Below are 57,671 nucleotides of genomic sequence, written 5' to 3'. Positions count from 1 at the left end.
GATCTGCACAGGCCGGAGAACAAGGCCTCGAACAACAACAGGGAGACAATATTGTTGGTCATGGACCGAATCGATACCGATGGCAATTCCGGGGGGATGACTTCTATGAGGCAAGGTGTGCCATTTTGGTTTTCCGGCATCAATACACCTGCCGGAAACAGGGGAACTTTTGACATAGCGACGGCCGAAATTAACCAAGTAGTGGAATACGGGAGAGGAATTGGACGTCTCCGCGGTACATGGTACCATCAATCCATGATCTGGGATGATCCCAATGACCTTAGACATGCGCCGGGGAACTGGATGAACATGGAGGATTTGGTCTACAATAACCCCAATATCAAAGGAGAAGACCCTTATTATGGAAAAAATCTCCAGTTTAGAGACGAAAACGGTACTTTACTGGTGGTGGATACCATTCGAAGCTGGTTTTCTTGGCCGCATTACAAACTTTATATTCCTGATCCACAAAGGGTTCAGCCTCAGGGAGGTCATAGCGACTGGTATATCTTCAGGTTAGCAGAGACGTATTTGCTAAGGGCTGAGGCCTATGCCTGGAAGGATGAACTGGATAAAGCCGCCGCCGATATCAATGCGGTAAGAACCCGTGCCGGATGTGCGCCTTATACCGCTGCCGATATCAATATTGGCACTGTTTTGGACGAGCGGGCCAGAGAACTGTATTATGAGGAGCCCAGAAAAACCGAGTTGACCCGTATGGCCTATATCTTTGCCAAAACAGGAAAACCGGCTTATAACGGCAAAACCTATAACATGCAGAATTTCTCGGACGACAACTTCTTCTATGACAGGATCATGGAGAAAACCGATTACTATAATAAAGGCGTGTTTACCCGCCATGGCGATACCTATACCATGAGCCCCTACCACGTATTGTGGCCTATTCCGGCCGCTGCGATCAACGGCAATACCAGAGGTATCATTAACCAGAACAAAGGTTATTCAGGCTACGAAAACAATGTGCCGCCATTGACGGAGATATTTGAATAAGTTAGGTGATTTGTTAACCATCGAAAGGCCATCGTTTATGTATATAAGCGGTGGCTTTTTTAATGGCATTTTCGGACTGGTTCTGAGACAAACGGGGTGCAACACGGTAGTTCGTTGGTTTTCGACCACGGCTTCCGTGGTTTGACATAGAAAACGCCTTCAGCATATCTCCTCAAAGATCCCTGTGAATTCCGCACATCGCCCGATTGGTAATGAAAATCGGTCTCTGCCTTTTCTTGGACTCCTATCTTTATTCCGATATGAGCCGGGTCCTGTAGATAACTTCGTAATCCCTCTCAAAGGTTTCAGTGGGAGAGGACCAGAGAAAACCTTTGTTGTCAATAAATTCCAGGCTGCCCACAATAGGCGGGGCGCCAATTTCATGGATCTGTCCCAGACTATCGATAAGGGCAAACCGGGTCTTGTTATTCAGCCCGGCATTCCACAAAAAATCCTTGGAATCAGGGTATGTTCTGGACAGTTCACTGTATTTTTCCTGGTTTAGGCCATTACGGTATTGGAGGACAAGACTGCCGTTTTCGTAATTAAAAAGTTTGTCCAAAGAACCAAAGAAGAAATCCCTGTAATCGATGTTGATTGCTCCCAGATTGACACTGTTGGGATCCACACCGGGTCTTTGCTGGAAATCCATCAAATCCAAGGGGTAAGTCGCCACCGGGGTTTCCAGGTTGTCCCAATGGTATTCATACAAAACAGGATCATTTTTAAACGCCAGAAAGAGTTGCTGCCCGGAAGTGGCAAATACAGGTTGGGCAAAGATAATGATGTATACCTCTTCGCTGTTGAACTTGGATGCTTCAGGATAGGGGATGACACCTTCGAAGGTATTTTTCTTCAAATCGATCCATTCCATTTTGAGGCCTTCGGCACGGGTATAGAAGCTGAATTCCCCTTCCCGCCCAGGGTAATACGCCAATGCTTTTTCTTCGGAGGCGGTTTGGATGAAGTCTGCATCAACGTTTAACACATTGGAGAGCGGCGTGAATTCGGGGCGGGTCTGGCTTACCGGCTTGCCATCATGGATATCATAAGTAAATACGCCTCTTTGACCAGCCAGTATCCATTCATCCCCGTTTCTGAATTTTGGGCTGGCAAAAGGCGTGCTGCCGACTGCTTCAGGGTATTCCCCAGTCTTGTTGAAAGTACGAAGGGTTTTGCCGTTGCGGTCAATGATCAAAACGTCTTTTGTTTGGGTATCCATTCCCAAAAAAAGATTGTTTTCGCCGTTGATGTCGCACCAGGCAAGGCTGCCTATGTGATCCACCATGAGGGAGTCCAATATTTCCATCTTCAAGAGAGAAGCCGGTGGGCTTTCGCTCCGCTCTGGCTCGCCCCCGCAGCTTTCCAGTATAATGATAAGAAGCAAAAATATACCATAAGGGGAGATGAAAAGGATAACCTTTGAATATTTACTCATTTACTTAAAAGTTGTTGGGAATGTACAATATACGGATGATAATCCTACTTTGCCAACTTTTATCCCCAGCCCTTCGTCAGGTAGCGGAAGGTTAAATTTTTAGTTATCAACCGTATTTTCGTGCCAGTATTGGTTGACTTCATCGAGTATTATATCATTGGAGCCAGTAAAATGCGCAGGGCCAAAGCCGTCAAGAAGGTATTAAGTGGTGATTTTCCTGCCGTTCTTTGGTGATCATTTTTTGGAGGAGAGCCCTCGCTCTGCTCAATTGGGATTTTGAGGTATTTTCACTGATATGGAGTTTTTCCGCTATTTCATGATGGGGGAAGCCCTCTATGGCAAACAGGTTGAAGACCGTCCTGTATCCCAGGGGGAGGCTGTTGATAAGTTTCATCAAGTCTTCGACCGCCAAATCGTCTCCGGGAATACGGTCGACGGTAGGGGATAAAGCACCATCCAGCCCTATTTCATTATAGAGGCTTTTTTCTTTTTCCAGGTACATCAGGCATTCGTTGACCATGATTCTTCTGATCCATCCGGCGAAGCTTCCTGTTTCCCTGAATTGATGAATTTTTTCGAAGACTTTCATAAAGCCTATGATAAGTATGTCCTCTGCTGTTGCCGTTTCTTTGACATACCGGAAACAAAGGACATACATTTTTGGGGAATACCTTTCATATACCTCTTTTTGAGCGATGGGATCCCGCACCAGGCATCCCAGGTAAAGCCGCTTTTCCGTATACCACTCATTGGTTTTCATGATGGGTTTGTTTTGATTGTCAAGTGTTTGTGTTTTTAAAAGGGACAAAACAAATTTCGTCACAGCACCGGCCAGGTGAAATCACATGTTTGTGTGAATCTTTCTGATGCATTAGTAGGAATGGACCATATCAATAACCCGTTTTGCTTCAAAATGCTATTCGCTTTGCAACACCTCGGCCGGATTCTTTTGGGCCACTTTGTATCCGTGCAGGGCCACTATGAACAAGCTGGTCATCAATGTACCCAATCCGGCCAGGGCATACATTTCCATCGGCATGTTTATACGGAATTGAAAATCCTCCAGCCAACTGCCCAGAAGGTACCATGCGGGCACGGCCCCGAGGAAGAAGGAAAGGATGAGCAGCACAACATATTCTTTGGAAATACCCAGAAGGATTTGTGAGACAGTGGCTCCCAGTATTTTTCTGATACTGATCTCTTTGGTCTTTTGTGCGATGGTAAAAGAGGTAAGGGCAAACAAACCCAGAAGACTGATGACCAGAGCCATCAGCGTCGCCATGGTCAGGACTTTCCGAAACTGGTATTCGGATTTATAAAAATTGGCTATGGTCTCATCAAAGAACTGAAATTCCAGTTCATCTGATGGGAAAAAAGAATGGAGCAAGGTATCCAGAGTGGCTTTGGTCTCCAGGAGATCCGTTCCCTCCTGTAGCCTGATATTCAACGTTTTGGCATTGTCCGGTTTGTAAACCATGACCATGGGGAGGATTTTTTCTCTTAAATGCCTTGAATGAAAATTAGGGACCACACCTACTATTATATAATCAGCGTCGTTCCAGTTAACAAACTTTCCAACTGCTTCTTCCGGTATTTCAAATCCCAGATCAGTGACGAAGTTTTGATTGATCAAAATTTCATGCTCCACTTCCCGAAGATTGTTACCCGCAAGGGGCAACGCATGATATACATCAAGGTAGTCTTTATCTATGGTCTTGACCTGTACCTCGTATTCTGTTTTTTCATCCTCTTTTTCCACCGTGACAATTGAAGTCCATAAGGCCATAGAAGCGATCATATCGTTTCCAAGACTGGAGTATTTCACGGAATTTTGCTGATCAATGGTGTTTTTGAAGCTTTCTGCCTGATGCTGCGGCGCGGAAAAAGGGAGCCTGACATACACGATGTGCTCTTTGTCAAAACCCAAATCCTTTTCCGTCAAATATTTGATTTGGGAAGAAACGACCAAAACAGCGATGATGAAACCTATGGAAAGGGCAAACTGGAAAACGGTGAGGTTTTTTTGGATGAAATGTCCTATTGAAAAGCCTTTCGGGTTCTTGAATGCTTTTTTGAGAGCTTGTTGGGGCTGAAAAGCAGACAGGATCAGGGAAGGAAAAAATCCTGAAATCAAGGTCAGCGCAATGCCTGCCACTACCATGAAGCCTATGGTGCTGGAAGACAGGTAATTGATGTCAAAGGTTTTTGGCAAAAACTCCTGAAAATACCTTCCCAGCATTTCACATATAAAAATCCCCAACAGCAGGGAGAGGCCTACGATCAAGGCGGTTTCAGCGAGAAACTGAAAGATAAGCTGCGGTCTGCTGCTGCCCAAGGTTTTCCTGATCCCCACCTCTTTCGACCTGACAATGGACTGGGCGGTTTCCAGGTTGATAAAGTTGATGCTGGCCAATACCAAAATGAAAACACCAATGATGATCAAGCCTTTCAGTACGGTCTTGCTGGCACTGGGCCTGTCGAAGTTGGACTGAAAATGCAATTCTTTCAGAGGAAGCAAGGAAAATTCCATGTTCCTGTTTTCATCCTCACTGGGTACATGCTTTTCCACGATAGCCAAAAGTTTTTTCTCAGCCGCCTTTTTTTGGGCCTCATGATACAGTTTGACAAAGAGCTGAGAAGATGAATTGACCGAATTCCAGTTATCGGTTTGATAAAACTTCTTTTTGGAATCCGTGGACATGTGTTGAAGGGAAATGAAATCCGTAAACATGATATCCGTGTTTTCGGAGAAATCGGCAACTACTCCGGTTACCTGCGTGTAAACAGTGTCAAAAAAGTAATAGGTTAATTCTTTGCCGATTACTTCCGTAGGAGAGAGGCCACTGAAGTATTTTTCTGCTGAGGAAGCGGTCAACACGGTTTGATTTAGGCCTGATAGCGCTTGTTTGGGATCGCCGGCCAGCCAATTTCTCGGAAATATTTCAAAAAAACCGTTGTCTGCCAAAATCACATCGCCACCCTGATATATGCGGTCTTTTTCCGGATCCTGAACCTTTACTTCCCATAAGGTATAAAACTGCGTCTTTGTCGCGATTTCCGGCACTTCATCCTGAATGACCGAGGCCAAAGGTACCGGGACACCATTATTGGGCCAGGATTGGTCCATATAGGAAGTCAGGGTGTTGACCTGGTAAATTTTTTCCTTGTCTGGGTGAAATTTGTCAAAACTGTTCTCAAAATAGACCAGACTGAATACCAGCAAGCAGACGGCGATACCCAGGGAGAGTCCCAGGACATGTACAAAAGTCCTCAGTTTATATCTTTTGACGTTGCGATAGGCGATGAGTAAGTAATTTCTGATCATGGTAAGTGGACATGCACCAGTTTTGTGCCAACCTAAAACCCTTCAAATCGTCCTGAATCCCGGTTTTATCTATGATTTTGCTAGTTTCGGCGGACAAAATTGTCCGTTGACGGGCGAAAGACAAGAGAGAATTTCTATGAACTTTGAGAGTAGGGCTGCGGATCAAGGGAACAGAAAGATAGAGACTATTGCCACGGATAGGTTTGAAGACAGGATAGAAATGGGTAGCTTTTCGCATAAGCAGGGCAATCATATTCCATGGTTCCTACCAAAACCTTCCGTTACAGCACGCTATCCTCGGATTTCATTTATAGTTTTACTTCCCGGAGTTGGTTCAGATCATCGCCACGTCCTGCTTCTCTGAGTGCTTTCCGGTATGGCGGACAGGTCACCGCAATCATTTCAGCGTCTTCATGGGAAAAATACGCTCCTGTCACTCCCTTCTGTAGGTAGAGGATTTCCCCCACTTTGGCAGTTACTTCCCGGTTTGCGGTCCTGACGGTTTAGGATCCCTTTGTCACAATAAAGACTTCGTCATAAGGAAGCGGAAATTCAAATTCACCCCGCTCACCTTTGCTCCAGCGAATGAAAGTTACATCCAGCCTGGCGTCTTCGGATTCATCCAACACTCTCCGAAAAGAATCTTCTGGTCATCATCAGTCATCCAGGTCTTCTGACCTTCACTGCTGAACTTCCTTACTGACGGCCGCCGGGTTTGATTCATGATGTTTCTTTTTTCAATGGGTGAATGGCTTCATCTATAGCGGATTCCCATTCTTCATTGGTGACTTCTTTGAAGGGGAAGCGGTCGTTTGACGCGGCAAAGAAGACCACATCCGGTTTCAGCTCGCGCAGTATCCCCAGCGTTTCTTTCAGGTCGGTCTTGTCGCTTTCTCCTCCGGGTAAATAACCGTTGTTCCAGACACCATCGTCGTTAATTATCAGGGTATCACCGGTAAAAAGATAGGTTTTCCCATAAGGAGATTGGTAACGATAGCAGGTACTTCCCTTTGTATGGCCCGGACTCGGGATGACTTCAATGGCTCCCAAATGCATCGCATGGTCGTGAAATGTCAGGTCGGCATGTACACCGGATGCTTTATGTATGGCTTCGTCTTCCAAAGTATGGCAGCACAGGTCCGACTTAAAAATCTGTTTGATGCGTGCCAAAGCAGGAGTGGCCTCATGCCAGTGCCCGAGATACTGGCGCCTGATGCCACCCAAAGCCCGTATATATTCAAGGTCATCCTCGTCCGTAACCGGATCTATGGCCTCGCGTCCTGTACTGTAAAACATGATATTTCCCTCATCCCGAACGAGAAGGTAAGCATGGGAGATGATGTCAGGAAATTCGGAAAGAGGATGTTCGGGAGTTGTCTGCCAGAGATCGTCAAATAGCTTTTTCATAATACAATTACTCTATTTCAACCCTTTAACTGCGTCAATAATTGTTCCAATGCCTTGTCGGGCATAAGCAACTTTTCCCGGGTCCATATAGGGGAAAACCAGAAGTCACGTTTTGGCTTCTCAGCAACTTAAATAGACCGGAAATATGGAGCAGTGGTCTGACGTTGGTTGGCGCGGGGAGGAGGGAAATGCGTTTTTATGGTTCGTCAGGATTCTGAAGATGTCAGGGGAGCCTTTTGCTCCCAATGAAAGCGACTTGTTCCCGGTTGTAATCAATCACAAACCGGTGGGTTTTCATCGTTCCCGAACCCAGTACACCATCTATGGTAATGCCACATTTTTGTCTGATGGAGTCCGCGATAACTCCCAGGTCCAATGAAACAAAACTCCCTTCCAGTCTTATTCCGCCCAAAGTCATGTCCATATTGTAAACATGCATGTAGTCGGATAAAAGGCCATTGGCTGTAGAAACAAAATGTTGTCTGTTTTTTCGTGACATCGTCCCGAAATTGTATTTTTTTGCCCCTTTGATACTGACCACATTGATGTCCGACCCGGTATCCAGTAAGAAATAAGCCGGCTTGCCGTTTAACGCCACTTCTATAATGGGTTTAGGATGGAGGCTACAGAGTTTGGCTGTCATGTGTTCCTCCTGTGCTCCTGCCCCAACTGACAACGATATCAAAGACAGGGTTATCAGAGAGAAAAGGATGGTGTTTTTCCGGATGTTATTTTTCCACATGACCGTCGAACTTGTCTAGAATTCAAACTTAAAACAGGACCCGCCACCATCTTATCGTCCTTTGTTTCACTGGCTAACAGTATTCCAGGTGATCCTGTCCTGATGTGAATCCACATCCGTGCCAGTTCAAAAAACGGCCCTAATGCCGGTAAAATGGTATAAATCAGATATTTAACCTGATAATTCCGTACACTAAGCGGACATAAATGTCCAGTAAAGGTCAGTTTTTAAAGAGTGAATAAATTGTGGAATGTCCACTGATTGCACGGATTTACGCAGATCCCTTCTCATTCCGCCATCCGTCTTGCTGGATTTTTATGGCTTACTCCGTCCGCAATGACTCCACAGGATTCATCAGGGCAGCTTTTAGGGACCGGATACCTACAGTAAGGACGGTTACCGTGCCAACAGCCAAACCCGTCACCGCCAGCATCCACCATTGCAGTTCGATTCGATAAGCGAAGCCTGCCAACCAATTGTTCATCAATGCCGCGACCAAAGGAAGGGAAACCAATGTCGCCACCAGCCAGATGGCAAGGTATTCCTTCAAAAACAGGGAGGTAATCTGTATGGCTGATGCTCCCAGGACTTGCCGGATGCCCAGTTCCTTGACCCTCCTGGACAGCGCCAGGGAAACGACGCCCAGCATGCCCATGATGACGATCAGTAAAGCAATGACCGTCGCCGCCAATGCCGATTTTTTAAGGCGGATTTCCGTATGATACAGTTTCCTGAAAGTGTCGTCCATCATTTCATATTCAAAGATCGCACCTCGAAACATCTCACGGAATGCTGCTTCAACACTACCCATCGATGACTGAAGTTGGGGAGAATCGGTACGGATATTCAGGTACCGATAAGTGTTGGTATTCTTTACATGGGTAAATGCCAGGGGACGTATCGCCTCGTGCAGGGACTCAAAATGAAAATCACGTACAATTCCTGCTATTTCGACAGGAGATTCGGATCCCTGAAAGATTACCTTTTCTCCAATCGCTTCTTCAGGTTCTGTATATCCCAAGGCGCGGGCTGCCGATTCGTTGAGCACTATCCTGTCTGCTTTAAAAGCAGCCGCTTCCCCGTGGAAATATTGTCCCGCCAATACATCAATCTGGTAAGTTTGGGCATAGTGCTCGTCTGTCTGGAGCACTTTAAGGGATACAGCGTCCTCTGACTTTCCCCCTTCCCTGTACAGGCTGTTGCTGAAACCCGCTCTTCCATTGGGAAGCTCATAGGACAGGCTGGCGTTTCTTATTCCCGGGAGCGAAGTGATACTTTCCCTAAAGGTTTCCATCTTCCGCAGTCCCTTTTCATTCCACTCCCGAGGCAACACCAGGGAGACCATGGCATCTCTGGAATAACCCAATTCCGTGTTAAAAAAATAATCCACCTGCTTTAAAATGACGATGGCCGTTCCCAGGACCGTCAGGGAGACGATCATCTGGAAGACGATGAGTGACCTTCTCAACAACACATTTTCCTGTACGGATTTTAACCTGCCTTTCAGCGAATCTACCAAAGGCAGGCCGGAAAGGACAAGCGATGGATAGATACCCCCAAAAAAACCTACAACCGCTGTCAACGCAACTGCACCCCCGATGAAATAGTCTGGCCAATACCAGACCGGATGGGGGTTTACGCCAAATATTTCCCCAAAATAAGTTCTGGCCAATTCATAAAAAAGCAGTGCCAACAACATGCTGCTGGAGGAAAGCAGGATGGACTCGGCCATAAATTGTCCGAATAACTGGGCTTTTCTGACCCCCATGGCTTTCCGGATCCCTATTTCCTTTATCCTGGCCGATGCATTGCCTACAGCAAGGTTGACAAAATTGACAACGGCCATCAAAAGCACAAAAACCGAGATCAGGGTCAACACCCAAATGACTTTCCTTACCATGCCGTTGTTAGCGTTGAAATAAGACGTTCGCATGGGTTCCAGGTACAGGGAAACCTGACTCCTGACTTCTTCTGGCAGATGGGTTTGAAGGACATGGCGGATGGCATCATCCAGTTCTTCAGGTTGCACCCCAGGCATCAATTCCACATAATTGACGACATAAGGGTTGTTCCAGTTGTCAAAATTTCCTCTCCCCACACTTTTTGGGGGGAGTAGGATGGGGGAGGATTCATCCACAAACATGTTGAGGACGGTGTTTTTTGGCATCTCATCCAATACCCCTGTTATGATAAATGCTTCCCGTTCATAATTGAAGTTTTCTATCAAGACAGTTTCCCCGATCACATCTTCTTTTCCGAAAAACTTCCTTGCGGTCTCTACAGGGACGACCATGGAATTGGGTTCCGCCAGGGCATGGTCAGGATCACCATGAAGAAGGGGCAACCCAAACATGGAAATGACCGAAGCATCTCCGAGCTGTACTTCCTCCCGGAATTCCTTGTCATCTACGACCATTATACTTGTAATGGCATCAAAGCGGTAATAATTGGCGACTTTATCCGGATTGTTTTCTTTCAATGCTTCCCCGAACGGACCAAAGGCGGTGAAGTCCCTCCCGAGATCAGGGTTCTTCCACCGGCTTTTTACCAGGTATTGGTTTTCCAGGTTTTTTATGGAAGCATTCACCGAAGCCTCCTGGGCCAGATAATTGCCGGTCAAAAAAGCAAAAGCAAGTCCGACAGCAAGTCCCAAAATGCTGATCAGGTGGTAAAATTTTGCCTTGAAAAAATTCCTGAAGAAAATTTTAACATGATGCTTCCACATAGGCTGTCGTATTTAATCGGTTCGTTAGCATGCCTGAATGTTATCAATTGCTTTTTATTATTGATTCCATTGTTTCCAAGCTGGAACCTTATTTCAATCTCCTGATTTTTGTGCCTATTCGCTCCTTAAACTCTCCACCGGGTTGGCCACGGCGACGCGTAGCGTGTGAAGGCTCACCACAGTTAAAGTCAGCAACAGCATGATCATCCCTACCCCAGTGAACAACCAGATATCGATCGCAATATGATAGGTGTAATTTTCCAGCCAGTCGTTCATCTTCCAATATACAAAAGGTACCCCTATGCAAAATGCGATCAATACCAGCTTTAAAAAATCTTTGGAGATCAGCAGCAATACCTGGGAGACTGATGCGCCCAAGACTTTTCGGATGCCAATTTCCCGAATGCGTTTTTCTACCGTGAAGGACGCGAGACCAGCCAAACCCATGCAGCAGATGAAAATGGCCAGTGCCGCAAAAATGCTGGCAATCTTGCCTACAAGCTCCTCGGCGAGGAATTTCTTGGCAAATTCCTGATCAACAAACTGGTATTCTAACGGAACTGCCGGATTGTATTCTTTGAAAATGGCTTCTATGGATTGAAGTCCGCTTTGTAGGGGGATCTGTTCATTGAGACGTATGCTGATTATATTAGAACTTTCAGGGGCAAAATAGATCATCATCGGATCGACAGGTTTAAACGGAGAGTCCATGGTGACATTATCCGTGACACCGATCACGGTATAACCAGTATTGCCGTATCTCATTACCGTACCCACGGGGTCATCCAGTCCCAAGGCCTCAACGGCAGCCAGGTTCAACAACATGGAAGATGAATCGGATGGCATGCCCGAAAAATCGTTTCCCTCAAGTATCCTGATGCCCATGGTTTTTGAAAAGTCCACATCTGAATATATACCCGCAAAAAGCATGTTCAGATCCGCGGGTTTTCCCTCCCAATCCGGTGCGGGAGATCTCCACCAGATGCTGGTAATGGGAGAAAGCGTTCTGGTTACCGAATGAACCATCCCTGTCTTTAGCAGTTCCTCTTTTATGATGGAAAAATTGCTTTGCGTGTCCGGGCTGGTGGATATCATCATCAGGTTGTTGGGATCATAGCCAATGTCCCTGTTTTTGATATGCTGTATCTGCTGGTAGACAATGATGGTGGATGAAATAAGTAAGATGGAAACGACAAACTGCGCGACAACCAGTATGTGGCGCGGTAAAGCGGCTTTTTCCCCCGAAAGAAAAGTTCCCTTCAACGTTTTTATGGGATTGAAAGAGGAAAGGTACAATGAAGGGTAACTGCCAGCCACTATACCGGTGAACGCGATAATGACAAAGGATACAATCCAGAAGATTGGCTTTGATATATCCAAAGACAGGTTTTTGTTTACCAAGGTGTTGAAAGCGGGCATTATTGCATAAACCGCGGCAATGGACAAAATAAAAGCCGTTAGGGCAAGTATCATGGATTCGGAAAAGAACTGTAACATCAGTTGCTTTCGGCCTGAACCCAGCGTTTTTCGTATACCCACCTCTTTTGCCCTTTTTTCCGACCTGGCGGTGGAAAGGTTCATGAAATTGATGCAGGCGATCAGGAGTATGATCACAGCGATAACGGAAAAAAGCCTTACGTATTCGATCATGCCTCCCGTATTTTCCCCGTTCTTAAATTCGCTGTACAGTCTCCACCGGTTCATCGGGAAAGGGAAATAGGTGCTGATGTTTTTGTCACCGGGGTCACGTTCAATTTTAATATCCGTTATTTTTTTTGCTACCTCCTGTAAGTTAACGCCAGGCACGGTTTGTACAAATACGCGCCAGGAGGAGTTTGTCCAGTTCCCCATGGCTCGGTTCAGGTAGTCATTGGAATAGTTGAAGGCATTGATGAAGTCAAACTGAAAAGTGGAGTTTCCGGGCACATCGGCGATTACGGCGGTAACTTTCGCATCATACTCATTGTCGACGTTTATGATTTTGTCAATGGGATTTTCATCACCAAACAAGGCCTCGGCCGTCGACTGGGTCAACACAATGGCGTAAGCATCGGGTAGGGCAGTTGCCCTGTTTCCGTTGATGAATTGCCACGTAAACATATCAAAAAAGTGTTCGCTCACGGTAAGCCCTTCCTTCTTGAATTTTGTATCACCATAAGCCAATACATGTGATCCGGGATGGGTGACCACCACAGCCTTTTCTATCTCCGGTATTTCTTCTTCAAGGGTGAAGGCAAGGGGCAACACCATGTTTTGATCGGTGAAAATCTGACCATTAAAGTCACGGTTGGCCATTAACTGGTGAAGGTGGTCGTAGTCCTTATGAAACTTGTCATACGTAAGCTCATCATACACCCATAAAAGGATGAAGATGGTGCATGTGCAACCCAATGTCAGTCCGGTCAGGTTGATGGCAGAAAAGCCCTTGTTGCGCAAAAGGTTTCTCCAGGCGATGGTCAGGTAATTTTTCCACATGGTTTTCAGATAGATAAAGTGCTCTTAGCCTTTCCCTTCTACTATTATGCCAGGCTAAAATGCGGAAAATAAGACCGTAGAAGGCTTACGCACCAATTTGGAGATGGAAAGTTCGGACAGAAACGTTCGCTGACGGACAAATGGCTATGACGGCTTCCGGTAACCGTTGGGAGCCTGACCAAAGGATGGGTCCACGGATTGCCCTGATTTCCACGGATTGTTTGGGAAACAGGGCTTTATCAAAACTTCCTAACTGGACATCCATGATCCCGAACCAAAATCTGCTATCGATGCGTATTTGGAAAACAGAATTAAAGGCTTTTTTAAAGGAAAGGCAATCTTGGTACTTGGACCGGGTTATATGGGTTGTCGGGGCAAACTTGCAAAAATGATGTGCCTCCCGGTTACATGGACCTTCGCGATTCCAGCGGGCGCGTTAGCGCCGTTTTGAGGTTTGTGAACCAGTCGTAATAAAGATACAGATATTGTGACATAAGCAGCATCGACAAAAAACAACCACTATAGGTTAAATAGTCAAATAAACACTTCGAACTCCGGATGGATTTGCTTAATTTTAGCTAACACCAAAAACACAAGAGGCCATGGATTACTTAAAAAATATCTCCCTTGTACTCGTATTTATTTTAAGCGTGTCATTTGTAATACTTCATCATGGATGGGCCAATTATGATCAGACCAAAGTGCTGGACTTTGAAAGCGTCATCACCGAGTCGACTTATGAAAACCCTCATGCGATAGCCAAGATGGAATATCAGGGTGAACCCTGGACCGTGGTTCTGGCACCTGCAAGCCGGATGACTGCCCGGGGACTTTCGGCGGAAATGATCAAAAAGGGGACCGCTGTGAGAGTGGTTGCTTACCCTCATAAAAAGGAAAAGGGGGAAATGCGGGCCGAAAGGATATATGTTGATGACGAGAAGTACGAGCTGAGGTAATCGTGCCGGAATACCTTGACTGGTTAGAAAACACCTCCTGGGCGTTTACAATCCGCCAATCCTTGTGGATGTATCCCGCCTTGGAGATTGTCCATATTCTGGGTATCGTCATGCTTGTCGGTGCCGCATTGCTATTTGACTTTCGCCTATTGGGTTTTTCCGCCAACCTACCCTTAGTTGGTTTAGCCCGCCATCTTCTGCCTTGGTCCCAGCGGGGATTGATTTTTGTGATTCCTTCGGGTTTGTTATTGTTCATCACCAATGCCAAAACGCTGGGCTTGGATCCGACCTTCTGGTTAAAGATGACTTTACTGATTATTGCCGCGCTGAATGTGTTTGTATTTCACAGATTTGTTTTCAAAAGGAAAGGTGAGGCGGAGATTTCCGGCAAGCTGCCGTTACGCTATAAACTCCCCGCCCTGGTTTCCATCGTCGTATGGATCGCTGTGATCACCTGTGGACGTTTATTGGCTTACTGAACTAAAAAAAACATATCAACGCTGCAAGAAAGATCATTTGGTAATTATACTTTTTCAAGAAACATCGAATAGATAGGAGGGGCTCCCTTGGAACCCGAATTCCTTAGTGCCATAGGCACGGCCGGTCTGATAACCGTAGGTTTCAACCTACGGACCCTAAATGTACACCTCTCTCTAAGTCCCATAGGGACGGCCGATTTACGCTGGTTGAGGATCGGCCGTCCCCATGGGACTTTGGGGACTTTATTGCGTCTGTTGTCCAGGGATTGAAATCCCCTGTAGATGAAGTCGCTCTTCATTATTCATTTCCTTCATACGTTCTCCCAGATACTTCTGCATAAACTCAGGAAACTTGGCCTCCAACTGTTGTGGATCAGCCAAAGGGTCTAGCTTGACGTAGGTATAAAACTCGGGCCACTTCCAACTCCCTTCCTTATTATAATCACCTTCGTTGCGATATGCCCAGGATGCTATCAGGATATCAAATTGGATGTGTGAATTTTCCGGTACATCCTGAAAGACTCCATTTACTGTAAAGGGAAATCGCCCAAGTAAATGAAGTGTTTTTCCCATGGGATTTTCAGATCCAAAAAACTTTCTTGATATTGACTCTGAAATCACAATCAAACTTGCATCCGACAACGCATTTTCAGTATCGCCATAAACAAAAGGAAAAGAAAATAGGGTAAGAAAAGACGGGTCAACATTGTACACGCGATCTTCATTGAACATCTTTATATTCCCTTGTTCATCTTCATATGATACGGCCACATTGTCTCCTAAATGTATAGATTGATGTGCCATACGGGCATATTCTTCCACTTCGGGAAAATCGGCCTTTAAAGCAGGTCCTACCCCCGGATGATTGGCCGCACTTAAGTCCTGGTCTCTTTCCAGTATTACCCGGTATATCCGATCTGCATTTTCATGAAACCTGTCATAGCTCCGTTCAAAACGAACATATTGCAAGATCAGGAAACAGGCCGCCATACCTATTGCCAAACCCCAGTATATTGACCAAGGTAAAAACCTTGTTTTTCAGTAGGTTGCGACAGGCAATTTTGAAGTAGTTTTTCCACATGTTTTTTGGGTTCAATGAGCGGTATTCAGTTCTAACCTGCAACTTTAGTACCAACTAAAAAGTGGTTTTCTTCCCGGTCAAGCCTGATTCCTATTGTTTGAAAGTCGGGTTTTCGGACAAAAATGTTCGCAGACGGACAAAGTCGAATTTTATATAACGGAATCAAACTCAAAATATATATGTTTATATTAGCATAAATAATTATGTATATAAGCATCGAAAATTATGAGAACAACATTGGATATTCCCGAAAAACTTATCATGGAAGCCATGCGGCTTACTGGCGCCAAGACGAAAAGCCAATTGATAAAGGAGGCATTGGAAGATCAAATCGCCCGTATAAAAAGAAAACGTTTGCTGACATTCAAAGGGAGCATCGATTTGGGTATCGATTTGGATAAACTTCGGGGAAGATAGGATGTCAAGGTATAAAGTTTTAGTCGATAGTTCTGTTTGGATAGCCTATTTCAGAACAGGGGACCTGGATCGCCTTGACCGCCTTATTGAGGAAGATTTGATATGTACCAACGAACTTATATTAACGGAGCTTGGGCCGTTTTTGGAACATCAGGGCAGAAATGATATCTGGGAAAATCTTCGAGCCATTGAAAATATCCCTTTAAGAATAGCGTGGGAGGAGATCAGGCGGTATCAGTTGATGAACCTTCAAAATGGAATCAATAGAGTGGGTATACCGGATTTGATCATTTTGCAACAAGTAATAGAAGAGAAAATTTCCCTTTTTAGTTTTGACAAACACTTTAAATTGATGCAGGCTTTTTTGAATTATGAATTGATTTCATAGTCCAGTGATTTGCCGATGGCATGGCTTGGGTTTCCTACTCTGACCGCAATGATTTTACCGGGTTGGCCATTGCCGTCCGTATCGCCTGTGAGCTTACTGTCAGTAACGCGATCACCAAAGTGATAAGGCCTGTTCCGGCAAAATAGTACCATTCCAACTCTACACGATAACTGAAACTTTGCAGGAAAATCTTCATGGCATACCAGGAAGCCGGCAAAGCAAAAATCATCGATATCATTACCAACTTCACAAAATCCTTTGATAGCAAAGTCACAATGGTAATCACTGAGGCACCTATAATCTTCCGAACGCCAATTTCTTTGCTTCGCCGCTCAGCCATAAAAGAGGCCAATCCGAAAAGTCCCATACAGGAAATAAAGACAGCTATCAGGCAAAAGATACTGGTTATTGTGGCTGTGCGGGCAGTGCTGTGGAATTTTTTGCCATATTCTTCATCCACAAAATGAAAATCCACATTCGCGTTTCCAGTAAACTTGCTGATGATCGCTTCTATTTGGGTAAGGTTGTGTTTGACATCATTTTCGGCATTTAGTTTTAAATGTACGATTTCATACCAAAAATTCGGTCCTGAAATAATCATCGGCGAAGCGACCTCAAAAGGAGACCTTAGCACAAAATCCTTTACTACGCCTACTACTTCCCATTCCCTTCCGGCATGCCGTATTTTTTCACCTACAGGAGTTGAGAGTTGCATGGTTTTGACCGCCGTTTCGTTGAGCAATACGGCCGAAGAATCCGAGGGAAAAGTATACATATCGATATCCCGCCCTTCTGTCAATTCCAGGCCTGCGGTTTGTACGAGATTGGCGTCGGTTGAAAAAAAATCAAAAATTGTATTATCTGTGGATAGTTTACCGCTCCAATCCACATCATGCCCGGCGGCGTATCCTTCGGATATCGGGGAAAGCGTGCGACTGATAGCCGTAACGGTTTTGGATTGCAGAAGTTCTTCGCGCAACGCCAGGAAACTGTCCTTCACGCCGCCATAATAAGAAATGTATACCAACTGATCCTTGTCGAAACCCGATTCTCTTTGGAGGGCGTGCTGGTATTGCTGGTGGACCACAATGGTGGCGGCGATCAGGGTAATGGCAAAAGTAAACTGGGCCACCACGAGTACCTGCCTGGGGGTGAGGTTGGCTTTGCCCGGACGGAATACGCCCTTTAGCACCTTTGCGGGATTGAAAGATGAAAGAAAGAAAGCCGGGTAGCTTCCTGCGAGAATACCCGTCAAACCAATGAAACCCAGATAAGCCAACCAGAAGACCGGTTCTGACCAGGGGACAGCTATCTGCTGGCCAATAAAATTGTTGAAAGTTGGCAAAAGTAGTTTTACGCATAACAGGGAAATAGACCCGGAAATGCAGGTTATGAAGATAGATTCCATCAAAAACTGGCGTACAAGGCCTCCCTTGTCGGCACCGGATACTTTTCTGATACCGACTTCTTTTGATCTTTTTTCACTCCTTGCGGTACTCAGGTTCATGAAGTTGATGCAGGCAATCAACAATACCAATGCAGATACGCTACAAAGCATTTTGACAACGGCAATCCTCCCACCAGCCTGAACGCCATTTTCAAACCTGGAATAAAGGCGCCATTTGTCCAATGGATGCAAGAATATGTCTGCCTCAACATCCGAGTGTCTGCGAACAACATCTTTTACTTTTTGATTGAAAAGCCCCAAATCGGTTTCCGGATACAGTTCCACGTAAGTGGATACGCTGTTATTTCCCCAAAAATCACTTTCATACCCCATTAGTTTTATCAGTGACCAGGGCAGTAGGGCCTGCAAACTGAATTTTGTGTTGTCGGGCAGGTCATTTAATACGCCGGTCACCGTGACGTCCACTTCGCCATGGAGGGTGATGGTTTTCCCGATGGGGTTTTCGGTACCAAAAAGTTTATGGGCAAATCGTTCCGTCAAGACGATGGAGAGGGGGGAAGCGAAAATGTGCATTTTATCACCGCTGACTAGCGGGAAATCGAACATTTCCAAAAAAGCCGGATCGATCACCGTCACATCCTCTGTCAACTGGCTCTCCCCGGCATTCAGGACCAGTTCCATCGCCATGCTCCTGGCTGCCCGGACTACTTCCGGATAGCCCGCTTCCAGAACAGGACCTAAGGGTTGGGGAGAGAAATGGTTGGTACCGATCGTCCCATTATAAATGCCCTGGTGGTATACCTCATATAACCTGTCCTTTTTAGGATGAAACTGGTCATAGGTAAATTCATAGCGTACCCAAAGCAGCAAAAGCATGGCCAGGGTCATTCCCACAACAAGCCCGCTGATATTGATAAAAGTGAAGGTCTTGTTTCTGTATAGATTTCGGTAGGAGATTTTGAGGTAGTTTTTCCACATTAGCTATGACATTTAAGTTTTTGATAAGAAGCGAAGCGGTATGCGCCATATCCGACTTTAAGACGTAAATCTTCAGTTGTTGTACGTTGTTTTATTTGATCATTTGATCCGCTAAATCTGCTGCAAAGTTGTCTAAACTGGTTGTCCCTGTGTTGCTAAGTATAATAATTGTAGCATCTTCATTTAAAACATGAAATAACATCGCCTGAGCCCCCATAATGCGTCCGGGTCTTTTGATTATTTTGTACATTTTGTTATTAATTGGATAATCTTCATATACCCAAACACCATATCCATATTCACCAAGCCCGGAAACAAACATTTGGTCCAGGGATTCCTGTTGTAGGAGTTTGAGACCAAATAGCGCCTCCGAAAACTGAAGAATATCACTTGATGTTGAATACATGGCACCTGCTGCATACCAATTCTCCATATATACAGGTAAGTCAGGTACAAGTCTTTCCAGATCATCTCTGAAAAAATAGGTGTTGGCCAGGTTTTCAAATATTTTGCCTTGATGTATTAATCCCGTGTTTATCATTTCCAAAGGCTGTAAAATATTTTCAAATAAAACTTGTTCGTATGCTTTGTTGTATACTTTTTCAATAATCTTTCCCAATACGATATAGTCTGCGTTGTTATAGTCAAACACTTCTCCCGGGTTATTTTCCAGCTTGCCGCTACAGAAATCTCTTAGCAGTTCATCCGGGCTTCTGGGTTTTTGATACAATGGGATTCCATTGTGTAAAGCGCTTTCTAAAGACGTTCCGGCGTCAATATTAACCATTCCCGATGTGTGATTAAGCAATTGTCGTACAGAGACTTTATCTGCGCCCTCACCTTCATAGGCAGGCAGGTAGGTGTTAATGGATTGATTTAAGTCAATTATATCCTTTTCAACCAATTGCATGATGAGTACGGAGGTGAACAACTTTGTTATTGAAGCGATCTTATATCTTGTATCCGTCGTATTGGGTACTTTAAACTCAAAATTTGCCCAGCCGAAACTTTCATGATAAATAGTTTTAGCCTGTTGATGAATCAGGATGGTTCCGTTAAAATCATTTTCTTTAGTATAGGACTCAATAAACTTATCCAGGCCTGAAGATTGGCCAAACAAATTAAAGTGACAGGCGCTTAAGATGCATAACGCAATGAGTTTTTTCATTATAATGATAATGTTATATAAAAATATCTTAACACTAGGAATTGAGCTCCTTCTGATAGGTTGGCGCTCATCCTTTGCTTACGACATTCATGCCAACCAAAAAATGGGGTTTTATCCCTATTTCGGCCTGTTTTTGCTGTTGGATGATGGAGTTTCCGGATAAAAATGCCCGTGGGCGGGCAAATTGAGAGGATTTTCCTTTGCCGGGTGTTTGAGGAGAGGCCTCCGGAAGCCAGAAAAGTCAGCAAGTCTTAATGATGGTGCGCGTGCTTCCCCGCGGCCATCTTTTTGGGGGAATCAACAGAAAAACGTTCCCGGTAGACACTCGGCGACAGTCCCGTATAGCGTTTGAAAAGCCGGTTAAAAAAGGCCAGGTCTTCATACCCCACGCTCCGGCTGATTTCCAAGACGGATTTCAGATCGTTTTCAATCAGGTGTCTTGCTGCATTGATCCGCACACGCTGGAGATAATTGATGGGGGTTTCACCCGTTGCAGCTTTGAAACGGCGGGCAAAGGTGCGGGGACTCATATGGGCGCTTAATGCCAATACGGTCACATCAACAGACTCCCTGAAGTTCTTGAATATCCATTCCTGCACGCTTCTGATTTGCTCATCTTCGTGGTGGATTTTCGGCGCCTCCGCAGTATATCCGGCCTGCCAGATGCGGGGCGTGCGTAGCAAAAGCGCCTTGGCGGTATGCATGGCGGTTTGATGACCGCAGTATTTCTCCACAATATAGAGACATAAATCCACACCGCTGTACACGCCGCCACTGCAAAAGATGTTACCCGACTCGGTGACATACCGTTCCGGTTGCCAGTCCACCTGCGGATAACGCTTCCTACAGTCATCAACAATGGCCCAGTGCGTGGTAGCGGGGCGGCCGTCCAGAAGGCCTGACTCGGCCAGCAAGGGTACACCTGAGCAGATTCCGGCTATGGCCGTACCTTGTTCATAAAGTCGCCTCAGTAATGGAATGAGTTTCTCGTTCTGCCTGCAGATGTCTTTTAGGCCACCGCCACCGCCTGATATCACCAGCAGATCAGCGGCGTCTATTTCGTCGATAGAATGATCCGGTTCCAGTTGCAAGGGGGTAAGCGTCTGGACCTTCTGACCATCCAGCGATGCGGTGCGGACATCAAAAAACCGTTTGCCCTTCAATCCTTTCAGCTGTTCATACAGAAATCCTGCGCTGCTTAAGATCTCCACAGGGGTCACCGCAGTGGTTGGTGTCCCCCCTTTCAAGAATACGATAACGGTTCGGATCATGGGTTTTCCTTTTTTGGCAAGATCACCTATTCACAATGTCTTTTATGCCACTTTTTGACCAGCAAAATTCCCTTCATATTTGACATGGATACAAGAACGTATCTCATGGGTAAAATTAAATCAAATTATTATAAGAAGATTCACTTAACTAAAAATAATCATTACCATGAAAAAAGTCTTATTGTTTGCCGGGAGCAACAGCTCCGAGTCCATCAACCGGAAAATTATAGAGCAGGCGGCAGGAATGCTTAACGGCCATCAGGCCAGCCTGATAGACCTCAGGGATTTTCCGATGCCGATTTTTTCAGTTGATTTGGAAAAACAGGAAGGGGTTCCCGAACCTGCCCGCAGACTGAGGGAGCTGTTCCTGGAACACGATGCCTTCGTAGTATCCGTAGCTGAGCACAATGCTTCGGTAACCACTGCTTTAAAAAACACAATGGACTGGGTATCCCGCAGTCAGGAAGACTATCGCATCCTGCTGGGAAAGCAGGTTTGGCTATTGAGCACCTCACCCGCGGAAAGCGGGGGTGCCAGTGCCCTGGAGCATGCCAAAGCCATCTTTTCCATTCTGGGAGCGGAAGTAGTAGGGGCTTTTGCTATTGGCCGTTTTTTCGATACCAGCGAGGGGAATATCTATCAGCAGGTAGGTCAGGCACTTAAAACACTTCAATATGGCTGAGAAGAATTTATATACGGATGTCCTGACCGACCGAAGCCTTATCAGGCTTCCGGGTGAAGGCAGGATATTGGATGCGGTAGGAGGGTCCACCACTTTCAAAGTCACCAGTGAGGACTCCAATGATCAGTTGGGAGTATACGAAATCACAATTGCCCCGGGCCTCACAGGAGCAAAGCAGCACTATCACCGTTTTATGGATGAAACCTTCATCATCTTGGAGGGTACTTTGACCGTTCTCCTCGCTGAAAAAACGGCAAAGATTCCTGCGGGTGGCGTGGTGTATGTTCCAAGGTTTACGCCACACGGATTCCACAATGACACAGAGGAGACGGTGAAATTGATGCTTTTGTTTAACCCTGCCCAAAAGCGAGAAGGGTTTTTTGAAGGGTTATACGAGGTAATGAGTGAAAATCCCATTGATCCGCAGAAGTTTTTCGAACTCTATCAAAAATATGATAGCTGGCCTGTGGATACGGCCGATATGCTTCCAGCAGGTGAGAAATGATATAAACGGCGATCGGGAAACGGATTTTTTGATAGGGGTTTAAGTTAATGTCCCATTCCGTCTATCCAGATGATCTTCCTCCCGCAAACAAAAATTTCTAAACAATGAAACAAATACCCTTCATCATCACAGCAATTTGCCTGGCCGCAAACGTATTTTCTCAATCAGGCCCCCTGGCTGAAAACCCAATAAAAATGAAATTAAACGCAGGCATCATCACCAAAAAAATGGCGGAGACAAAGGCATTTTATACCCAAACATTAGGTTTTGGGGTAACCTTTGAAAATGAGTTTTATCTCTTGCTTCACACGCCTGAGCGGGAAGCTGAGATCAGCTTTTTGCTGCCCGATCATCCAAGTCAGCAACCCTTGTTCCATCAAGCTTTTCTGGGTCAGGGCGTGTATCTCACCATTGAGGTAGACGACGTGGATAAGGTTTACACCGCGCTAAAAGAAAAGGGTGTGGAAATTAAAATACCTATACGGGACGAGCCATGGGGTGACCGGCATTTCGCCATACAGGATCCTAACGGTGTCGGGATCGACATTGTGAAATATTCGGCACAGGAGGGAGACTAGAATAAAGCAACACAACGATGAAAAAGAGTGGAAACCATGCGAATGTGAATGGGCTGAAGATGTATTATGAAGTATATGGTAAATGCAAGCTACTGTTGCTTTTGCCCGGGGCATTTTCAGGGATCAGCACTGCGTTGGGGAAGTTAATTTCTTTGCTGGCGGCAGAAAGACAGGTCATTGCCGCTGAATTTCAAGGATATGGCCATACCACTGATATCCCGGAGCGGCCACTTTCCTACGAGCAGCTTACCGATGATGTCATTGAATTTCTCCGTGTTTTGGATGTACCCCAAACGGATATCTTTGGCTACAGTACAGGTGCCGGAGTGGCTTTGCAGGTAGCGATGCGTAAGCCGACTGTGGTGAGAAAACTCATCTTGGCATCGGTGAGTATCAAGAGCAGTGGACACCATCCGGATCTCAAAACGCTGTTTAGTCCGGAATTCATGGAGAAGGCACTGGAAGGCAGTCCTTATCATAGGGAATATCTAAACGCGGGCAAAAGCCCCGGAGATTGGTCCAGACAATTGGATAAAATCAGGGCTTTTGAACAAAAAGAGCAAGATTGGCCAGTGGATGAGATCCGTACCATTAAGGCTCCGGCTTTGATTGTTGCTGGTGATGCGGATATCGTGCAGGCAGAGCATGTCCTGGCATTATACAAGCTTTTGGGCGGTGGCAGCTTAGGCGAGTTATCGATGCCCGTTTCCCAGCTAGCGATTTTGCCAGGAACCATACATACGGCACTTATCCAAAAAACAGATTTATTAATGGCGATGATTCCCGGCTTTCTTAACCCCGAGGAAGAACAGGGGGCCTTACCTACAAGTTGATAGGGACATCTGTGCCCAGGGGCTGGTATATCTTAGGCCGTCGACACAGCCCTATCCGTGCCAAGGGTTAAAACCCATGGTCAGTACATCCGCCGCTCCTAAGGAGCTTTAGAAATCCAAAAGAAAAACCATTTAGCAATTACACTTTTTCATAGAACATTAAATATACGGGAAACTTGTTAGGACCCCGAACTCGTTACAAGTGCCATAGGCACGGCCGATCTGATAGCCGTAGGTTTCAACCTATGGCTATCAAATGTATACCCTCTCTCTTAAGTCCCAAATTAAATCCCATGTTAAAAGGAAGTTTGCCTGAAGTATTTCTTGATACTGATGTTGCTTTTGATATCATTTCAAAAAGAAAGCCTTATTTTGTGAACGCCGTCAAGCTGCTTGAGTTGACATCGAAAGACAAAGTAGCGCTGCTTATTTCCGAAAGCAGCATGGCCAATCTCATTTACCTTTCTTTTAATATCTACAAATTGCCAGATGCGGCGTCTAAATTGTTGGATTTCGTAGCAGCTTGCAGCATTGCGGGAGGAGGGAAATCAGTCATGATGGAAGCGCCGGCTTCAAACTTTAAAGACAAAGAAGACGCGCTGCAATATTATACAGCCCTTCATCATGGTGCCGATTATTTCGTTACCAGAAATACAAAAGATCACAAATTTTCTTCCCCTATACTCCCCGTATTTACCCCATCGGAGTTTTTGGAGCATATTTGAGAGTGAATGTCATTGGTTAAAGGGTAGGAGCAGGTTTATTTCACTCAATCAGATGTCCACTGTTTTTTTTGATCTGTAAGATAAGATTCCAAGGCCTTTTCTACCAATTGATTTAAGGATACACCCAATTCCGTGGCTTTTAAAAATGCTTTCCTGTGGGTGATGGGTTGTACCCTGACATTGAAACTTCCTTTAAATGACTTCAAAGGCTGCTTTCCCGTTTCTTTACATAAATCCAAGTAATCATCCACAGCTTCCTCAAAAGCCGACTTCAGCGCTTCAACGGATTTTCCTTCAAAACTAACCAGATCATCTATTCCTTCAAGTTTCCCAAAGAAAACCTCATCTTCAGCACTATAAGATACAGATCCGATAAATGCTTTATATTTCAGTACATTCTTCATAACCCATTTACTTTTTGAAGCTCTTTTATGACCATATCGATGATATACATTTTGAGAATATTTTTAGGGTGTGGCTTATGCAACCTGATGATATGTTGGTTCTCGGGATGGTAAAACGCTTTCCTGGATCCGGCTGTTTTACCAAGTTTTATTTCCTCATATCCAATCTTTGACAATAGACTTACCAATTCCTCAAATGTGAAATCCTTTGGTCTACTCAATAGCCTTTGTTTTAATTTATCCAGCTTTGTCATAACAAAAGTAACTGTTTTATAGTTGCAAAATCAATATAATAATTTCATTTTTTCAAAATTTCCATTAAAGTCTCAACGGTCTTTTTCCCGATACCCGGTACCTGTAGAAGTTCCCCGGGGTCTGCTGTAAACACGGCACGCAGGTTGCCGAATTTCGTCAACAGCCTTTCTGCCTTATCGGCGCCTATTCCCGGAAACCCTTCTAGGATATGGATTTTCTGGGAAAGCATGGGATTGTTTCTCTTCTTGAAAAAAGTGGTTCGGGGGTAAAACCTTTGATTCTCCAGCCGGTCACGGGTAAGTTGTTTGAAACTTTGCAACATCACCCGAGTGGTTTCTTTGATGTTTTTGGTCCTGAGGACAGGAAGCCTGAATGCCAGAGAAATCGAGAGCAAAATACCTTGGATGGCCCGCGAGGAAAAATGCGTTTTCTTAAAATCACTGTTCTTTCCCTCCAAAATAAGACAGGCGGGCACCTGGCCTCTAACCAGCCTTCCTGTCTGACCGAACAATCTTCCGTCTTTTATCGAGCTGCAAAAATCAGGGATGGTCTTTCTTTCTATCAATAAATCCCCGTCAAAAAGGTAATCGCCTGCAGTCAGCCGCTGCCGGAGGATGATCATGTTTCCCATTTTCAGGAACTCATTTTCCATGTCAGCCGGTTCCCTGTCATCGATAGTGACGTGTAAAGGCAAAAAGTAAGAGGATTTCAGCAATTTGGACATAGGAAAAAGTTTAGGATACCTCACTAATTTACAAAATCCTTGATTGGTAAAAACAAATAGTTGAAATTTAATGATGCCTCCTTTCGGGTTTCCGTGAGCACAGATTATCACCTCAATAAGCGGAATTTCATGGATCACGAATAATTCCGTGATCCTTTGGCTTCTATTTTTTTGGATATTCCTATCTTTATTTAATGGGCAAGGTTGATTGGAATAAGCAGCATATTTATCCATGGCTTTTTTCCGCGCTGTCGGTAGCGGGTGATCGGGGTAAGGCCTGGCTTGACCTACTTGTAATTTGTATGAAAGAAAAAGAAATCCGCCGCCGGTGGAAAGTGTGTACAATGAGTATAGCATGTGAAACCATAGACACGGTTTATACCTTACGCAGGTTTAATGGGTAGTTGGAAAAAATACTTTGGTCCGGGGCCTATTGTTGCTGCGGCTTTTATCGGCCCCGGTACAGTGACAGTATGTACTTTGGCAGGGGTGAATTTTGGTTATGAGTTATTATGGGCGTTGGGTCTGTCGACTGTCACCACAATCGTCTTGCAGGAAATGTCGGCCCGGATAGGCCTGGTTACGCAGAGGGGACTGGCTGAAAATATAGCGGCTACCGTCAGACAGGGTGCTTTGAAATATTTGTCGCTAAGTCTCGTGTTACTGGCTGTTGTCCTTGGTAATGCAGCCTACGAGGCGGGAAATATCAGCGGTGCCACCATGGGGGCAGAGATGTTTGTTCCCATATCCCTTATAAGTTTCGGAGGAATTCAGGTAAACCTGATCAATCTGCTGATCGGCATATTGGCATTCATGCTTTTGCTGACGGGAAGCTACCAAAAGATCGCCCGGGTTTTGACCTTTTTGGTGGTTTCGATGAGTCTGGCCTTCTTGGTCAATGCCTTCTTGAGTGCACCTGACTGGGCTGCCCTTATAGAGGGGTTTGTTCCCACCGTCAGTGAAAGTAACATCATCACCACGGTTGCATTAGTGGGAACCACGGTGGTCCCATATAACTTATTTCTGCATTCAAGTCTTGTGACCCAAAGGTGGAAGGATATCAGTGGACTCAAATACGCCAGGATGGATACCTGCATAGCAGTTATCATAGGTGGGCTGGTGTCCATGGCTATCGTGGTTACGGGAGTAAAAGGCCAGTCACTGGAGGTGACCCGGGCTGCTGATCTGGCTGTGGGGTTAGAGCCGCTGATGGGGGCATATGCCAAATATTTTATGGCTTTCGGACTTTTTGCCGCGGGACTGACTTCCGCCATGACTGCCCCGTTGGCCGGTGCGCTGGTGATCGCGGGATGCTTTGGCTGGTCCACTGCTCTCCACAGCCGATCCATGAAATGGAGTGTGTCGCTGATCCTGGGTTTGGGTCTTTTGTTTTCATCGTTGGGAATCAAACCTGTACAGTTGATCACCATAGCCCAGTTGGCCAACGGCATATTGCTCCCCCTTCTGTCAGCCTATGTCATCTGGATCATCAACAAAAAAACACTCATGGGCCGTTATACCAACTCCCCAACCGTCAATGTCCTCACATGGGTAGTATGGCTGATTACCTTGGGCTTGGGATGGCTAAGTATCTACAAGGTGTTGGTTTCCATGGGTTTAATTTGAATTTTGGAAATACAAAAAATTTTAGAAAGGGATAAATATAAAATCGGATTTATTGGGCGAAAGGGTTTCGTCTTACATTGAAACAGCCAGGGTAACTATAAGACAGCTTTTCCAAATGTCATTTATATTTTATACAATGTTCAACACTTTACATCTCATCCCATTCTTTATCTTCCCCAATCACCAGATCACCTTCACTCCGATCGAAGTGACTCAACAGGATTGGCCAACGCAACCTTGACAGACTGGAAACTCACGGTCAATAAGGCTATGACCACAGTTCCCAACCCGGCAATGGCAAACATCCACCATTCCATATCAATGCGGTAAGCATAGTTTTCCAGCCATCTGTTCATCACGAACCAGGCGATGGGAGAACCGATCAGAAACGCCATCAATACCAATTTTATAAAATCAGAAGAAAGCATCCCAACGACACCACTGACGGATGCACCCAATACCTTCCGGATGCCGATTTCTTTGGTCCGTTGCCTGGCGGTGTAAGTGGCCAGCCCCAGCAGCCCCAGACAGGCAATGAAGATAGCCAGTGAAGTAAATACGGTAAAAAGTTTGGCAAATCGCAGATCATTCCGGTATTGCCGGTCAAACTGCTCATCCACAAAGGTGTATTGGAACGGGTTTCCGGGAAAGTGCTGCTTGTATAGCGCTTCTACCGCGGCAATGGTCTGGGACAGGTTCTCCGTTCCTACTTTAATGGAAATGTGATGATTGTATGGATCCAGGTAAAATATGATATTCTCCCGGGTATGGTGGGCCGAGGACCAGTTGAAATCCTTCAGGACACCAATCACCCGGCCGTGGGACAGCTCTTCTCCCAGTGCATCTTCGGGTGTATCAAAGCCCAGGGAGTAAGCGGCGGTTTCGTTGATCAGGATAGGGGAGGGCTCTCCCTCCGGTACTGAGTAAGACCTGTTTTGAATGTCTCCGGCTACCAATTCCAGTCCATAAAGACTCACAAAGGCCGTGTCGATAGAGGTCCCTGAAGCGGCTATTTCCTCTGATTGATCGGCTGTGGCCTTCTTGAAGCTATTTGTCCCAAAAGCAAATCCTTTTCCGGGTAATGTTCCGGAGGTTCCGATCTTCCCTACAGATTGGAGGCTGGACAATTCCTGGGTGAAAGTTTCGACAACATTTACTCTGTCCATTCCATTCGGGATTAGCCTGGGTCCGGGTATGGTTAATACCTGTTCCAAATCCATTCCCAGTTCCATATGCTGCATATAGTTGACCTGCTTATAAACTACTGTGATTCCGACGAGGAGAACGATGGAGATGGTAAACTGAAACACGATAAGTCCCCGTCTCATCCCCGTGGTGGCGGAAAACGTACCGGTGCTTCCTTTGAGCACCTCCCTGGGCTTGAATGAGGAAAGCATAAATGCGGGATACAATCCCGAGAGGAGTACAACTACTAAAAAGAGAAGTGGAAATACGGTCCAAAAGCCAGAACTGTTCCATAAGGCAAATGTGAGATTGACATCCGCCCAGGTATTAACCATGGTCAGAGCTAATCCCGCAAGCGCAAACCCAAGTACCGTTGAGACGAGAACCGTTAGGGCGGATTCGCAAAGAAACTGGAAAACCAACTGGTCTTTTTGTGCACCAATCGCCTTGCGAACGCCTACTTCCCGTGCCCTGCTGAGCGCACCTGCTGTAGCCAGGTTAATGTAATTGACCAATGCAATCAGCAGGGTGATCAAACCGATGACGGTAAAGAAATACACCGCGCGGGAACTTCCTTTCGCCACATGCGAAAGCGGTAAGTCTTCATTAAGATAAATATCCCGAAGGGGTAGGGAATTGACATATGCCCTTACATTGCTCTGCCAGAAGTCTTCTTGCCGGTTACGCATATAGATCTCTGTAAACTTTCTATCTACCTCAGTGAGGTCTGCATCAGGGCGAAGCTGGACGTAGGTGATAAAATTATTCCAACCCCAGCCCGCTGAAGGGTTGTTGTAGTCACTTTTTTGAAAAAGGTCTGCCACCGGGAGGAGAAAGTCAAATTGGAGATGGGAGTTGGCCGGAATATCCCGGAGTACACCGTTAACGACACCGCTAAACTGAAAACCACCACCAAACCAGCCCCTGACCTCCAGTATTTGCCCTATGGGGTCTTCGTTGCCAAAATACTTTTGTGCCGCCGATTGGGATAGCAAGAGTGTGCCGGGTTCCAGAGCCCGGGTAGGATCTCCGGAAACCAGGGGGTAAGTGAACATGTGGAAAAAGGAGGAGTCAACATAATAAAGCCGATCTTCTTCGAAAGTTTTGTCCGGCTGGATGGGGTTGGATATTACCGCACTGCCATATTCCGGATGAACCCGGGCAAAGCGAAGCACTTCCGGTGTCTCTTCAGCGAGGGCAGGGGCCACGGACCATCCTGTAGATGCGATGATATTCGGTTCCCCATCATTTTGTACCCGTGCCCAGGAAATATGATAGATATCCCCGGCATTCTCATGAAATTCATCAAAGCTGTATTCGAACGCAACATATTGAAAAATCAGCAGACAGCATGCCATGCCGATACCCAGTCCCCCAATATTGATCAGTGCATATCCCGGGTTTTTCCGGAGGTTTTGTAATGCGATTTTAAAATAATTCTTAATCATCCCTATGGTTTTTTAATGCCGTTGATGGATTAATCAGTTTGACAAAAACTAAATCACTTTCTATTTAACCAATATTCCATACCTTACTCGGTCCGTAGTGAATTAACAGGATTCATCAGTGCGGCTTTGATGGACTGGAAGCTGACGGTGACCAAGGCGATGCATACAGATGCAATTCCCGCCAGGATAAATACCCACCATTCGATTTCGATCCTAAAAGCAAAATCCTGCAGCCACCTGTCAAGCGCATACCACGCCAACGGCCAGGCGATCAGATTGGCAATAAACACCAGTTTTATGAAATCCCTGGATATGATGGCAACGACATTCTGTATTGTAGCGCCAAGTACCTTTCTGATTCCGATTTCCTTGATCCTTTGCTCTGCCGAAAAGGAAGCGAGTCCAAACAGACCCAAACAGGAGATCAGTATGGCCAGTATGGTAAGAACACCGACGATCTCGCTAAGGGTATTGTCTGCCCGGTATAGCCTGGCAAAATGGTCGTCCAGAAATTCATACTCGAATTCACTTTCCGGAACGATCCTGTTCCAGGTGGATTGGATATAGCCCACGGCTTCATTGGCTTTTTCCCCATTTATTTTGATGGATACCTCTCCATATCCCCAATCCTTCTGGTTGAACAGGCAAAGGGTTTCTATCTTATGGTGGAGAGAATTGAAATTAAAGTCTCTTGCGACACCGATAATTTTCCCCAAAGAATCTAATCCGCTAAAGCCAAAACCTCTCCCTATCAAAGATTCAATAGGTGTTTCCGGCTCATCTCTGAGCAGTTCGCGGGCCAGGGTTTCATTGATAATATAGGTCCTGCCGTTTTCGCTGTCATAATCCGCGGAAAAGTTTCTTCCAGCCACCAAAGAAATCTGATATACATTCAGGAAATCCGGATCAACAACAACCTGTGAGGTTGCCAGTTGCCTTACAGGGCCGTTGCCATGGTAGCTGACTCCCGTCTGATGAAGGTTGTTGCCCAGCTTTTGCTGTGATGCAGTGACACCGTTGATAAAGGTACTGGAAAGAAGTTCCTGTTTCAGGGCTTCATATTTGGGGTTTGATTTGCTGTCTAAGGGGACAGTGACTACCTGTTCACGCTGAAATCCCGGGTCTTTTTTTTGCATAAAACGAAGCTGTTCTGTAGCAAATACGGTGGCTATGATCAGAAATACTGCACTGGAGAACTGGCCTATGACAAGAATATTTCTGAAAAGAGGCTTGCCCCTGCCGGTTTGTGGCGTACCTTTCAGTACTTTGGTGGGTTGAAAAGAGGAAAGGTAGGCCGCCGGATATAGTCCCGATAAAACACCCGCCGCAAGCGTGCCTATCAATAAAGCCATCACAAACCGGGCATCACTGAATAAGGGAAAATCAATCTGTCTTTGACTTAAGTGGTTGACATAAGGAAGTAGCAGAGCCACCAAGACAAGGGACAACAGCAAGGCAATGAAGCAGAGTAAGACGGATTCACCGATAAACTGAAAATAAAGTTGCAACCGTTTTGCTCCGACGGTTTTCCGCACACCGATTTCTTTTGCCCGGCCGGCGGACCTTGCTGAAGAAAGGTTTATAAAGTTAATGGAAGCTATGATCAACACCATGATGGCGATAATGGAAAAAACGGCCGTATAGTTGCTGTCGAACTTCTGGTAATTGAGGTAATCGTGCGTGATATTAGTGGAATAGGCATGGACTTCCTGAAGGGGTTGCAGGAAGAGTTCATAGCCTTTGGCTCTTTCCTCTCCCATATGGCTTTGCAGGTAGGCAGGAAATTTATCCTCCAATGCTTTCAGGTCGGTACCGTTGGCCAGTTCCAGATAGGTCACCAACCAATTGCCTCCCCAGTTTTCCATATGCCGGGGGCCTGTAATGGTATTGAAGGAAAACAGGCCCCCGAACTTCAGGTGGGAATTATCCGGGACATCTTCCGAAATACCGGTTACCATAAACGAAAGGGTATCACGTCCGTAATGGGTTACAGATTGGCCCAGGGCATCTTCCTCTCCAAAGAGGCTAAAGGCCGATTTTTTGGTCAGCACCACGCTGTTGGGCTTTTGCAGGGCCGTGTTCCGGTCTCCGGCAATCAGCTCGAAATCAAAGAGCTGCAGGAATGTGGAATCCGCCCAAAGAGCCTCCGGAATGGTGATACTTCTTGTTTCGGTCCGTAAAGCCACTTTCCCAAAATTATTGATCCGGGTAAAATTCAGTATTTCCGGAAATTCATCCCTTAAGGTGGGTCCCATGGGGAACATGGACAAGGCCACGTTCTGAGGAGCGACCATTCCTTCCCATTTCTGAACTTCATTGAGACGGTAGATATTTTTAGTATGGAAACTGTCAAAACTCCTTTCATAAAAGACAAACAACAGAATCACTATACAGGCAGCCAGACCGATAGCCAGGCCGGATATGTTGATCAAAGAATAAAACCTGTTTTTCCACAGGTTTCTCCAGGCGGTTTTAAGATAGTTTTTCCACATATTATTTATGTTTCTGAGCGAAAATAGTTTTCACCATGTTCTCATAACTTTATAAATGCCAGCCCAGCCCCTATGATGCCAAGATCATGATAACATCCCTCACCTTTCACTCCGAACGCAAAGACTCAACAGGATTGGTGAAAACAGCTTTTAAAATCTGAAAACTGACGGTAGATAAGGCGATCAAGAACGCTCCGAGACTCGCTCCTGCAAATATCCATACTGATAAGTTTGTTCGGTAGACAAAATTATCCAACCAGTTCTTCATAAAATAGGAAGATATCGGAATAGCAATGACACATGAGATGATAACCAGTACCATAAATTCCTTAGACAATAAGCCCCACAGGTTGGCTACGGTGGCCCCCAAAATCTGCCGGATACCAATCTCTTTGGTACGCTGTTCCGCCACATAAGATGCCAGTCCGAACAATCCCAGACAACTGATGAAAACGGCGAGGATTCCAAAGAACGTGGTCAGTTTTCCAATTTGCTCTTCCGCTGTAAATTTTGTTTTGTATTCCTCATCAACAAAGCTATAATCAAACGGTACTGAGGGGATTATCTTTTTGAATACAGCTTCTATTTTAGGAAGCGCCTCACTGATACTGACTTTAGGGTTCATTCTGATGTTGATCCAATTAATCCTGCCGTTATGCCCTTTTATATAGAAAACCGTGGGCTTAACCGGTTCATATGGAGATTCCATCACCATATCTTTAATTACTCCCAATATCTTATAGTCCATCGGCTCCCGGTTACCTTCCCACCAGTTCCAGGTTACCGATTGCCCTACCGGGTTTTCCAGGCCCATCTGTTTTGCTGCCGCTTCATTGATCACCATGCCTGAAGAGTCGCTTGCAAATTCCCTTGAAAAATCCCTTCCTTCCACAACCTGCCAACCAATCGTATTACCATGCTCGTGTGTGATGGCCAGTGTTCCAAAATTTGCATCGTTATTTGGATCCTTGCCCTCCCAGTCAAAACCACCGTTACCTGAGGCCAATTGGGTTATTCTGCCCATGGATCCGGACATTTCTTCTACCAAGCCCGTGTTTTTGAGTTCTGTTCTCAGGGATTCATACTTTTTATAGAAATCCTCCGATTTCATCTGCATGGTAATCAGCCCTTCCCTGCTATAGCCGACTGGACGGTTTTTGCCAAACTGGATCTGCTGATAAATAATAGTTGTGCCGATAATCAGGACGATGGAGATACTGAACTGAATTACGACTAATACTTTTCTGGGGACGGATGCATAAGGTCCCAGACGAAACGTACCTTTTAATGCCTTCACAGGTTGGAAAGAAGACAAAAACAAAGCAGGGTAGCTGCCTGCCAATAAACCCGTAAATAAAATGAAGAGCCCGCTTAGAAGCCAAAAGCCTGGAAGAGACCATGGCAGGACCATTTGTTTGGCAGCTAATCCGTTAAACCAGGGCAATAGGAGGGCAACGAGCAGAAGGGCGACTGCAAATGCTAAAATCACCACCAAAAAAGATTCACTGAAGAATTGATAGATTAATTGGTTTCGTGCCGAACCGACCGTTTTTCTGACACCTACTTCCTTGGCTCTTTTTTCAGAACGGGCGGTGCTTAAATTCATGAAATTAATGCATGCCAAAAGCAGAACAAACATCCCGATAGAACCGACCAGCCAGACCATTTTGACAGGTTCTAATTCAGAGGGTCCGGTGTAAGGCGGGAATAAATGCCACCGGCTCATTGGATATAGAATGACATGACGCCCTTGTTGCATAAACTGTTCGGCATCAGCCGGATCAGCCTCCAGAACATCCTTTATCTTATCGGATACTTTGTGAAAAGTGGAAGTGGAGGGAATTTGCACATATATCTGGATAAAATGATTCCGCCAGTCAGTCAATGTGTTTTCTTCTATCCATTTATTCTCCAAAAGAAATAAGTCCCATGGTGCAAAAAAATTGACATGATGGAATTTGCTGTTATGCGGAAAATCCTCGTAAACCCCGGTAACCGTTACATCTGTTTTGTTGTTCATGCGGATTACCTTATTAATAGGATCATCCCCACCAAAAAGGGCCTTTGCCATTGAAGCAGAAAGCATGATGGAATGCGTGTTTTTTAATCCGGCCCTGAAACCATGGGTCATTTTAAAGGTGAAAAGCTCCGGTGCTCCTTCATCCACATAGTGACCAGTTCCCGCTAAACTTTTTTCACTGGATGAAAGGATTTGCTCACTGTTCCAGGAGATCCTGACAATATGTTCAAAATCTTCCTTATAGTGGTCGATAAGTTTCGTCCCCAATGGATAAACCATTGTTGTACCGATATATTCTTCTCCCTCATAGGTTCCAGTGTCATAGGTTCCAGTGATAGCTATCTGGGCAACCCGGTCATAATTATCGTGGTATTTGTTAAAGGACAGTTCGTCCCATATCCACAGGCCATTCAGGATAGCAACAGCCATCCCCAAGGCCAGTCCTCCTATATTGATGAACGAATACCCCTTGTTTTTGAGCAGGTTTCTCCAGGCAATTTTAAGATAGTTTTTCCACATGGTTGTAATGTTAAGATCCGGAATCAGAGATCAGCGGATACAGATTGACGGCAACCAGTAAATCTGTTTAGCGACTTCCATGCCAGTGAAAATCGCCCTGTATAGACCAATAACTCATCTTTTTCCTGCTTCAGTCTTTTCTTTTCGGACGAAACCGTCCGCCAACGGTCGTTTTAATCCAGTTGGCCTCCTCCCATCATTACTTTTCCTCCACTATCGCCAGGCTATTTAAGCATGAAATTTCATCAGGTTTGCGCCTGAAGCAGGTATGATCCTCTGGTCTCGACCTCCCAACAGATTGGTTTCTTCAATAGGAACAGCCACAAATTGGTAAAAGAAAACCAATCAAGTATATTGTTGCTGCATAATTTCAATATCAGGAGACCATGAAATTCTTTCTTACCCTTCCACTAATTATTTTGCTTTTCATTGCAGGGCCTGTATTCCCTCAAAAAAACATCCAGTTGGAATCGCCTGACGGCAATATCCTGTTTTCGTTCAGCATCACGGAAAAAGCGCCTGTTTACCAAGTGGCATACAAAGGGAGCATACTTATAGAAGATTCGGAATTGGGTCTTTCTTTTAAAGAAAAAGGTGATTTCGGGCCGGGCCTGCATTCCCTTGGCCCGCTTTTTACTGAGGTTGATGAAATGTACGATCTGGTGGTAGGTAAGACAAAAAGTGTGCGGAACCAGTACCATGAAGTTATTATTCCTTTAGTCGAAGGAAGCGAGGCAAAACGACAGATTAACCTGGTGGTACGGGTCTTTAATGACGGGCTGGCCTTCCGGTATGAATTTCCTGAGCAAAAAAACTGGTCAGTATATACGCTGACAGAGGAAAACAGCACTTTTAACCTATCGGGAGACCCCACCGTATACACCCTTCTTTTTGAGAATTATACCCACAGTCACGAGGGACCCTATCATATGCTTCCACTCAGCCAGGTGGAACCGGGTCTGCTTATGGACATGCCTGCGCTGTTCGAATTCCCGGGAAAAACTTACATGGCCATAACCGAAGCTGCTTTGAGAGATTATGCCGGTATGTATCTGGTCAAGCATGATGGTATCCTCAGGAGCCAGCTGTCTCCGCTTCCCGGGCAAAATGAAGCGAAGGTGAAAGCAAGTTTGCCTCATCGCACGCCTTGGCGGGTAATGATGATCAGCGGCCGGATCGGTGCTCTTATTGAATCCAATATGCTCACCAGTTTGAATGAGCCTGCCAGAATGGAGGACTTCTCCTGGATAAAGCCGGGAAAGACCACTTTCCACTGGTGGAATGGGGATGTGACGCCCGACACGACTTTCGCGCCCGGAATTAACTTTGAGACAAATAAATACTATATTGATTTTTGCGCCCGCAACAACATAGATTACCATGCTGTGATCGGATATGGGGGCATGGCCTGGTATGTGCATGACGGTACGGATTATAGTACCGCCCGGGTAGACGATGGTGTGATCAGGCAGGTGCCGGGACTGGATATGCAGCTGGTTTGTGATTATGCCAAACAGAAAGGAGTGGGGATTCATGTATGGGTTCATTGGGAAGCCATTTACCCCAAGCTGGAGGAGAATTTTGCCCAGTTCGAGAAATGGGGCATAAGCGGAATGATGGTGGATTTTATGGATCGGGACGATCAGGAAATGGTGAACATTCAGGAAGAAATTTTAGCCAGTGCAGCCAAACACAAGCTTTATATCCAGTTTCATGGCTCTTTTAAGCCAACAGGCCTTAGCCGGACCTATCCCAATGAGTTCACTCGTGAGGGCACCTTAAATTATGAAGTCAACAAATGGAGGAAAGAAGGGTTAAGTCCCGATCACGACATTATCATGCCCTTTACACGCCTGCTTGCCGGGCCCACGGATTATCATTTAGGTGGATTCAGGGCCGTTCCCGAGTCTGAGTTTAAGACACAATATACCCGGCCTCTTATGGTGGGTACCCGATGCCATATGCTTGCCATGTACGTGGTACTGGAAAGTTACCTTGCTTCCTTATGCGATTATCCTGCGGCTTATGAAGGTCAGCAAGGTTTCGGTTTTTTGAAAGAAGTGCCAACCACCTGGGACGAGACCCTGGTGCCGGATGCGGAAGTTGGCAACTATATTACAATTGCACGCCGTAAGGGGACTGACTGGTATATCGGCAGCCTGAATAATGGTGAGCCAAGGACCATCAAAGTGCCGCTGGATTTTTTGGCGCCTGGTGATTATACTGCCGAAATTTATACCGATGCGCCGGATGTTGCACAAAATCCCAATCACCTGATAAAACAGATTCAAACAGTAAATAGGAACGATGTGCTTACCTTGAAACTGGCATCCGGCGGCGGACAGGTAATGCGGCTGGTAAGACAGTAAACCGAGTTCCGCTACGGAGCATCTAAAAAGTAGTTTTTAAACATCAGGTTAGGTTATGAATATTGAAGAAAGACAAAAACTGTACACTTATTTTGATGGAAAGGATCATGTTACGGAAAGAGAGAAGTACAAATACTTTAGCGAAAACGACCCCCATATCCTGAATTTGAAAAAACAGGTAGAACGCATTGTCCATCAAAAAGGCTTAGCGCCGATCATGAATGATACGAAATGGATGGAGCTCCAGGAATCAGTGAAGAAGTTGCCATTTCCACCTCCTTATATCCAAAAGCTTGTGCTGGACGAGACGGATTATAAAAAGTTGATATTAAGCGATGCTCCACAATATTTGGGAGATTGGACACCATTTTACAATGAAGGATTGCCGTTATTTTTTGAAATCGAGTGGATGAAAATAAGACCACGCTATGCCCGGTACAGGGGGCGCTTGGTTAAACCCGAAATACTTGATGAATCCGGACAATTTGAGCAGATACTGAAAGAATGCTTTATACCTTACGAAGAAGATAGCGGAACCTTCACCATATTCGGGTACAAATAAAATGCCGCTGTATAGCGGTTTCGGGAATAAATAATATATCTTGAAATAATTGGCAGTGCATCAAATCTTATGTGTATGACAACACTGATAGTCGGAGCAAGCGGAGCAACTGGGAAATTGCTTGTAGAACAATTGTTAAAAGCAGGGCAAAAGGTCAAAGTGATTGTCCGCCCCACAAGTAATTTTCCGGATGCCTGGAATAACCATGACCGTATCACCGTCATCCCATCCAACGTCACAGAAATGAGCGTGGGCGAGATAGCAAGACATCTTGCGGGCTGTCAGGCAATTGCCTCCTGTCTTGGACATAACCTGACTTTGAAAGGCATTTTTGGGAAACCCCGAAAGCTTGTGACCGATACCGTGCGGCTGTTATGCAAAGCGGCGTTAGAGAGTACTCCTGAGAGGCCCATTAAATTCGTCCTGATGAATACGGCCGGAAACAGCAGTGTAAATGAGTCTGTTTCAGTAAAGGAGAAAATGGCGGTGGCTTTGATCCGGTTGCTCCTGCCACCCCATACCGACAACGAAAAGGCGGCGGATTACCTGTGGAACAGCATTGGTCAACAAAACCCGCTGATGGAATGGGTGGTTGTCCGTCCTGACACCTTAACCAATGAAAGGGAAGTAACCGAATATGCCGTACAAGCTTCCCCCACCAGAAGCGCGATATTCAATCCGGGAAAAACAAGCCGCATCAATGTCGGGCATTTCATGGCAATGCTTATCACAGATGAGGACTTGTGGGAGCAATGGAAAGGGCAGATGCCGGTGATCTATAATATACCCAAAACCGCCTCGCCCATAAAAATTCATAGGCAGGAAGTAGGTTTATTTTAATAATATATAAAAGTTTATTTTACTAATGTAAACTATTGCGATTTGATGGAAGCATGACTAAAGGCCAACATGATCCACTTCCCTACATGAAACTGTCCTGAAACCGGTTAAAACTTTTAGGGAATATCCACAAAGCAACCCAGGTATTAGTGATGGGATTGATAGTGCAACTCCTTGAAATTCATTATCTTTGGTTAGGTCTGTAAATTTTAAACTTCTAACAAATATGAACAAGGTAGTACACTTCGAAATCCCCTCAGACAATCAGGACCGGGCAAAGCAGTTTTATTCATCTGTATTCGATTGGGATGTACAGGATATGCCCGGGGAACAACCCTATACGTTTGCCATCACCTCACCGGTAGATGAAAATTATATGCATAAAGAAAGTGGTGCCATCAACGGAGGCATATTCAAAAGAGAAGCGCCGGTCACCAACCCCATCATCACGATCGAAGTACCCTCCATCGATGAGCACGCCAAAAAAATCGAAGCCGCAGGCGGCAAAATGGTCGTAGAAAAAGGTGAGGTGCCGGATATGGGATATTATGCCTATTTCAAGGATAGCGAAGGTAATCTAATGGGTTTGTGGGAGAATATCCCTCGAAAATGATTAAGGTATTTTATCTTGTGCCATAAGTGATTGTACCCATACAAGGGTCAAGATAAAAATGATAGTCGAAGGTTCATAAGGACGGTGTTTATACGGCCAGGGGCAAATTTACTGATTGGTCATTTTTTCCGCATCATTTGAAGAGAAAACCAGCCCAGCAATGCAATAATGACAACCATAATGCCCCATAGCCAGGCCTTGTGCTCAAAAAGGGCAGATGATGCTTTCCCGGCCGTTGTTTCCATTGAAAGCTCATCCCCTAATGTCAGTTGAGACAGCTCTTTTGGGATATTGTCGGTAAAATGTTTGATGTCATAGGATGGTCTTGTCGTCTCTTTGTTTCCATAAACCAGGAAATAGGACGCGGGTTCCGTAAAACGGACGGCCAATTCATGGACATATCCTGTTACATGGATGCTGTTGATGTTCAGGGGCCGGTTGCTTTGATTGTGAATGAATACCTTAAGCTTCTGTGATACCGTGCTGCTGAATTTAAATACATTGTCTTCAAGGGAATTCAATGTCTCCGATGTAAGTGTCCTGTAGTTGTATCGCCAGCCTTCGGAAGTTTGAAAGCTGTCGGCAAGGTATTGGACCGTTACCGGCCGGTAGTAGTCAAATTCATCTGAAATAACCATTTGAAGTTGACTGACAGGAACAGGTAACGGGTACTCCAGGTCAATTTCCGTTTGCCTGGTTTGCTTGTTTTCTTTGTTTCCCGTGATCTTAAAAGGATACTTTCTGAATACCCCTTCGGTAATTTCGCGCTGGGTAATACGGGCAGTGTTCAGTCTGGGCTTTTGATCACTGTCAATTGACAGCCGGAAATAGCGATACACTGAACGGGGGAAGGTAAGTTGGGTAAACCGAAAATCCGTCAGGTCGTTTTTAATGGACAGTATCCTGTAATCCGAGACGATGGTGAACCATTCCCGCTGGTCCTGACTGCCTTCTAAGCTAACCTTCCAGTCGAAATTGTTCTGTTCGAAGTCCAGTTGGATTTGGTTGACCGGCTCGCTAGTGGGAACTTCAAAAGTAAAATAATAGCCCCTATCGTCCCGGGATGCATTGAGCATTCTGAAGGCGATTTCTTTGGCATCAACCTTATCCGCTTTTAAATCAATCAGATAAGGCGCTTCAATGGTGTCATTGCTATTGGTAAAGCCGAAAACCCGGATGTCTGCCAGGTCATTTGAAACCTTTCCGAAAATCTCATCCGGCAAGACGATTTTATGCCATTGTTCGGATATTCCTTTCAGTTCCCGCTTATGGCTGTATCGCTCCATTTGTCCATGGGCAAACGAACATACAAAAAGCAGTAAAAAGGAACAGGCTTTAGTGTACTTTTTCATCCGAAATGATATGCTTGTACTTGTTGTAAAGAAAAGAAATAATCAACAGTAAAACCCCCAATGATAAAAATACGATTATTTTCGCTATGGTATCAAGATGGGAGATGTCGTAGAAAAACAACTTAACGAGTGTAAGACCAAAAAGGGTTATGGCCCCGATCCGCAGGTGTTTTTTCTTTTCCCATATGCCTAATACAATCAGAAACAGCGCATAAATTCCTCCGAGAATACTTAGCCCTAATTTGTAGGATTGGGTGGATTCGGCGATGTCCATCCAGTGGATCAGTTCGCTGCAGGCAGTCCACAAGACTGTCGTGTGCAACAAAAGGTCAAAAGCGATTTTCACATCAGCCCGGTCCTGGTGGAGGAGGGTGTACTTATAGGCACTAAGAAACGGCAGGGCGACAAATGCAAATGAGATATACCTGATCACCAGATTGAAAATACCGCTTTGGCCATAGAATGAGAATGTCTGCTCCAGATGGCTTTCGCGCAACTCACTGAGTTCAAAAAGCCCTGTTGTCAAAAAAGCCAGGACAGCAATGGCAATCAGGCCCAGACTCACCCATTCCAACGGCTTGCTTTTCCATTTTTTGAAATTCACAAAGGCCAGCAGGGACACAAAAAGCAAGGAGTAATTGATAATCCAAATGGTTTCAAACCTTAATAAATCCGTATTTCCAAACTGCAGGAAAATTTCCCGGTCTTCCGGAGGGCTAATGGCTTGGGATGCGATGTACAGCTGGTTCCAGTAGTAGGATATTTCGAAGCGAAAGGCATAATAGATGGTGAACAGCAATATCGAGGGAAGGGCAAACGAAACAAGTTTGAAGAGAGAATGCTGCGGCTGCCAGGCAGGGGGATACTTTTTGCTACGGTTCAGTATATTGATAAACCCGAACGTGCTGATAAATAGGGCAGAGGTCAGGAAGTAGATGTTAAATAGAGGAGGCGTCCAGACCTCTATATTTTCGGAATTATAGGCATTGTATCCAAGGGACCAGTCGTGGAGGAGGCTGAAAAATGCCAAAACCATCAAGGGATGGGATACTTTTTCATAAATAGGGATACTTTTTGTTCTCCCGATCCAAAAAAGCAACGCCGCTTCCCCCACCCAAAGTAAGCTCACCCAGTTCCCATCCAGCTGAACAGGGATGGTGATGGTAATAAAAACCAGCACCAATCCGGCTACCAGATAGAGCAGGTTCCTGTCAGCGAGTTTTTGGTGATAAATGACGAAGCTGACAAAGAAATGAATGATTGCATTGCAAAGCGTGAATACCCCTAGCAAGTGGTGGCCTGTGTTATGATCTTCAAGAGTGGCATAGCCGATACCATAAAAGATAAAGGAGTTGGCCAGTAGTAGGATGATATCGTTCACTTGAAACGTTTCTTTCCGGAGAAGTTTATAGGATAAAAATGTCAGGTAGAATATGGCGAAGAAGATGGAAAGAAAACCGAGCGCCAACTCAAACTGGTCTTCCAAGCGATAGTTAAACAAATACCAGGAAAGGTATATCAGCCAGGTCAGGCCAAACGAACTGTAGTACAGGGGTTTCCAGTATTTTTTGAAAGCAATGGCAAGAATACCGCCATTGATGATGGCCATATAGGTGAAGAGTGTAGCTACATTTCCTGATCCGTCACTTAGCAGAAACGGTACCGCATAAGCGCCTACCAGTCCGATATGGGCGATGAGCTGTTTGTTGTAAGTAAGGGCGGCCATTACGGTAAATGCCGTGAATATGACCATAAGCATAAAGGCCAAAAGTTGGGGAATAAGGCCATAGAAACTATACGCTGAAAAAGTGATAAAATACATGATCGCCATGGAGCCACTCAGTAAAACGGCACTGAAGTCCTCGTACTTCTTTTTGAGTTTTATGGCAAACCCAAGCAAACCGATACCAACCAGGTACCCCAGAATAATTCTGGTCAACGGCCCGATAAGCTGGTTATCGATGGTGTATTTGGCGCCTATGCCTACCCCTACGATCGTAATGGCTATCCCGATTTTATTGATCAGATTTTCCCCTATAAACTTTTCAATATCCGATTTGGTCTTACGCGGCTTAGCAGGAAAGTCCCAGTTTGCGGGGAGAGGTTTTAGCTGTTTTTGAGAGGATATGGAGCCGGTGGTTTTTGCTTTCCCTTCATCAAAAGACATAGTCGCGGCCGGTTTATTGCCTGTTTCAGGTGCTTGTTGGATTTCCGGCCCTTTCAGCTTGTCAATTTCAATTCGTAAAATGTCTATTTCTCTCAAAAAGTCTTCTTGTCTTTTTAAAAGTGCTTCCAACCTATCGGTGAGCTTGTTGATTTCATCTTGTTGATCGCTCATGTTGTTTTTGAAAGGTGTACAAAAAACTGGATAATATACCTGGCGGAGTTTTAATGCCCGTTTTGTTCCCGGTGGTAAAGTAAAACTAAAGTAGTAGAAAAATGCGAAATATTTAAATGTTTCCTAAAATCCGCAATCCTCCGTGTCGTATTTATTGATAATCAGTAAGTTATTAAAATTAAATGGGTGAAACCTGGAGGGTTTTATCTCCACAAGAATCAGCAGATAATATGAATTTACTGCGGGTTTTAGGTATTTGAAAGAGAGTGGGGGCTGTGATCACAGTGCCGTACCATTGAGAATAGAATTAGCTTCGAAAAAAAATAAAAACTAATTATTCTTGATGCTTTTTATCTGAAAGAATATTTTCTCAGGCAGCCACTATTGATAATTGTTTGCGATAAAGTTGGTGTTTCATATGGAGAGGGTTTTGAATTATACAATAACCATTATTTTCCGATAATGACTTTCCGGTGTTCAGTCCCCCAATCCGTCAGGCTGTCAATGATGGTCTGCAGGGATTTGCCATAGGGTGTAAGTTGGTATTCCACAGTTACTGGCTGGGTGTCCAAGACGGTTCTTTTGACAAGCTTATTCATTTCCAGCTCCTTCAGTTCCTTGCTCAACATCTTGTTGGAAATACCGCTGACATCGTTTAGTATCTCCGAAAAACGCCTTTTGTCGTGGTAGCACAAAGAAGCAATGATGGATATTTTCCATTTACCGCTCAGGACATACATAGCATCATGGATGGCCATTAATTTTTTCTTACAATCGTTTTGAAGTTTATTGTCCGCCATAAGTTACCAGGTTACCTCAAAGTTACCATTACTTTTTGTTACTAAGTGTCTAAAATAAATAAAATATCGTAATTTAGCAATGTCCAACCGGAAAAATATTAAAAAGTGGATCAATGAAAAATTCAGTAACCAATATGATACAACGAAAAATTGAGCAGGTGAGTAACCACTCACTTCAGCAAGGATTCTTGGGAACAGGACATCAGGCGGCCCAAATAGTGGGAAGTCAGGGTTTTGAATTTACAGACCCTTTTGTTGTCCTCATGGATGACCAGCTTAATTTGCCTGGAACTGAAATTGCAGGCGGACAACACCCACATGCGGGAATTGAAATATATACACTCGTTTTGGAAGGAAACGATGAAATTTTCCGAAAGGGAAATATGGAGTTGATGACGGCAGGAAAAGGCGTTGTTCATGCAGATGAAATTAAAGAGAAAACACAAGTGCGCATTTTACAGCTTTGGGTTTCCCTACCACCGGAAAAACGTTGGACAGCACCTTTTTTACAAAGTATTGATTTGGAAAATGTACCAACTTTAAAGGCCAAGGACAGCGTAATTCGGGTTTATAGCGGTAATGCCTTTGGGTTATCATCGCCACTGGTAAACAACACACCGATTACCATTGTTGATTTCAGTTTAGCTGAAAATGTGGAAGTCACACAGCACATTCCGTCTTCTTACAATGGTTTTATTTTCGTGTCAGAAGGAAGTGTGTTTGTTGGCGACACGGAAATTAAAGCAAATCAATCGGGTTGGCTAAACAAATCAGGTCAAAGTGGAGAGAGCGAAATAACCTATAAAGCAGGTAACGAGGGAACAAGATTTGTATTCTACGCAGGAGAACCGACAAATGCACCCATTGTAAGTCACGGCCCGTTTGTTGCCGATACACAAGACGAGATACGAGGGCTTTACCGGGCGTATAGAAATGGAGAAATGAAACACATCAAAACCCATCCATCGAGACATTTTACGTCAAAACAGGGGAAAACGATAAACTAATAACCCCTAAGGACACGGCGGACAATGGCTATTCAAGATACGACGGACTTGCCCGCCGGGAAATTATTTTCTGCTGTCGCAGTTGGTTGGGGCAGCCTGGGACAGCTATGACGAGGAAAGAGTTGGTGATGTACTATTGCAGACTTCAAGAGAAAGAGGTTTACCCGACCATAAGGCAACCGATTATAAAAAGATGCTATTGGACCTGTATGAACCTATGGGGAAAGAATGGCAGGAAAACCGCTGTGTCAAGCAGGCCTACATTTCTTTTACGCTGGCCCTTGCTGCAGCCGCAGAGCAAAAAGTAGATGTAACACCAATGGAAGGTTTTGACAACACCAAAATGGACGAGTTTCTCGGTCTGGAGGAATTGCAGCTAAAAAGTGTGGTGATCATGCCGATAGGTTATCGGGAAGAAGCAAACGATTGGTTGCTAAACCTGAAAAAATGGCGGACACCGAAAGACGAGTTTGTTACTGAATATCCTGATAAAGATAAATGGAAAAGCGAATTATCAATCCCTGGCAGTGGCAAGACCAGCGTGGGTATGCCCAGGCAGTTGAAGTAAGGCGGGCTGAAAGCACACTCTACATTTCAGGGCAGACCGCAACCAATGCCGAAGGCAAGTCGAGCGCTGCTGATATGCGGACTCAATTGACGGCAGCCCTTCAGAATTTGGAACTCGTAATACGCGAAGCCGGTTACCGCCCCGATGGTATCGTTAAGCTGAACGTCTATACCACTTCTTCAGAGGAATTTACGGGATGCTTTGATGTATTCCTGGATTGGGCTACCAAGCATGGTGTCAAGCAAACCAGTACCTTGCTGGAAGTCAAAGGACTTTTCGAAACCCTGAAAGTAGAACTGGAAGCTGTAGTGGTGAAATAACTGAGAGTATTGAGAAGTGAGCACAAGAACAAAAATCGCATTGGTTACCGGCGGTAGCCCTGGCATTTTTGTGTACCGATGATGCACGTTGGATAAACGCACAACGTGTCGAAGTTTCGGGCGGACAATCTTTGTAGTGATTGTTAACGTCGAATCAGTATATTTAACATGAGTTTCATTCAAAACTCTTAAAACCCCATTTCCGATTCCCGCTATGATGAGGATTGCTATTTTAATATGTGTTTTATTGCCGTTTGCTTTTCAAGGATGCAATTTGGAGGAGGATGATAATGAAATGGCGCAATATGATTCGGCTGGTGCTGCTTTATACTTTCAAAATAGAGCTCCACTAATTGAAAAGCCCTATTTGGAGCTGACCCTGGGAGGCGGGTAATTTAATTTTTATTTTGACATCAGCTCGGGGTTACAACGTTTAATTTCGCTCTTCCTGTTTCAGTTTGCTATTATCCTTCATTCAATTGAAAATGCACGATCTGCAATATGTATCCGACAAAAGACATCATAGGCAGCTTATTTTTCATTCACTTTTTAATGTCAACAGGCTTATTCTCTTTTCATCTGGTAGGGTATATAGTTTTCCCATTGCCATGGCGTATAAATATCAGCTATTGCAATTTCTAATGTTTCTTTAAAGATGCTCTCAGCATTGTCACTGTTCGATAGTATTACCACGCCGGTCCCCTTATCTGGAAAGATGATGCTGTAATGTTGAAACCCGTCATCGTGCCCTTCTTTAAAAGCTCCGGGTCCGTGAGGCGATTGCAGCAGCCCCCATCCCAGTCCATAACTCAACTGTATGTCGTCATTCTCATCGGATTGTTCGAGTGATAAAGGACCAAACTGCGCTTTGGTCCGAATCCGGAAACTTGGATTTAACATCATTTTTGTTATTCCGGACCCTTGTTTGTACAGTTGCATAATGTGTTTTACAAAAACCGAATAGTCGATCAGATTGGTTTCCATAGAACCTGCTGCCTGCGCTTCATCCCGTCTGTTTTTTTTAATTACATTTTGGTTTTCCGTATGCCCTTGGCAATACTTGCTTTCAAATTTTTTCTGCCACACGTAACTCGTGTTTCTCATTTGAAGTGGGTCAAAAACTTTCTCCTTTGCCAATTCCTCAATCCCTTTTCCGGTAATGTGCTCAATTACATACTGCAATAGCATAATCCCCTCTCCTGAATAGAAATATTGGGTACCAGGGTCAAAATAAATTTTAAGCTTCTCCCTGTTTTCCGGGTCATTTGGCCTGGGTATCCAACGCCAATTTTGAAATCCGGCCGTATGAGTAAGGCACATCCGGGCGGTGATTTTTTCATATCTTTTATCATTTTCCAAATCCTGAAAACCACGCCATTTATGCTCCGGTTTTAACGCATATAAAGGAAATTCAAGGTATTGCTGGAGAGGCTTATCCAAATCGATAACACCTTCATCTGCCAGGATCGTAACTATGTATCCGAAAACAGCTTTGCTAAATGACGCGCCATAAAACGAATGGTTAATCTGGAGGGAAGTTTTCTTTCGTTGATTGGCATATCCGAAAGCCTTTCTAAAAACAATTTGATTGTCATTAAGAATGGCAATAGCCAGACCGGTCACCTTGGCTGAATCCATCAATGATCTGATCTTTTCCTCCAGAAGGAAAGCATCTATCTCAGAACCATCAATTCCGGAAATCACAGAACGGGTCGAATCGGTTAATACAGCGCTATCATATTCAAGTCTTTCCTGTAATAGCTTTTCTGACTTTTCATTTGTCATGCATGAAGTTAGCATGAGAATAAAAATCAGTAATACAAGTAGGTAAAATATGCTGTTCATCTTTTACATGGTTTAAAGGAAAAAAAGCCGTCTTCCAATGTGGATTTCTCCCAAAAGTCCAAAAAAATCGGAACGGTTGGATAAGCACTTGCGGTTTTTAAAAAAGTTTTCCATTTGGAAGCGGGATGGTATAGAACTGTCGTGTCACGGTTAATATTCTTTCTTTTTTCCAATGGAATGGCCCAGTAATTTGTCAGGGGCAATCCCGTGGCGAACCAGTTGAAGTTTGGTGATTTCGGGAAAACACTCCATGCCTTCCCTTGACCAAATCAAAACCCCATTGGCTTTGATAAAATATTCTCCCGTACCCTGGGCGCAGGTTGAGTTCATGAAGCTCTTGTTCAAAGGTGGTCAAAAGTTCCTGCCCCATTCAAGCTGCTCTCAACAGCTAACGGCAGTAAGCAAAATAGTGCGTTTCAGCCTGATTTGTCATCCAAATGGTTTTTTATATCACCAGCAGGTCCAGCTTGTCACGGCCTGCCACGGTCACTATCTGGGCAGGCTGTGGCGACCCACCCTCACCTCATCGAATGTATCCCAAAAGCGTTGCCTTCGGTGTCCTGGCATATGGAACAGAAGCCGTATTCGCCAATGGAAAACTTGGGCTTCAGGATTTTTCCGCCAGCGTTTTCCACCCGGCTCTCTTCACTGCAGTCCTCGCTGGTAAAGTAGGTCATGGTACCGTTTCCACCGGACGGCACGCCATTGGCTTTTACGAGGGCCCCACTGGCATTGGTGAGGTTTTCCCCACCCGGAAAAAATGTCATTTCAAACCCTTCCTGCCCTTCGGGCATCGGTGCGTGCTGCATGGTAAAACCAAATACGGTTTCGTAGAATTTTTGGGCGCGTTCCATGTCCTGGACATAGATTTCCACCCACGAAAAGGGATTTTGTTGTGGTGTCATGATGGATTTGGATTTTGGTGTTTACAAGATAAGATTTTTCTATGAAAATCAGCAGAGAAGCGCTCAAAGCACTTGATGTATAGCCACTGATACAGGCAGTAGAGCTTTAAGCTCATTAGAACATTTATTGCTTTCTTATTTCGTAACACAGTTCCACCATTCCACGTTTGTAGGCTGTCACGTCTTTCAAGTGCAATGCTTGTTCTTGTCCTATATGGCCATAAAATGGTATTCCTTCCCCTAAAATAACTGGCAAAATTGATTGTCGTATTTCGTGGGCCAAGTTTAAACGAATAAATTCTTTGATAAGCATTGCCCCTCCGACAATCCAAACATTCCTGTAGTTTGGTTTTAGTCGTTCATTGACAAGTTTGTTCAGATCGCCCGAATAAATTTCGATGTTCGGTCTGACGATCGACAGCTTTCTGTGAGTTACTACAATTGTCGGCACGTTTCCATAAGCCCAACCATAAGATCTTGAAAGTTCCAAAGCATGTTCGTAGGTTCGCGAACCCATCACATAGCAATCTATTGTTTTAAGAAATTCCTCAGCGGCAGGTTCAGCAATTCCCTTCTCATAGTAGTCAGATGTTTCAAACCACGAAACACTATTGTCCTTTTTGGCAATAATCCCGTCGAGGCTTGAAACCATATGTATCGTAATTTTAAAGGCGTTTTCCGTCATATGATAGTATGTGTTATTAGCGATTCAGGCCTTTTGGTCTTGTGTCTTTTCCACGATTGTTTGCAATTCAACTTCCCAACCCAGCAGCCATGACAACCACGACAATCCCGACAACAATCACAACAATAACACCCCATTATCCACCATCCGCCGCGGCCACTCTAAGCGGTCCCGCACTGTCCCAATAGCCATTTTAGGTCTATCTGCGATGATCAGCCTGATCAGCGTCATCCGCGTTCCATTCCCGCTACCCGCTTCTCAAGCTATCCATCCCGATTTCCGGTGGTTTCGTCCCTGCTCACTCCGATCGCAGTGACTCAACGGGATTCGCCAGCGCCGCCTTCAAAGACTGCAAACTCACTGTAAGCAAGGCAACAGCCAATGCCACCAGCCCTGTTGCCAGAAAATACCACGAGCCCACATGTATCCGGAAAGCGAAATTGGAAAGCCAGCTGTGGGAAAGGTAGATGCCAATAGGGACCGAAATGACCACTGCCAATAGCACCATTTTTCCCATGTCGCTGGAAAGCAGCCGGACAATACTCCAGTTGCTGGCACCTAGGGTTTTGCGGATGCCGATTTCTTTGGTTTTGAGCTCGGTCATAAACGCCGCCAGCCCATAGAGACCCATGCAGGCTATAAAGAGGGCCAGCAAGGCAAATGATACGATGATCCTGGAAGTTCTCTCTTCCTTTTCATAATTCCGCGTAAAATCCTCATCCAAAAAGGAATAGGTAAATGGCTCGGATATTCCTGCCGACTCCCATACATCTCTGGCTTTATCCAATACCTCGGATGTATTGCCGGGGGAGAAATTGGCAATAAGGTGTCCCCCACGGTTCCCCCTTTGGAAACCAAAGGGTTCAATGTGGCGATGCAGGCTCGTAAAATGAAAGTCCCTGACAATCCCGATGATTTCGAAGGTGTATTTGCCATCCAGCCATTCGTAATGGACCCGTTTACCGACCGCGTCGTCGACGGAATACCCAAATTCCCTGACCGCGGATTCATTGAGGATGATCAAGGGAGCTTCTGCAGTGAGCTCCTGGGTAAAGGACCTCCCGGCGATCAGCTCAAATCCCAGGGTCTCGATAAAATCATCTCCGACAAAGGCATGCCTGACATGGACGACATCATCCACCGTTTTGCCATCCGCATAATACATCATATCTTCCAAGGATTCTATCCCCGGATAAGTGGATGCCACCGTTACCGAATGGATTCCCTGGTTTTGAAGCAGGCCGTTTTTCAAAGTCTCATAACTCGATACGGCTTTTTCGGTGCGGAGGGGGATCACCAGTTGTTGGTCTTTGCGGAAGCCCAAATCACGTTCCCTCACAAATTCTATTTGTCCTTTGATCACCAAAACCATTAAAATCAGACAGGCCGAAATACAAAATTGGGTCACGACCAACACTTCTCTGAGGGAAAATCCGGACATCCTGCCCTTGAAGCGTCCCTTCAGCACGGTGACCGGTTGAAATCCGGATAAAAAGAAAGCGGGGTAGGTTCCGGCCAGCAACCCAGCGGCCACACACAGCGCCAATGCTGCCGCCCAGGGTTCCCAATGGGTATGGCCCATAAGCTCTCTGCCGATCAGGCCGGAAAAGTAAGGAAAGGCCAGCACCACCAGGATTGCGGCAAGACCAAAGCCAAGCAACGCCACCAGGACCGACTCCATCAGAAACTGCCAGACCAACGGCCCTCTTCCGGCTCCCAACAGTTTACGTATCCCTACTTCCCTGGCCCTCCGTTCCGAGCGGGCGGTGGTGAGGTTCATAAAATTGATGCAGGCGATAAGAAGAATAAATAAAGCCACTGTGCCGAAGACATAGAGGGTGGTCATATTGCCCGTCCTTCCCAACTCAAAATCAAGACGGGACCGAAGATATATTTCCTGAAATGGCTGGATAAATACGGTTTTTTGGATGCCCAGGGCGTTCATATCCGAAGTTGCCCGCCGGTCGTAGTAAGCCTTCAATTTGCTCTCGAATTGATCCCGGTCAGTCCCGCGCAGGAGTTTCACGTAAGTGTAAAAAATATTGTTGCTTGCCCAGTTGGTCCACTGTCGTATGATGTTCCCGAAATCTTCATTTTCCATAGACAGGAAAAAGTTGGCGTCAATGTGTGAATTGACCGACTCGGCTTCAAATACGCCGGTGACCGTATAGTCGAAGTTTCCGAAAGGAAGACCTAAGATCAGAGACTGTCCGATCGGGTCTGTTTCTCCGAATATCTTATCAGCAATACGTGACGATAAGACGATACTGGAGGGTGCTTTGAGCGCAAGGGAAGCAGTACCCCGGACGAAGGGAAGTTCCACCACATCAAAAAATGAGGAGTCTGCATAGTATCCCTTGTATTCATAAAACTGCCTTACCTCTTCGCCGGATTCGTATCGGAGCAGCATCTGATCCAGCTCTGGAAATTTCATCAGCCTTGCAGACGCCTGCACCTCTGGAAAGTCCTGGGCCACGGCAGCAGATATGGGGGCCGGCGTGCCCGCCCAAAGGGAAAGAGTTCCCCCGGCATTGGTGGCAATCCTGACGATCCGATCACCGTCGGGAATATCCCTGTCTACCGCAAGTTCGTCATAGATAAACAGGCCGATCAGCATACAGGCTGCCAGCGCCACACCCATTCCCAGTACGTTGATCAGGGTAAGGGACCTGTTGGTGCGCAGGTTTCGCAAGGCAATTTTATAAAGATTTCTTAACATGGATATTGATCGTTAGTTATTAGATATTTGGTCCTAAGTCGACCGACCGACTTGATTCTTCGATAAGGATAGAACGCGGATGACACGGATTGTGCGGATCTGCGCTGATTATCTGTGATCATCAGCCTGATCGGCGTTATCACCGAGGGCAGGCAGGTGCGTTCCATCCTTGCTACCCGCTTCTCCAACTATCCAGCCCAATTTCCGGGGATTCCGTCCCTCTTCACTCTGATCGCAGGGACTCAACGGGATTGGCCAGCGCGGCTTTTACCGACTGGAAGCTTACGGTCAGCAGCGCAATGATCATCGTCAGCAAACCGGTTCCTAGAAAATACCACCACTCCAGATCGATCTTGTAGGCGAAATTATCCAGCCAGTTTTTGGTCATGTAGAAACTGAGGGGCAGCGCTATGACGATGGCCAGCAGTACCATTTTAGCAAAATCCCCGGACAGCAGTTTGATGATCTTCCATTCGCTGGATCCCAGGACTTTCCGGATACCGATTTCTTTGATTTTTCGTTCGGCTGTGAAAGCAGCTAATCCAAATAGGCCGAGACAAGATATGACAATGGTAAGTCCAGCAAAATAACGTGAAAGTATGGATACGCGTTTCTCCGCCGTATAGAGTGCCTGGTAATCGTTATCCAGGAACTGATAATCAAACTCAAGCCCAGAATAATATTGATGATAAAGCTCCTGAAGCTGTGCAATGGTTACACTTTCTGTTCCGGCTTTGATCTTCGCCATGATATTACTTGAACGGAGTTCCAATTGAAAGAGGCAAGGTTTTACTTCTTCATAAAGGGATTCATAGTGAAAATCTCCTGCCACTCCGATAATTTCTTTCTCCTGTCCCCACACCTTGATGGTTTTGCCTACGGGGTCAGAAAGTCCCATGGCGTCGATTGCGGCTTTGTTTAATATGACTTTTGATCTTTCCGAGCTAAACTCTCTTGAAAAACTTCGCCCATCTACCATTTCGATACCCAAGGTTTTAATAAAATCGTAGCCCACTTGCAGGTTACTAAAATTGAGTTTTTCATCATGGTCTCCTGGCTCCCAATCAACACCGGAGAGTCCTCCATGATTACCTGTCAGGTCATGGTAGTAGTTGGATACATCTACAATTCCGGGTATGTTTTCCACTTCGTGCAGGAAAGCTTCCACTCGTTTTTCCCAAATTCCACCTTCCATCAAAAAGTCTGGATCGTCTTCAATTTTCATTTCCATTTCAAAATGGAGAATATTATCCCGGTCGTATCCCAGGTTTTTGGTTTGTACAAATTCAATTTGTTTATACACCACTCCTACGAATGCAATCAATATTACAGAAATCACAAACTGAAAAACCACCAACCCTTTCCGGGTCCACACCTCCTCCATAGAAGTATTCAACTTTCCTTTCAGCACCGTAACCGGATTGAATCCGGACAGATAAAATGCCGGATAGCTACCCGCTACAAGTCCTGTAACATACGTAACGGCAAGTAGCGACAGAATCAGATTACCATCCCATGCAAGCTCTAGGTGTTTTCCGGTAATCGCATTGAACCGGGGAAGAAAAAGTTCAACAAGCAGAATTGCCATAAACATCGATACCAAAGCCATAAGCATTGACTCTCCAAGATATTGAGCGATTAGCGTTTTCCGCCCTGCACCTACTGCCTTCTTAACCCCTACTTCTTTCAATCTCCGGGAGGCCTTGGCCGTAGACAGATTCATGAAATTGACACAGGCAATCGCCAGAATGAAAATGGCAATGAGGGAAAATAACCTAACATACTCAATCCTTCCTCCGGCCTGCACTCCATTTTCAAAGTGGTTGTAGAGATACTTATCCGAATATTTTCTGACAAATAGGCTGGAAGTATGGCTTTCATCCTTTGTCCGGAGGAAACCCGCGATTTTGTCATTGAATTCGGAAATATTTGTGCCGTCTTTCAGCAATAGATAGGTATATGGGTCGCTATTTCCCCAACTTTGCAAACCGGGCCGGTTTTCAAAGAATAACTCGTAGTTGAAAACCAGGTCAAATTGTTCGGAAGCATTAAGCGGAATGTTTTTAAAGATACCCATTACGATAAATTGCCCGTTCATGGTCTCATGATCCCATGCTACTGTTTTGCCGATCACGTTGTCTGTAGTATGAAATAACTTCATCGCCAGTTCTTCCGAGATAGCAATGTTATATTTGTTGTTGAGTAGCTGATTTTTATCTCCCTGTACAAAATCATATGAGAAAATCTGAAAGAAACCGTTACCTACATACTGCCCTTTTGTTTTGACTCGGGTTTCTTCAAAAGAAAGAATACCTGTATCGGGAAACCAGGAGGCGGGAATCACGGATATTGCAGATTCCACCTCGGGCATTTCTTCAGCCAGTGCTTTGGCCAATAATCCGTGGGTAGATTCAATAGTTCGAATTCCATCCGCATTGGGAATATTTTGCATAACCTGATACAAACGAACGTCCTTTTCGTTGAAATGATCAATACTCAGCTCATCTTGCGCCCACAAAAAAATGAGCGATGCACAGGCCAAACCGGTTGATAAGCCTATCAGATTGATCAAAAAAGTGCTTTTGTCTTTCTTGAAGCTTCGGAAGATGAGAAGGAGGTTGTGGCGTAGCATATGGGTAGCGTGAAATTTCTCCGTCTGTCAAAACACGATTTCTGTGCCAGTAAAAAAGTCCTTGAACAGGACAGATAAGTGATTTTTTCCTCATCAAAGCTTGATTTTCCGAACAAAAATGACCGCTGGCGGGCGATTTCGGAATTTACGGGGTATTGGGGATGTGGGACTTTCTTTAGTTATTTGCGTCGCAAAGTTATTGTCTGTGTTGTCAGGATCCTATCGGATCGATCCATTGTTCCAGATGCTCGGGAAGATTACGGGAGGAATGTCGGCAACGGATCCAATTTACGGAATCAAGGCGGATGAGACAGGCAGATACGGATGGCCTGCGTTAGGCAAAGATACCTGCATCGTTGGTCGGAATCTACAATGATCCCGATGAATCGGGAATAACAGGAACACAGTTCCCGGACAACAATGACAACCTTTTTAACCATAGGAATTAAAGTTCCTGCTGCACAAACCATTCGATATACCGTGGCAAGGAAGTCCCGGCATAGTAAGGCAAATTCATTAACAAATACGGTTTTTGGCCTGGCGTCACCGCTTTTTCAATATTGAAAGCACCTGCATACATACGTATGGCATAAGGATGGCCTGCTGCATCAATGAACTGGTGAAGTGATTTCAAACTGCCCGTGCTTCCTGATTTTATTTCTATAGGAATAACCAAATTCTGATAGGAATAAAGTAAGTCAACCTCTGCATTTGATTGAGACTTTTCCCTTACCCAAAAATTGGGTTTATGTGCAGAAATACTTTGAAGAGATATAAGTTCCTGAGTTACCAAATGGGGTATAACAGCACCTTTGTAAGCACTGTTCAAATCACTCATAGCCAACATTTCCAATTGGATGCCAAGAGAGTAGTTGACTAAACCGGTATCTAGAAATTGCAAACGCGGTGACTTCTTTAAATCGGTTTTTATAGGAGGCTGTAAGTCCGTTGTAGGATAGATCAACCGTATAATTTTTGCGTCGTCAAGTGTCCTGAATGCCTCTCCTACCTCCCTTGATCGATAGTTGGAATTACCAAAACCCTGAAACTTGACACGTTCATCAAGATAAAGTGGGGCGGTGTCCATCAGATGCTTGATGATCTTCCTTTCCGTATCATTAGATGTATACTTCTCTACATCATTTTTATATGTCCCCCAAATACTTTCGTATGTTTTTGCTAAGTCTGAAAGGTTCTGTTGCTGAACATCCATTTTAATCACTTCCGGCATCCCACCGATAATTGCATAACGATGAAAAGCAGTCATCAACAACTTATGGGCGACTGGTTTTATTGGGACAAATTGCAGATACCTTAATAAATCCTGTTTACCTGTAGCTTCCAGATACTCTTGGAAATTTAACGGATGGAGATATAGAAACTCCACTCTGCCCACCGGAAAGCTTTGTACCTTTTGCATCGCAAACTCCAAAAGAGAACCGGCGCTGATTACATGAAGTTCCGGTAATTCTTCATAGAAGTAACGCAATAACTGAATAGCTTTTGGGCTTTCCTGAATTTCATCAATGAAAAGAAGTGTACTTGCGATGGCAGATGAGGGAATAGCATGTGCTAAAAACAGTGCTTCTAAAATCGTTTGAACATCGTCAAAATCTTCAAAATAATGCCTATCGCTAAGTTTTTCCAGATTGAGAACAATTCCATATTGATATGTCTTGGCAAAATCCCGAACCAGCGTCGTTTTCCCAACCTGACGCGCTCCCCTAATGATCAGCGGTTTACGGTTGTCACTTAATTTCCAGCTATTAAGATAATTTTCAGCGTTTCTTTTAAATGACATAACAGGAATGGTTTTTCAGAATTGTAACAAAACCAACCCAAATTTATTTATATTTTGTAACAAAACCAATCCAGAATAACCTATATTTTGTAACAAAACCAATCCAGTAGAAGTGCAGTTATGTATTTGGGCTTCTTAGACTCCCCGTTTTCCACATCAAAGCCTCTTTATGTCTGCTAAGTAGGAGTCATTGACTTTTCTACACGTATTATGTATATTCATGCGCATAATGTGTTTATAGCATGTCCCCATGAGAAAGCGGCTCAACATCACGATCAATAAAGACCTGGTCGAAAAAATGAAGAAATATGCAACGCTCCGGGAAACCAGTATTTCCCACATTGTCGAAGAACACTTTGAGGCGTTATTAGAACGGCCATCCACGCTTCACAAAGAAATGTCTCTTGTGGAATATGTGAAAACATTGCCAAAATCAAAGGTTGCTTATCCAAAGGATTTTGACTTCAAAAAGGGGTATTATAAATCCAAAGCCAAGGGATACGATGAGCAAAATCCTGTTTGATGCCAATGTTCTTTTGGATTTTTTTCTTGAGCGAAACCCCCCAACCTGAAAAAATAGAAAGGCTGTTTAGTCTGATTGACGACAAAACAGTAGAGGGGTATGTAACCCTACCCATACTTCAGATTTGTGCTTATTATTTGACATCAGTAAATGGGGTTGAAGTAGCCAAGGAGATTTTGAAGATGGTTGTTTTGAAGTTCCAGCTATTGGAAGGTACTGCAAAAACAGTATTGAACGCCTTAAAATCCAGGCAACAGGACATTGAAGATGCCATTCACTATTTCATTGCCCTGGAGAATGAAATGGATGCGATAGTTACTTGGGATAAGGAATTTATCAAATTGTCTTCCCCTTATTTACCCATATACAGTCCCGCTTATCTATTGAGGGATTTCGGGTAAGAGGACTTTTGTGATTTAGTCCATAGTCGATGGACTATAGATCGTGGTTCAACTTGATTCTTCGATAAGGATAGAACGCAGATGACGCGGATCTGCGCGGATTATCTGTGATTATCAGCCTGATCG

General features: G+C 45.0%; 48 protein-coding genes (1 of these 48 running past the window's edge). 20 read left to right on the top strand and 28 right to left on the bottom strand.

Translation table 11 applies throughout. The annotated features are described in order from the left end of the window. On the top strand, positions 1 to 1,011 hold the 3' portion of the coding sequence (locus ACFPFU_RS03335) for a RagB/SusD family nutrient uptake outer membrane protein (RefSeq protein ID WP_377061500.1). The gene continues 822 nt to the left of window position 1, outside the view; 1,011 of the gene's 1,833 nt are visible here — the last part of the coding sequence; its start codon lies off the left edge, out of view; its stop codon occupies positions 1,009 to 1,011. Positions 1,012 to 1,261: 250 nt separating this feature from the next. Here ACFPFU_RS03335 and ACFPFU_RS03330 read toward each other — a convergent pair whose 3' ends face one another. The 8 genes from ACFPFU_RS03330 to ACFPFU_RS03295 all read right to left on the bottom strand — a co-directional run bounded on the left by ACFPFU_RS03330 (position 1,262) and on the right by ACFPFU_RS03295 (position 13,123). Continuing rightward, complete coding sequence (locus ACFPFU_RS03330; RefSeq protein WP_377061498.1) at positions 1,262 to 2,449, bottom strand: hypothetical protein; 1,188 nt, start codon at positions 2,447 to 2,449, stop codon at positions 1,262 to 1,264. A 190-nt stretch (positions 2,450 to 2,639) separates the two neighbouring features. Further along, complete coding sequence (locus ACFPFU_RS03325) at positions 2,640 to 3,209, bottom strand: RNA polymerase sigma factor (protein ID WP_377061496.1); 570 nt, start codon at positions 3,207 to 3,209, stop codon at positions 2,640 to 2,642. A 156-nt stretch (positions 3,210 to 3,365) separates the two neighbouring features. Beyond that, positions 3,366 to 5,774 (bottom strand): ABC transporter permease, encoded by a 2,409-nt coding sequence (locus tag ACFPFU_RS03320; RefSeq protein WP_377061495.1) that lies wholly within the window; start codon positions 5,772 to 5,774, stop codon positions 3,366 to 3,368. 308 nt (positions 5,775 to 6,082) lie between these two features. After that, positions 6,083 to 6,241 carry a hypothetical protein gene (locus tag ACFPFU_RS03315; RefSeq protein ID WP_377061493.1) on the bottom strand — a complete coding sequence of 53 codons (159 nt, stop codon included), beginning with the start codon at positions 6,239 to 6,241 and terminating at the stop codon, positions 6,083 to 6,085. Between the two features lie 253 nt (positions 6,242 to 6,494). After that, positions 6,495 to 7,181, bottom strand: a complete 687-nt coding sequence (locus ACFPFU_RS03310; RefSeq protein WP_377061491.1) for an MBL fold metallo-hydrolase — start codon at positions 7,179 to 7,181, stop codon at positions 6,495 to 6,497. 223 nt (positions 7,182 to 7,404) lie between these two features. Further along, complete coding sequence (locus ACFPFU_RS03305) at positions 7,405 to 7,923, bottom strand: retropepsin-like aspartic protease (RefSeq protein ID WP_377061489.1); 519 nt, start codon at positions 7,921 to 7,923, stop codon at positions 7,405 to 7,407. Between the two features lie 322 nt (positions 7,924 to 8,245). Next, a complete protein-coding gene (locus ACFPFU_RS03300; protein ID WP_377061487.1) occupies positions 8,246 to 10,648 on the bottom strand; it encodes an ABC transporter permease in 2,403 nt (800 codons plus the stop codon). 114 nt (positions 10,649 to 10,762) lie between these two features. Continuing rightward, positions 10,763 to 13,123 (bottom strand): ABC transporter permease, encoded by a 2,361-nt coding sequence (locus ACFPFU_RS03295; protein ID WP_377061485.1) that lies wholly within the window; start codon positions 13,121 to 13,123, stop codon positions 10,763 to 10,765. Between the two features lie 602 nt (positions 13,124 to 13,725). On the opposite strand from ACFPFU_RS03295, the gene ACFPFU_RS03290 reads away from it, so the two are divergent. Both ACFPFU_RS03290 and ACFPFU_RS03285 read left to right on the top strand, forming a co-directional pair. Then, complete coding sequence (locus ACFPFU_RS03290; RefSeq protein WP_377061483.1) at positions 13,726 to 14,079, top strand: DUF6152 family protein; 354 nt, start codon at positions 13,726 to 13,728, stop codon at positions 14,077 to 14,079. 2 nt (positions 14,080 to 14,081) lie between these two features. Then, the gene (locus ACFPFU_RS03285) at positions 14,082 to 14,558 is read left to right on the top strand and encodes a DUF6644 family protein (RefSeq protein WP_377061481.1); all 477 of its coding nucleotides are present in this window, start codon (positions 14,082 to 14,084) and stop codon (positions 14,556 to 14,558) included. Positions 14,559 to 14,801: 243 nt separating this feature from the next. Here ACFPFU_RS03285 and ACFPFU_RS03280 read toward each other — a convergent pair whose 3' ends face one another. Next, on the bottom strand, positions 14,802 to 15,560 hold the full coding sequence (locus ACFPFU_RS03280) for an ABC transporter permease (protein ID WP_377061479.1): 759 nt from the start codon (positions 15,558 to 15,560) through the stop codon (positions 14,802 to 14,804). Positions 15,561 to 15,864: 304 nt separating this feature from the next. On the opposite strand from ACFPFU_RS03280, the gene ACFPFU_RS03275 reads away from it, so the two are divergent. Beyond that, on the top strand, positions 15,865 to 16,056 hold the full coding sequence (locus ACFPFU_RS03275; RefSeq protein ID WP_377061477.1) for a type II toxin-antitoxin system VapB family antitoxin: 192 nt from the start codon (positions 15,865 to 15,867) through the stop codon (positions 16,054 to 16,056). A gap of 1 nt (position 16,057) precedes the next feature. Then, entirely contained in the window at positions 16,058 to 16,444 is a 387-nt protein-coding gene (locus tag ACFPFU_RS03270) for a PIN domain-containing protein (RefSeq protein ID WP_377061475.1), read from the top strand. Between the two features lie 34 nt (positions 16,445 to 16,478). Here the strand turns inward: ACFPFU_RS03270 and ACFPFU_RS03265 are convergent, their stop codons facing one another. The 3 genes from ACFPFU_RS03265 to ACFPFU_RS03255 all read right to left on the bottom strand — a co-directional run bounded on the left by ACFPFU_RS03265 (position 16,479) and on the right by ACFPFU_RS03255 (position 21,269). Beyond that, positions 16,479 to 18,830: an ABC transporter permease gene (locus tag ACFPFU_RS03265; protein WP_377061473.1), complete on the bottom strand. Its 2,352-nt coding sequence runs from the start codon at positions 18,828 to 18,830 to the stop codon at positions 16,479 to 16,481. Between the two features lie 91 nt (positions 18,831 to 18,921). Further along, entirely contained in the window at positions 18,922 to 19,998 is a 1,077-nt protein-coding gene (locus tag ACFPFU_RS03260) for a serine hydrolase domain-containing protein (protein WP_377061471.1), read from the bottom strand. 251 nt (positions 19,999 to 20,249) lie between these two features. Further along, positions 20,250 to 21,269, bottom strand: coding sequence for a GlxA family transcriptional regulator (locus tag ACFPFU_RS03255; protein WP_377061469.1), 1,020 nt, complete (start codon positions 21,267 to 21,269; stop codon positions 20,250 to 20,252). Positions 21,270 to 21,435: 166 nt separating this feature from the next. Here ACFPFU_RS03255 and ACFPFU_RS03250 point away from each other — a divergent pair, with 166 nt between their 5' ends. The 5 genes from ACFPFU_RS03250 (at position 21,436) to ACFPFU_RS03230 (ending at position 24,592) form a co-directional block, all read left to right on the top strand. Beyond that, on the top strand, positions 21,436 to 21,951 hold the full coding sequence (locus ACFPFU_RS03250; protein WP_377061467.1) for an NAD(P)H-dependent oxidoreductase: 516 nt from the start codon (positions 21,436 to 21,438) through the stop codon (positions 21,949 to 21,951). Continuing rightward, complete coding sequence (locus tag ACFPFU_RS03245; protein ID WP_377061465.1) at positions 21,944 to 22,456, top strand: cupin domain-containing protein; 513 nt, start codon at positions 21,944 to 21,946, stop codon at positions 22,454 to 22,456. Before ACFPFU_RS03250 ends, ACFPFU_RS03245 begins: the two co-directional genes overlap by 8 nt. 194 nt (positions 22,457 to 22,650) lie before the next feature. Continuing rightward, positions 22,651 to 23,034, top strand: a complete 384-nt coding sequence (locus tag ACFPFU_RS03240; protein ID WP_377061463.1) for a VOC family protein — start codon at positions 22,651 to 22,653, stop codon at positions 23,032 to 23,034. Between the two features lie 17 nt (positions 23,035 to 23,051). Then, on the top strand, positions 23,052 to 23,867 hold the full coding sequence (locus ACFPFU_RS03235; RefSeq protein ID WP_377061461.1) for an alpha/beta fold hydrolase: 816 nt from the start codon (positions 23,052 to 23,054) through the stop codon (positions 23,865 to 23,867). Between the two features lie 293 nt (positions 23,868 to 24,160). Beyond that, the gene (locus ACFPFU_RS03230) at positions 24,161 to 24,592 is read left to right on the top strand and encodes a type II toxin-antitoxin system VapC family toxin (RefSeq protein WP_377061459.1); all 432 of its coding nucleotides are present in this window, start codon (positions 24,161 to 24,163) and stop codon (positions 24,590 to 24,592) included. A 44-nt stretch (positions 24,593 to 24,636) separates the two neighbouring features. Here the strand turns inward: ACFPFU_RS03230 and ACFPFU_RS03225 are convergent, their stop codons facing one another. The 3 genes from ACFPFU_RS03225 to ACFPFU_RS03215 are packed head-to-tail and all read right to left on the bottom strand — an operon-like array spanning position 24,637 to position 25,975. After that, positions 24,637 to 24,996 carry a type II toxin-antitoxin system HicB family antitoxin gene (locus ACFPFU_RS03225; protein WP_377061457.1) on the bottom strand — a complete coding sequence of 120 codons (360 nt, stop codon included), beginning with the start codon at positions 24,994 to 24,996 and terminating at the stop codon, positions 24,637 to 24,639. Beyond that, complete coding sequence (locus tag ACFPFU_RS03220; protein WP_377061455.1) at positions 24,993 to 25,250, bottom strand: type II toxin-antitoxin system HicA family toxin; 258 nt, start codon at positions 25,248 to 25,250, stop codon at positions 24,993 to 24,995. Before ACFPFU_RS03220 ends, ACFPFU_RS03225 begins: the two co-directional genes overlap by 4 nt. A gap of 44 nt (positions 25,251 to 25,294) precedes the next feature. Next, positions 25,295 to 25,975 carry an ERCC4 domain-containing protein gene (locus ACFPFU_RS03215; protein ID WP_377061453.1) on the bottom strand — a complete coding sequence of 227 codons (681 nt, stop codon included), beginning with the start codon at positions 25,973 to 25,975 and terminating at the stop codon, positions 25,295 to 25,297. Between the two features lie 396 nt (positions 25,976 to 26,371). Here ACFPFU_RS03215 and ACFPFU_RS03210 point away from each other — a divergent pair, with 396 nt between their 5' ends. Then, complete coding sequence (locus tag ACFPFU_RS03210) at positions 26,372 to 27,601, top strand: Nramp family divalent metal transporter (protein WP_377061451.1); 1,230 nt, start codon at positions 26,372 to 26,374, stop codon at positions 27,599 to 27,601. 194 nt (positions 27,602 to 27,795) lie between these two features. On the opposite strand, the gene ACFPFU_RS03205 is transcribed toward ACFPFU_RS03210, so the two are convergent. The 3 genes from ACFPFU_RS03205 to ACFPFU_RS03195 all read right to left on the bottom strand — a co-directional run bounded on the left by ACFPFU_RS03205 (position 27,796) and on the right by ACFPFU_RS03195 (position 35,265). Continuing rightward, the gene (locus tag ACFPFU_RS03205; protein ID WP_377061449.1) at positions 27,796 to 30,234 is read right to left on the bottom strand and encodes an ABC transporter permease; all 2,439 of its coding nucleotides are present in this window, start codon (positions 30,232 to 30,234) and stop codon (positions 27,796 to 27,798) included. 83 nt (positions 30,235 to 30,317) lie between these two features. Continuing rightward, a complete protein-coding gene (locus tag ACFPFU_RS03200) occupies positions 30,318 to 32,726 on the bottom strand; it encodes an ABC transporter permease (RefSeq protein ID WP_377061447.1) in 2,409 nt (802 codons plus the stop codon). 106 nt (positions 32,727 to 32,832) lie between these two features. Beyond that, on the bottom strand, positions 32,833 to 35,265 hold the full coding sequence (locus ACFPFU_RS03195) for an ABC transporter permease (RefSeq protein WP_377061445.1): 2,433 nt from the start codon (positions 35,263 to 35,265) through the stop codon (positions 32,833 to 32,835). Positions 35,266 to 35,651: 386 nt separating this feature from the next. On the opposite strand from ACFPFU_RS03195, the gene ACFPFU_RS03190 reads away from it, so the two are divergent. The 4 genes from ACFPFU_RS03190 to ACFPFU_RS03175 all read left to right on the top strand — a co-directional run bounded on the left by ACFPFU_RS03190 (position 35,652) and on the right by ACFPFU_RS03175 (position 39,649). Continuing rightward, positions 35,652 to 37,634 carry a glycoside hydrolase family 97 protein gene (locus ACFPFU_RS03190; RefSeq protein WP_377061443.1) on the top strand — a complete coding sequence of 661 codons (1,983 nt, stop codon included), beginning with the start codon at positions 35,652 to 35,654 and terminating at the stop codon, positions 37,632 to 37,634. 55 nt (positions 37,635 to 37,689) lie between these two features. Next, the gene (locus ACFPFU_RS03185; protein WP_377061441.1) at positions 37,690 to 38,196 is read left to right on the top strand and encodes a DUF6678 family protein; all 507 of its coding nucleotides are present in this window, start codon (positions 37,690 to 37,692) and stop codon (positions 38,194 to 38,196) included. Between the two features lie 75 nt (positions 38,197 to 38,271). Further along, positions 38,272 to 39,036 carry an NAD(P)-dependent oxidoreductase gene (locus ACFPFU_RS03180; RefSeq protein ID WP_377061439.1) on the top strand — a complete coding sequence of 255 codons (765 nt, stop codon included), beginning with the start codon at positions 38,272 to 38,274 and terminating at the stop codon, positions 39,034 to 39,036. Positions 39,037 to 39,262: 226 nt separating this feature from the next. Then, positions 39,263 to 39,649 carry a VOC family protein gene (locus tag ACFPFU_RS03175; protein ID WP_377061437.1) on the top strand — a complete coding sequence of 129 codons (387 nt, stop codon included), beginning with the start codon at positions 39,263 to 39,265 and terminating at the stop codon, positions 39,647 to 39,649. Positions 39,650 to 39,768: 119 nt separating this feature from the next. On the opposite strand, the gene ACFPFU_RS03170 is transcribed toward ACFPFU_RS03175, so the two are convergent. The 3 genes from ACFPFU_RS03170 to ACFPFU_RS03160 all read right to left on the bottom strand — a co-directional run bounded on the left by ACFPFU_RS03170 (position 39,769) and on the right by ACFPFU_RS03160 (position 44,139). Beyond that, positions 39,769 to 41,001 (bottom strand): DUF3999 family protein, encoded by a 1,233-nt coding sequence (locus ACFPFU_RS03170; protein ID WP_377061435.1) that lies wholly within the window; start codon positions 40,999 to 41,001, stop codon positions 39,769 to 39,771. Further along, the gene (locus ACFPFU_RS03165) at positions 40,985 to 43,339 is read right to left on the bottom strand and encodes a DUF2339 domain-containing protein (RefSeq protein WP_377061433.1); all 2,355 of its coding nucleotides are present in this window, start codon (positions 43,337 to 43,339) and stop codon (positions 40,985 to 40,987) included. Before ACFPFU_RS03165 ends, ACFPFU_RS03170 begins: the two co-directional genes overlap by 17 nt. Before the next feature lie 449 nt (positions 43,340 to 43,788). Next, positions 43,789 to 44,139 (bottom strand): winged helix-turn-helix transcriptional regulator, encoded by a 351-nt coding sequence (locus ACFPFU_RS03160; RefSeq protein WP_377061431.1) that lies wholly within the window; start codon positions 44,137 to 44,139, stop codon positions 43,789 to 43,791. A 113-nt stretch (positions 44,140 to 44,252) separates the two neighbouring features. Between ACFPFU_RS03160 and ACFPFU_RS03155 the strand changes: the two genes are divergently transcribed. The 3 genes from ACFPFU_RS03155 to ACFPFU_RS03145 all read left to right on the top strand — a co-directional run bounded on the left by ACFPFU_RS03155 (position 44,253) and on the right by ACFPFU_RS03145 (position 46,034). After that, positions 44,253 to 45,146, top strand: a complete 894-nt coding sequence (locus ACFPFU_RS03155) for a pirin family protein (protein ID WP_377061429.1) — start codon at positions 44,253 to 44,255, stop codon at positions 45,144 to 45,146. Positions 45,147 to 45,339: 193 nt separating this feature from the next. Then, positions 45,340 to 45,714 (top strand): nitroreductase family protein, encoded by a 375-nt coding sequence (locus ACFPFU_RS03150; RefSeq protein WP_377061427.1) that lies wholly within the window; start codon positions 45,340 to 45,342, stop codon positions 45,712 to 45,714. Then, positions 45,645 to 46,034 (top strand): RidA family protein, encoded by a 390-nt coding sequence (locus ACFPFU_RS03145; protein WP_377061425.1) that lies wholly within the window; start codon positions 45,645 to 45,647, stop codon positions 46,032 to 46,034. The genes ACFPFU_RS03150 and ACFPFU_RS03145 overlap by 70 nt, the downstream gene beginning before the upstream one ends. 564 nt (positions 46,035 to 46,598) lie before the next feature. Here the strand turns inward: ACFPFU_RS03145 and ACFPFU_RS03140 are convergent. From ACFPFU_RS03140 to ACFPFU_RS03110, 7 genes are all read right to left on the bottom strand, one after another. Then, positions 46,599 to 47,879 carry a serine hydrolase domain-containing protein gene (locus ACFPFU_RS03140; RefSeq protein WP_377061423.1) on the bottom strand — a complete coding sequence of 427 codons (1,281 nt, stop codon included), beginning with the start codon at positions 47,877 to 47,879 and terminating at the stop codon, positions 46,599 to 46,601. A gap of 150 nt (positions 47,880 to 48,029) precedes the next feature. Then, the gene (locus ACFPFU_RS03135) at positions 48,030 to 48,209 is read right to left on the bottom strand and encodes a SelT/SelW/SelH family protein (RefSeq protein WP_377061421.1); all 180 of its coding nucleotides are present in this window, start codon (positions 48,207 to 48,209) and stop codon (positions 48,030 to 48,032) included. A 188-nt stretch (positions 48,210 to 48,397) separates the two neighbouring features. Next, a complete protein-coding gene (locus ACFPFU_RS03130; protein WP_377061419.1) occupies positions 48,398 to 48,784 on the bottom strand; it encodes a VOC family protein in 387 nt (128 codons plus the stop codon). Between the two features lie 124 nt (positions 48,785 to 48,908). Further along, positions 48,909 to 49,469 carry a dihydrofolate reductase family protein gene (locus ACFPFU_RS03125; protein ID WP_377061417.1) on the bottom strand — a complete coding sequence of 187 codons (561 nt, stop codon included), beginning with the start codon at positions 49,467 to 49,469 and terminating at the stop codon, positions 48,909 to 48,911. 298 nt (positions 49,470 to 49,767) lie between these two features. After that, positions 49,768 to 52,188: an ABC transporter permease gene (locus ACFPFU_RS03120; protein ID WP_377061416.1), complete on the bottom strand. Its 2,421-nt coding sequence runs from the start codon at positions 52,186 to 52,188 to the stop codon at positions 49,768 to 49,770. 223 nt (positions 52,189 to 52,411) lie between these two features. Then, a complete protein-coding gene (locus tag ACFPFU_RS03115) occupies positions 52,412 to 54,820 on the bottom strand; it encodes an ABC transporter permease (RefSeq protein ID WP_377061414.1) in 2,409 nt (802 codons plus the stop codon). Positions 54,821 to 55,265: 445 nt separating this feature from the next. After that, complete coding sequence (locus tag ACFPFU_RS03110; protein ID WP_377061412.1) at positions 55,266 to 56,621, bottom strand: ATP-binding protein; 1,356 nt, start codon at positions 56,619 to 56,621, stop codon at positions 55,266 to 55,268. A 250-nt stretch (positions 56,622 to 56,871) separates the two neighbouring features. On the opposite strand from ACFPFU_RS03110, the gene ACFPFU_RS03105 reads away from it, so the two are divergent. Together ACFPFU_RS03105 and ACFPFU_RS03100 are read left to right on the top strand one after the other, a co-directional pair. Then, positions 56,872 to 57,144, top strand: a complete 273-nt coding sequence (locus tag ACFPFU_RS03105; RefSeq protein ID WP_377061410.1) for a DUF6364 family protein — start codon at positions 56,872 to 56,874, stop codon at positions 57,142 to 57,144. Between the two features lie 5 nt (positions 57,145 to 57,149). Next, positions 57,150 to 57,545 (top strand): type II toxin-antitoxin system VapC family toxin, encoded by a 396-nt coding sequence (locus ACFPFU_RS03100; protein ID WP_377061408.1) that lies wholly within the window; start codon positions 57,150 to 57,152, stop codon positions 57,543 to 57,545. The last annotated feature ends 126 nt before the right edge of the window (positions 57,546 to 57,671 follow it).

Origin of the sequence: Negadavirga shengliensis (assembly GCF_042652345.1) — a bacterium.
Lineage (GTDB): Bacteria > Bacteroidota > Bacteroidia > Cytophagales > Cyclobacteriaceae > Negadavirga > Negadavirga shengliensis.
This window is presented reverse-complemented; position numbering and strand designations above follow the sequence as displayed.

Bases quoted from the DNA above. Each gene is read 5' to 3' on its own strand.
- ACFPFU_RS03330 (WP_377061498.1), bottom strand. From the start codon at position 2,449: ATGAGTAAATATTCAAAGGTTATCCTTTTCATCTCCCCTTATGGTATA.
- ACFPFU_RS03115 (WP_377061414.1), bottom strand. From the start codon at position 54,820: ATGCTACGCCACAACCTCCTTCTCATCTTCCGAAGCTTCAAGAAAGAC.
- ACFPFU_RS03250 (WP_377061467.1), top strand. From the start codon at position 21,436: ATGAAAAAAGTCTTATTGTTTGCCGGGAGCAACAGCTCCGAGTCCATC.
- ACFPFU_RS03290 (WP_377061483.1), top strand. From the start codon at position 13,726: ATGGATTACTTAAAAAATATCTCCCTTGTACTCGTATTTATTTTAAGC.
- ACFPFU_RS03175 (WP_377061437.1), top strand. From the start codon at position 39,263: ATGAACAAGGTAGTACACTTCGAAATCCCCTCAGACAATCAGGACCGG.
- ACFPFU_RS03195 (WP_377061445.1), bottom strand. From the start codon at position 35,265: ATGTGGAAAAACTATCTTAAAATTGCCTGGAGAAACCTGCTCAAAAAC.
- ACFPFU_RS03245 (WP_377061465.1), top strand. From the start codon at position 21,944: ATGGCTGAGAAGAATTTATATACGGATGTCCTGACCGACCGAAGCCTT.
- ACFPFU_RS03140 (WP_377061423.1), bottom strand. From the start codon at position 47,879: ATGAACAGCATATTTTACCTACTTGTATTACTGATTTTTATTCTCATG.
- ACFPFU_RS03215 (WP_377061453.1), bottom strand. From the start codon at position 25,975: ATGTCCAAATTGCTGAAATCCTCTTACTTTTTGCCTTTACACGTCACT.
- ACFPFU_RS03220 (WP_377061455.1), bottom strand. From the start codon at position 25,250: ATGACAAAGCTGGATAAATTAAAACAAAGGCTATTGAGTAGACCAAAG.
- ACFPFU_RS03180 (WP_377061439.1), top strand. From the start codon at position 38,272: ATGACAACACTGATAGTCGGAGCAAGCGGAGCAACTGGGAAATTGCTT.
- ACFPFU_RS03235 (WP_377061461.1), top strand. From the start codon at position 23,052: ATGAAAAAGAGTGGAAACCATGCGAATGTGAATGGGCTGAAGATGTAT.
- ACFPFU_RS03110 (WP_377061412.1), bottom strand. From the start codon at position 56,621: ATGTCATTTAAAAGAAACGCTGAAAATTATCTTAATAGCTGGAAATTA.
- ACFPFU_RS03130 (WP_377061419.1), bottom strand. From the start codon at position 48,784: ATGACACCACAACAAAATCCCTTTTCGTGGGTGGAAATCTATGTCCAG.
- ACFPFU_RS03210 (WP_377061451.1), top strand. From the start codon at position 26,372: ATGGGTAGTTGGAAAAAATACTTTGGTCCGGGGCCTATTGTTGCTGCG.
- ACFPFU_RS03145 (WP_377061425.1), top strand. From the start codon at position 45,645: ATGGAAAAGCGAATTATCAATCCCTGGCAGTGGCAAGACCAGCGTGGG.
- ACFPFU_RS03135 (WP_377061421.1), bottom strand. From the start codon at position 48,209: ATGAACTCAACCTGCGCCCAGGGTACGGGAGAATATTTTATCAAAGCC.
- ACFPFU_RS03205 (WP_377061449.1), bottom strand. From the start codon at position 30,234: ATGATTAAGAATTATTTTAAAATCGCATTACAAAACCTCCGGAAAAAC.
- ACFPFU_RS03170 (WP_377061435.1), bottom strand. From the start codon at position 41,001: ATGAAAAAGTACACTAAAGCCTGTTCCTTTTTACTGCTTTTTGTATGT.
- ACFPFU_RS03200 (WP_377061447.1), bottom strand. From the start codon at position 32,726: ATGTGGAAAAACTATCTTAAAACCGCCTGGAGAAACCTGTGGAAAAAC.
- ACFPFU_RS03120 (WP_377061416.1), bottom strand. From the start codon at position 52,188: ATGTTAAGAAATCTTTATAAAATTGCCTTGCGAAACCTGCGCACCAAC.
- ACFPFU_RS03255 (WP_377061469.1), bottom strand. From the start codon at position 21,269: ATGATCCGAACCGTTATCGTATTCTTGAAAGGGGGGACACCAACCACT.
- ACFPFU_RS03225 (WP_377061457.1), bottom strand. From the start codon at position 24,996: ATGAAGAATGTACTGAAATATAAAGCATTTATCGGATCTGTATCTTAT.
- ACFPFU_RS03165 (WP_377061433.1), bottom strand. From the start codon at position 43,339: ATGAGCGATCAACAAGATGAAATCAACAAGCTCACCGATAGGTTGGAA.
- ACFPFU_RS03160 (WP_377061431.1), bottom strand. From the start codon at position 44,139: ATGGCGGACAATAAACTTCAAAACGATTGTAAGAAAAAATTAATGGCC.
- ACFPFU_RS03100 (WP_377061408.1), top strand. From the start codon at position 57,150: ATGTTCTTTTGGATTTTTTTCTTGAGCGAAACCCCCCAACCTGAAAAA.
- ACFPFU_RS03125 (WP_377061417.1), bottom strand. From the start codon at position 49,469: ATGACGGAAAACGCCTTTAAAATTACGATACATATGGTTTCAAGCCTC.
- ACFPFU_RS03275 (WP_377061477.1), top strand. From the start codon at position 15,865: ATGAGAACAACATTGGATATTCCCGAAAAACTTATCATGGAAGCCATG.
- ACFPFU_RS03265 (WP_377061473.1), bottom strand. From the start codon at position 18,830: ATGTGGAAAAACTACCTCAAAATCTCCTACCGAAATCTATACAGAAAC.
- ACFPFU_RS03105 (WP_377061410.1), top strand. From the start codon at position 56,872: ATGAGAAAGCGGCTCAACATCACGATCAATAAAGACCTGGTCGAAAAA.
- ACFPFU_RS03270 (WP_377061475.1), top strand. From the start codon at position 16,058: ATGTCAAGGTATAAAGTTTTAGTCGATAGTTCTGTTTGGATAGCCTAT.
- ACFPFU_RS03310 (WP_377061491.1), bottom strand. From the start codon at position 7,181: ATGAAAAAGCTATTTGACGATCTCTGGCAGACAACTCCCGAACATCCT.
- ACFPFU_RS03325 (WP_377061496.1), bottom strand. From the start codon at position 3,209: ATGAAAACCAATGAGTGGTATACGGAAAAGCGGCTTTACCTGGGATGC.
- ACFPFU_RS03185 (WP_377061441.1), top strand. From the start codon at position 37,690: ATGAATATTGAAGAAAGACAAAAACTGTACACTTATTTTGATGGAAAG.
- ACFPFU_RS03155 (WP_377061429.1), top strand. From the start codon at position 44,253: ATGAAAAATTCAGTAACCAATATGATACAACGAAAAATTGAGCAGGTG.
- ACFPFU_RS03295 (WP_377061485.1), bottom strand. From the start codon at position 13,123: ATGTGGAAAAATTACCTGACCATCGCCTGGAGAAACCTTTTGCGCAAC.
- ACFPFU_RS03240 (WP_377061463.1), top strand. From the start codon at position 22,651: ATGAAATTAAACGCAGGCATCATCACCAAAAAAATGGCGGAGACAAAG.
- ACFPFU_RS03300 (WP_377061487.1), bottom strand. From the start codon at position 10,648: ATGTGGAAGCATCATGTTAAAATTTTCTTCAGGAATTTTTTCAAGGCA.
- ACFPFU_RS03150 (WP_377061427.1), top strand. From the start codon at position 45,340: ATGCTATTGGACCTGTATGAACCTATGGGGAAAGAATGGCAGGAAAAC.
- ACFPFU_RS03230 (WP_377061459.1), top strand. From the start codon at position 24,161: ATGTTAAAAGGAAGTTTGCCTGAAGTATTTCTTGATACTGATGTTGCT.
- ACFPFU_RS03305 (WP_377061489.1), bottom strand. From the start codon at position 7,923: ATGTGGAAAAATAACATCCGGAAAAACACCATCCTTTTCTCTCTGATA.
- ACFPFU_RS03260 (WP_377061471.1), bottom strand. From the start codon at position 19,998: ATGAAAAAACTCATTGCGTTATGCATCTTAAGCGCCTGTCACTTTAAT.
- ACFPFU_RS03190 (WP_377061443.1), top strand. From the start codon at position 35,652: ATGAAATTCTTTCTTACCCTTCCACTAATTATTTTGCTTTTCATTGCA.
- ACFPFU_RS03320 (WP_377061495.1), bottom strand. From the start codon at position 5,774: ATGATCAGAAATTACTTACTCATCGCCTATCGCAACGTCAAAAGATAT.